57 protein-coding genes and 1 riboswitch (2 of these 58 only partly in view) are annotated in these 57,671 nt (G+C 49.8%); of the genes, 24 read left to right on the plus strand and 33 right to left on the minus strand.

Annotated features, from left to right (window positions below; translation table 11 throughout):
- The 3 genes from GCU39_RS18670 to GCU39_RS18680 all read right to left on the minus strand — a co-directional run.
- A protein-coding gene (locus GCU39_RS18670) for an S-layer homology domain-containing protein (RefSeq protein WP_152394901.1) crosses the window boundary here: on the minus strand, positions 1–1,059 show its 5' portion. It extends 414 nt beyond the left edge of the window; only the first 1,059 of its 1,473 coding nucleotides appear in the window; its start codon is at positions 1,057–1,059; the stop codon falls past the left edge of the window.
- A 137-nt stretch (positions 1,060–1,196) separates the two neighbouring features.
- Positions 1,197–1,889: a response regulator transcription factor gene (locus GCU39_RS18675; protein WP_152394902.1), complete on the minus strand. Its 693-nt coding sequence runs from the start codon at positions 1,887–1,889 to the stop codon at positions 1,197–1,199.
- A complete protein-coding gene (locus GCU39_RS18680; protein WP_152394903.1) occupies positions 1,867–3,363 on the minus strand; it encodes a sensor histidine kinase in 1,497 nt (498 codons plus the stop codon). Before GCU39_RS18680 ends, GCU39_RS18675 begins: the two co-directional genes overlap by 23 nt.
- A 206-nt stretch (positions 3,364–3,569) precedes the next feature.
- On the opposite strand from GCU39_RS18680, the gene GCU39_RS18685 reads away from it, so the two are divergent.
- The 3 genes from GCU39_RS18685 (at position 3,570) to GCU39_RS18695 (ending at position 5,973) form a co-directional block, all read left to right on the plus strand.
- The gene (locus tag GCU39_RS18685) at positions 3,570–3,845 is read left to right on the plus strand and encodes a hypothetical protein (protein WP_152394904.1); all 276 of its coding nucleotides are present in this window, start codon (positions 3,570–3,572) and stop codon (positions 3,843–3,845) included.
- Between the two features lie 203 nt (positions 3,846–4,048).
- On the plus strand, positions 4,049–5,188 hold the full coding sequence (locus GCU39_RS18690; RefSeq protein WP_227793261.1) for a glycosyltransferase family 4 protein: 1,140 nt from the start codon (positions 4,049–4,051) through the stop codon (positions 5,186–5,188).
- Positions 5,189–5,214: 26 nt separating this feature from the next.
- Positions 5,215–5,973 (plus strand): YheC/YheD family protein, encoded by a 759-nt coding sequence (locus GCU39_RS18695; protein WP_152394905.1) that lies wholly within the window; start codon positions 5,215–5,217, stop codon positions 5,971–5,973.
- A 56-nt stretch (positions 5,974–6,029) separates the two neighbouring features.
- Here the strand turns inward: GCU39_RS18695 and GCU39_RS18700 are convergent, their stop codons facing one another.
- A complete protein-coding gene (locus GCU39_RS18700; RefSeq protein ID WP_407671563.1) occupies positions 6,030–6,935 on the minus strand; it encodes a DUF2167 domain-containing protein in 906 nt (301 codons plus the stop codon).
- Between the two features lie 288 nt (positions 6,936–7,223).
- Here GCU39_RS18700 and GCU39_RS18705 point away from each other — a divergent pair, with 288 nt between their 5' ends.
- Complete coding sequence (locus tag GCU39_RS18705; RefSeq protein WP_152394906.1) at positions 7,224–8,222, plus strand: phosphotransferase enzyme family protein; 999 nt, start codon at positions 7,224–7,226, stop codon at positions 8,220–8,222.
- Between the two features lie 5 nt (positions 8,223–8,227).
- Positions 8,228–9,271 carry a S66 family peptidase gene (locus GCU39_RS18710; RefSeq protein ID WP_152394907.1) on the plus strand — a complete coding sequence of 348 codons (1,044 nt, stop codon included), beginning with the start codon at positions 8,228–8,230 and terminating at the stop codon, positions 9,269–9,271.
- A 134-nt stretch (positions 9,272–9,405) separates the two neighbouring features.
- Here GCU39_RS18710 and GCU39_RS18715 read toward each other — a convergent pair whose 3' ends face one another.
- The 3 genes from GCU39_RS18715 to GCU39_RS18725 form a co-directional block, all read right to left on the minus strand.
- Positions 9,406–9,927 (minus strand): NAD(P)H-dependent oxidoreductase, encoded by a 522-nt coding sequence (locus tag GCU39_RS18715; protein ID WP_152394908.1) that lies wholly within the window; start codon positions 9,925–9,927, stop codon positions 9,406–9,408.
- Positions 9,928–10,104: 177 nt separating this feature from the next.
- Positions 10,105–10,935 carry a 1,4-dihydroxy-6-naphtoate synthase gene (locus GCU39_RS18720; protein WP_152394909.1) on the minus strand — a complete coding sequence of 277 codons (831 nt, stop codon included), beginning with the start codon at positions 10,933–10,935 and terminating at the stop codon, positions 10,105–10,107.
- Entirely contained in the window at positions 10,936–11,619 is a 684-nt protein-coding gene (locus GCU39_RS18725) for a futalosine hydrolase (protein ID WP_152394910.1), read from the minus strand.
- Between the two features lie 226 nt (positions 11,620–11,845).
- Between GCU39_RS18725 and GCU39_RS18730 the strand changes: the two genes are divergently transcribed.
- Positions 11,846–12,592 (plus strand): SDR family NAD(P)-dependent oxidoreductase, encoded by a 747-nt coding sequence (locus GCU39_RS18730; RefSeq protein WP_152394911.1) that lies wholly within the window; start codon positions 11,846–11,848, stop codon positions 12,590–12,592.
- 74 nt (positions 12,593–12,666) lie between these two features.
- Here GCU39_RS18730 and GCU39_RS18735 read toward each other — a convergent pair whose 3' ends face one another.
- Both GCU39_RS18735 and GCU39_RS18740 read right to left on the minus strand, forming a co-directional pair.
- Entirely contained in the window at positions 12,667–13,305 is a 639-nt protein-coding gene (locus tag GCU39_RS18735) for a TetR/AcrR family transcriptional regulator (RefSeq protein WP_227793262.1), read from the minus strand.
- 120 nt (positions 13,306–13,425) lie between these two features.
- Positions 13,426–14,274: a sugar phosphate isomerase/epimerase family protein gene (locus GCU39_RS18740; protein ID WP_152394913.1), complete on the minus strand. Its 849-nt coding sequence runs from the start codon at positions 14,272–14,274 to the stop codon at positions 13,426–13,428.
- 405 nt (positions 14,275–14,679) lie between these two features.
- On the opposite strand from GCU39_RS18740, the gene pdxK reads away from it, so the two are divergent.
- From pdxK to GCU39_RS18760, 4 genes are all read left to right on the plus strand, one after another.
- Positions 14,680–15,501, plus strand: a complete 822-nt coding sequence (gene pdxK / locus GCU39_RS18745; protein WP_193726989.1) for a pyridoxine/pyridoxal/pyridoxamine kinase — start codon at positions 14,680–14,682, stop codon at positions 15,499–15,501.
- A gap of 100 nt (positions 15,502–15,601) precedes the next feature.
- Entirely contained in the window at positions 15,602–15,856 is a 255-nt protein-coding gene (locus GCU39_RS18750; protein WP_152394914.1) for a DUF3949 domain-containing protein, read from the plus strand.
- 147 nt (positions 15,857–16,003) lie between these two features.
- Positions 16,004–17,236 carry an aminopeptidase gene (locus GCU39_RS18755; RefSeq protein WP_152394915.1) on the plus strand — a complete coding sequence of 411 codons (1,233 nt, stop codon included), beginning with the start codon at positions 16,004–16,006 and terminating at the stop codon, positions 17,234–17,236.
- Positions 17,237–17,389: 153 nt separating this feature from the next.
- Complete coding sequence (locus GCU39_RS18760) at positions 17,390–18,151, plus strand: DODA-type extradiol aromatic ring-opening family dioxygenase (protein WP_152394916.1); 762 nt, start codon at positions 17,390–17,392, stop codon at positions 18,149–18,151.
- 70 nt (positions 18,152–18,221) lie between these two features.
- On the opposite strand, the gene GCU39_RS18765 is transcribed toward GCU39_RS18760, so the two are convergent.
- The 12 genes from GCU39_RS18765 to GCU39_RS18820 form a co-directional block, all read right to left on the minus strand.
- Positions 18,222–18,944, minus strand: coding sequence for a hypothetical protein (locus GCU39_RS18765; RefSeq protein ID WP_152394917.1), 723 nt, complete (start codon positions 18,942–18,944; stop codon positions 18,222–18,224).
- A gap of 51 nt (positions 18,945–18,995) precedes the next feature.
- The gene (locus tag GCU39_RS18770; protein ID WP_152394918.1) at positions 18,996–19,811 is read right to left on the minus strand and encodes an MBL fold metallo-hydrolase; all 816 of its coding nucleotides are present in this window, start codon (positions 19,809–19,811) and stop codon (positions 18,996–18,998) included.
- A 101-nt stretch (positions 19,812–19,912) separates the two neighbouring features.
- The gene (locus GCU39_RS18775) at positions 19,913–20,695 is read right to left on the minus strand and encodes a CAP domain-containing protein (RefSeq protein WP_152394919.1); all 783 of its coding nucleotides are present in this window, start codon (positions 20,693–20,695) and stop codon (positions 19,913–19,915) included.
- Between the two features lie 201 nt (positions 20,696–20,896).
- Entirely contained in the window at positions 20,897–21,619 is a 723-nt protein-coding gene (locus tag GCU39_RS18780) for a CAP domain-containing protein (protein ID WP_227793263.1), read from the minus strand.
- 122 nt (positions 21,620–21,741) lie between these two features.
- On the minus strand, positions 21,742–22,380 hold the full coding sequence (locus GCU39_RS18785) for a phosphatase PAP2 family protein (protein ID WP_227793264.1): 639 nt from the start codon (positions 22,378–22,380) through the stop codon (positions 21,742–21,744).
- A 35-nt stretch (positions 22,381–22,415) separates the two neighbouring features.
- Positions 22,416–23,999, minus strand: a complete 1,584-nt coding sequence (locus GCU39_RS18790; RefSeq protein WP_152394921.1) for a cobyric acid synthase — start codon at positions 23,997–23,999, stop codon at positions 22,416–22,418.
- A 16-nt stretch (positions 24,000–24,015) separates the two neighbouring features.
- On the minus strand, positions 24,016–24,810 hold the full coding sequence (cobS, locus tag GCU39_RS18795) for an adenosylcobinamide-GDP ribazoletransferase (RefSeq protein ID WP_152394922.1): 795 nt from the start codon (positions 24,808–24,810) through the stop codon (positions 24,016–24,018).
- Positions 24,807–25,355, minus strand: a complete 549-nt coding sequence (cobU, locus tag GCU39_RS18800; protein ID WP_152394923.1) for a bifunctional adenosylcobinamide kinase/adenosylcobinamide-phosphate guanylyltransferase — start codon at positions 25,353–25,355, stop codon at positions 24,807–24,809. Before cobU ends, cobS begins: the two co-directional genes overlap by 4 nt.
- Before the next feature lie 43 nt (positions 25,356–25,398).
- Entirely contained in the window at positions 25,399–26,466 is a 1,068-nt protein-coding gene (cobT, locus tag GCU39_RS18805) for a nicotinate-nucleotide--dimethylbenzimidazole phosphoribosyltransferase (protein WP_193726991.1), read from the minus strand.
- Positions 26,467–26,513: 47 nt separating this feature from the next.
- The gene (locus GCU39_RS18810) at positions 26,514–27,317 is read right to left on the minus strand and encodes an ABC transporter ATP-binding protein (protein ID WP_152394925.1); all 804 of its coding nucleotides are present in this window, start codon (positions 27,315–27,317) and stop codon (positions 26,514–26,516) included.
- Positions 27,314–28,360, minus strand: coding sequence for a FecCD family ABC transporter permease (locus GCU39_RS18815; protein WP_152394926.1), 1,047 nt, complete (start codon positions 28,358–28,360; stop codon positions 27,314–27,316). The genes GCU39_RS18810 and GCU39_RS18815 overlap by 4 nt, the downstream gene beginning before the upstream one ends.
- Positions 28,360–29,364, minus strand: coding sequence for an ABC transporter substrate-binding protein (locus GCU39_RS18820; RefSeq protein WP_152394927.1), 1,005 nt, complete (start codon positions 29,362–29,364; stop codon positions 28,360–28,362). Before GCU39_RS18820 ends, GCU39_RS18815 begins: the two co-directional genes overlap by 1 nt.
- A gap of 163 nt (positions 29,365–29,527) precedes the next feature.
- Positions 29,528–29,728: riboswitch (cobalamin riboswitch) on the minus strand.
- Positions 29,729–29,899: 171 nt separating this feature from the next.
- Here GCU39_RS18820 and GCU39_RS18825 point away from each other — a divergent pair.
- From GCU39_RS18825 to GCU39_RS18845, 5 genes are all read left to right on the plus strand, one after another.
- Positions 29,900–30,604, plus strand: a complete 705-nt coding sequence (locus GCU39_RS18825) for a response regulator transcription factor (protein ID WP_152394928.1) — start codon at positions 29,900–29,902, stop codon at positions 30,602–30,604.
- A gap of 29 nt (positions 30,605–30,633) precedes the next feature.
- Positions 30,634–31,617 carry a sensor histidine kinase gene (locus GCU39_RS18830; RefSeq protein WP_227793265.1) on the plus strand — a complete coding sequence of 328 codons (984 nt, stop codon included), beginning with the start codon at positions 30,634–30,636 and terminating at the stop codon, positions 31,615–31,617.
- An 11-nt stretch (positions 31,618–31,628) separates the two neighbouring features.
- Entirely contained in the window at positions 31,629–32,393 is a 765-nt protein-coding gene (locus GCU39_RS18835) for an ABC transporter ATP-binding protein (RefSeq protein ID WP_193726992.1), read from the plus strand.
- The gene (locus tag GCU39_RS18840) at positions 32,368–34,260 is read left to right on the plus strand and encodes an ABC transporter permease (RefSeq protein ID WP_152394931.1); all 1,893 of its coding nucleotides are present in this window, start codon (positions 32,368–32,370) and stop codon (positions 34,258–34,260) included. The genes GCU39_RS18835 and GCU39_RS18840 overlap by 26 nt, the downstream gene beginning before the upstream one ends.
- A gap of 124 nt (positions 34,261–34,384) precedes the next feature.
- Positions 34,385–34,591 (plus strand): hypothetical protein, encoded by a 207-nt coding sequence (locus GCU39_RS18845; protein ID WP_152394932.1) that lies wholly within the window; start codon positions 34,385–34,387, stop codon positions 34,589–34,591.
- A 187-nt stretch (positions 34,592–34,778) separates the two neighbouring features.
- Here GCU39_RS18845 and cbiB read toward each other — a convergent pair whose 3' ends face one another.
- From cbiB to GCU39_RS18860, 3 genes are read right to left on the minus strand one after another with little or no spacing between them, the layout of a single operon-like run.
- Positions 34,779–35,744 (minus strand): adenosylcobinamide-phosphate synthase CbiB, encoded by a 966-nt coding sequence (gene cbiB, locus GCU39_RS18850; RefSeq protein WP_152394933.1) that lies wholly within the window; start codon positions 35,742–35,744, stop codon positions 34,779–34,781.
- Positions 35,744–36,469 carry an adenosylcobinamide amidohydrolase gene (locus GCU39_RS18855; RefSeq protein ID WP_152394934.1) on the minus strand — a complete coding sequence of 242 codons (726 nt, stop codon included), beginning with the start codon at positions 36,467–36,469 and terminating at the stop codon, positions 35,744–35,746. Before GCU39_RS18855 ends, cbiB begins: the two co-directional genes overlap by 1 nt.
- A 5-nt stretch (positions 36,470–36,474) precedes the next feature.
- Positions 36,475–37,569 (minus strand): pyridoxal phosphate-dependent aminotransferase, encoded by a 1,095-nt coding sequence (locus GCU39_RS18860; RefSeq protein WP_152394935.1) that lies wholly within the window; start codon positions 37,567–37,569, stop codon positions 36,475–36,477.
- A 397-nt stretch (positions 37,570–37,966) separates the two neighbouring features.
- Here GCU39_RS18860 and GCU39_RS18865 point away from each other — a divergent pair, with 397 nt between their 5' ends.
- From GCU39_RS18865 to GCU39_RS18880, 5 genes are all read left to right on the plus strand, one after another.
- The gene (locus GCU39_RS18865) at positions 37,967–38,968 is read left to right on the plus strand and encodes a lipoate--protein ligase (protein WP_152394936.1); all 1,002 of its coding nucleotides are present in this window, start codon (positions 37,967–37,969) and stop codon (positions 38,966–38,968) included.
- Between the two features lie 9 nt (positions 38,969–38,977).
- A complete protein-coding gene (locus GCU39_RS18870; RefSeq protein ID WP_152394937.1) occupies positions 38,978–39,910 on the plus strand; it encodes a DMT family transporter in 933 nt (310 codons plus the stop codon).
- Between the two features lie 69 nt (positions 39,911–39,979).
- The gene (locus GCU39_RS18875) at positions 39,980–40,774 is read left to right on the plus strand and encodes a Cof-type HAD-IIB family hydrolase (protein WP_152394938.1); all 795 of its coding nucleotides are present in this window, start codon (positions 39,980–39,982) and stop codon (positions 40,772–40,774) included.
- Between the two features lie 149 nt (positions 40,775–40,923).
- Positions 40,924–41,076, plus strand: coding sequence for a hypothetical protein (locus GCU39_RS32045; protein WP_227793266.1), 153 nt, complete (start codon positions 40,924–40,926; stop codon positions 41,074–41,076).
- On the plus strand, positions 41,073–42,134 hold the full coding sequence (locus GCU39_RS18880) for an MFS transporter (protein ID WP_227793267.1): 1,062 nt from the start codon (positions 41,073–41,075) through the stop codon (positions 42,132–42,134). The genes GCU39_RS32045 and GCU39_RS18880 overlap by 4 nt, the downstream gene beginning before the upstream one ends.
- A gap of 1 nt (position 42,135) precedes the next feature.
- Here the strand turns inward: GCU39_RS18880 and nrdG are convergent, their stop codons facing one another.
- The 3 genes from nrdG to GCU39_RS18895 form a co-directional block, all read right to left on the minus strand.
- Positions 42,136–42,624 carry an anaerobic ribonucleoside-triphosphate reductase activating protein gene (gene nrdG / locus GCU39_RS18885; RefSeq protein WP_152394939.1) on the minus strand — a complete coding sequence of 163 codons (489 nt, stop codon included), beginning with the start codon at positions 42,622–42,624 and terminating at the stop codon, positions 42,136–42,138.
- Complete coding sequence (locus tag GCU39_RS18890; protein WP_407671720.1) at positions 42,621–44,540, minus strand: anaerobic ribonucleoside triphosphate reductase; 1,920 nt, start codon at positions 44,538–44,540, stop codon at positions 42,621–42,623. The genes nrdG and GCU39_RS18890 overlap by 4 nt, the downstream gene beginning before the upstream one ends.
- A 206-nt stretch (positions 44,541–44,746) precedes the next feature.
- Positions 44,747–46,507: a glycoside hydrolase family 35 protein gene (locus tag GCU39_RS18895; protein ID WP_152394940.1), complete on the minus strand. Its 1,761-nt coding sequence runs from the start codon at positions 46,505–46,507 to the stop codon at positions 44,747–44,749.
- Positions 46,508–46,674: 167 nt separating this feature from the next.
- Between GCU39_RS18895 and GCU39_RS18900 the strand changes: the two genes are divergently transcribed.
- Entirely contained in the window at positions 46,675–47,571 is an 897-nt protein-coding gene (locus tag GCU39_RS18900; RefSeq protein WP_152394941.1) for a helix-turn-helix domain-containing protein, read from the plus strand.
- A gap of 65 nt (positions 47,572–47,636) precedes the next feature.
- Here the strand turns inward: GCU39_RS18900 and GCU39_RS18905 are convergent, their stop codons facing one another.
- The gene (locus GCU39_RS18905) at positions 47,637–48,512 is read right to left on the minus strand and encodes an AraC family transcriptional regulator (protein ID WP_152394942.1); all 876 of its coding nucleotides are present in this window, start codon (positions 48,510–48,512) and stop codon (positions 47,637–47,639) included.
- Positions 48,513–48,819: 307 nt separating this feature from the next.
- Here GCU39_RS18905 and GCU39_RS18910 point away from each other — a divergent pair, with 307 nt between their 5' ends.
- From GCU39_RS18910 to GCU39_RS18920, 3 genes are read left to right on the plus strand one after another with little or no spacing between them, the layout of a single operon-like run.
- On the plus strand, positions 48,820–49,878 hold the full coding sequence (locus GCU39_RS18910; protein WP_152394943.1) for a Gfo/Idh/MocA family protein: 1,059 nt from the start codon (positions 48,820–48,822) through the stop codon (positions 49,876–49,878).
- Positions 49,879–49,922: 44 nt separating this feature from the next.
- A complete protein-coding gene (locus tag GCU39_RS18915) occupies positions 49,923–50,780 on the plus strand; it encodes a sugar phosphate isomerase/epimerase family protein (RefSeq protein WP_152394944.1) in 858 nt (285 codons plus the stop codon).
- 51 nt (positions 50,781–50,831) lie between these two features.
- Positions 50,832–51,707 (plus strand): sugar phosphate isomerase/epimerase family protein, encoded by an 876-nt coding sequence (locus GCU39_RS18920; protein WP_152394945.1) that lies wholly within the window; start codon positions 50,832–50,834, stop codon positions 51,705–51,707.
- 65 nt (positions 51,708–51,772) lie between these two features.
- Here the strand turns inward: GCU39_RS18920 and GCU39_RS18925 are convergent, their stop codons facing one another.
- The 5 genes from GCU39_RS18925 to GCU39_RS18945 form a co-directional block, all read right to left on the minus strand.
- Positions 51,773–52,078 carry an MTH1187 family thiamine-binding protein gene (locus tag GCU39_RS18925; RefSeq protein WP_152394946.1) on the minus strand — a complete coding sequence of 102 codons (306 nt, stop codon included), beginning with the start codon at positions 52,076–52,078 and terminating at the stop codon, positions 51,773–51,775.
- Positions 52,079–52,145: 67 nt separating this feature from the next.
- Entirely contained in the window at positions 52,146–52,973 is an 828-nt protein-coding gene (locus GCU39_RS18930) for a carbohydrate ABC transporter permease (protein WP_152394947.1), read from the minus strand.
- Positions 52,970–53,857 (minus strand): carbohydrate ABC transporter permease, encoded by an 888-nt coding sequence (locus GCU39_RS18935; protein WP_152394948.1) that lies wholly within the window; start codon positions 53,855–53,857, stop codon positions 52,970–52,972. The genes GCU39_RS18930 and GCU39_RS18935 overlap by 4 nt, the downstream gene beginning before the upstream one ends.
- 73 nt (positions 53,858–53,930) lie before the next feature.
- Positions 53,931–55,325 (minus strand): extracellular solute-binding protein, encoded by a 1,395-nt coding sequence (locus tag GCU39_RS18940; protein ID WP_152394949.1) that lies wholly within the window; start codon positions 55,323–55,325, stop codon positions 53,931–53,933.
- A 225-nt stretch (positions 55,326–55,550) separates the two neighbouring features.
- Positions 55,551–57,671: the 3' portion of an S-layer homology domain-containing protein gene (locus GCU39_RS18945; protein ID WP_193726545.1), read on the minus strand. It continues 2,523 nt past the right edge of the window; only the last 2,121 of its 4,644 coding nucleotides appear in the window; its start codon lies off the right edge, out of view — the gene reads right to left on this strand; its stop codon occupies positions 55,551–55,553.

Consider the following 57,671-nt stretch of genomic DNA (forward strand, 5'->3'; position numbering starts at 1 on the left):
AGTGAACGGCACGTATTTCGCAATGATCGGTTGACCGCCTTCCGGCGTAATCGTCACTTGTCTTGCTTGCATCGAAGAGATAATCTGATACTTCTTACCGTCCGCTTGCTCTTGATCGTTCAGTACGAACGCATTCGCCCCGCGGCCGCCGCTGTACGCCGAAATGATATAGCCATAATCCACTACGCCATTGGCTTTTAACGCTTCGATCTCGAACGTATCGTTCGTCACTTGACTAGCGGTTGTCATATCCAATTTCGTTGCATTGCCTACAAAAGAGCCCGACGGTTGACCTTTATAATACATGTTATACGTTGTGCCTGCTTGCTGAACGGAAGTCGGAACGATGTACGTCGCGATCGATCCTGTCTTCAAGCGCGGCATGTTCGTAAGCGTCAGGCCATCGTTGAAGGTGAAATCTTCTTTGGCTTTTGCGAACACTTCATCCGTAGCGGTTAGCGGCTTATCGAAAGTCACGATCAACGTAATCGCGTTCAAGGAACGCACGCTTGTTACCTTCGCATCATTTGAAGGAATCGCTTGACGCGCTGTTGAGAGCAGATAAGCAACTTCTCCGCGTGCTGCGTTGCTGTCCGCTGCGAAAAATGCGCTCATCCAGTGGTTTACTGATTTCACATCACGTTTCAGCGCCTTCGATACGACCTGGACCAACTCGGCATCCGTCACGTTACCGCTCGGATTAAATTGTCCATTCTGGGCATCCATAATGCCTAGACCTACGATTTCACTCGCGACATCCGCATACCACGCATTCGGCTTCACGTCTGTTAATACTGCTTTGTTCTCGGCTGTACCTTCGAGGTTGAAGGTTTTCACGACCATCTTCGCAAGTTCTGCTCGTGTAATCAGCTTCTCCTGACCCATCGAATGGTCCGCATACCCTTGCATAATGCCTGCTTTGCTTAATGTATTGATTGCAGATTGAATATCTTGATCGGTTAATGCGGCTTGTGCATTTAGCACCGCGTAAGGAATCGCTGTAGCACCTAGAGCGGCTGCCAGCATCATCGTTGCAATTTTTTTGGATAATGTATTCATTATGATTGCCTCCTCATATCATTTGTAATTAGCTATACCTGTATGATAGAGGATAGAGATTAACGCCCAAGAAACGAATTATTAATAATATATAAACTGGCCATTAATTTTTTCGAAACAGTGCAATGCTCACATATTTACACGGTAAAACGATACCCTGCCCCCCATACGGTCTCGATATACTGCGGGTTCGAAGGGTCAACCTCCAGCTTCTCCCTTAGCTTGCGAATATGCACGGTGACAGTCGCAATATCTCCACTTGAATCAAGTCCCCAGATCCGCTCGAACAGATCCTCTTTACCGAAGACACGGTTCGGGTTGCTCGCGAGGAATACCAAGAGATCGAACTCCCTATTCGTTATCGCGACCTCCTTATTCCGGACAAATACTCTGCGTGAGGCTCTGTCGATGAACAACCCGCGAATATGGATCTCATCCTGCGCACTCGGCTTCTGCTTGCCCAGCAGGCGTTCATAGCGTGTCAGATGCGCTTTCGCCCTCGCGACAAGTTCACTCGGACTAAATGGCTTCGTAATATAGTCATCCGCACCAAGATTGAAAGCGCGAATCTTATCAATCTCTTCTTTCTTCGCCGATACGATCAAGATTGGGACTTCCTTCGCTTCGCGAATGCGCCGGCATAACTCGAATCCGTCCATGCCTGGCAGCTGCAAATCGATAATGATCAGGCTGTAGTCTTCCAACAGCGCGCGCTGCATGCCTTCGTTCCCGGTATGGCACAAATCCACCACGAACCCGTTCAGTTCAAAATAATCCCGTTCCAGCTGTGCAATCGTCGTCTCATCTTCAATGATTAGAATGCGTGACATGCTCTCCCTGGCCCCCTTCGTTCAACCGTTTCAATGTAAAAAATATGCTCGTGCCTTCGTTCTCCTGACTTGACGCCCAGATTGAACCTCCGTGACCTTCGATAATCTGACGCGCAATCGCAAGTCCTAAGCCGCTTCCACCCGTTGCAGAATTACGAGAAGGCTCCGCGCGATAAAATCGTTCGAAAATATGCGGCAGTGCATCGGGCGGAATGCCCACGCCATTATCCGTTATTTCGACCGTGACCGTGTCTTCAGCTGCCATAAGCGAAACTCGGATCTCCTTATGCGGCTTATCCATATATTTGAGCGAGTTGCCGATGATATTCAGCACCGTCCGCTTTAATTTCTCAAGATCGGCAATAACCATGACTTCCCCCGCTTCGTGCTGATTCCACGTCATTGCAATGCCCTGATCCTCCAGGTCATACCGCAGCTCCTCAATGCAATCGTCCAGGAAGCGCACAATATTGACAGGTTCGAAGGTGAAAGGCACTTGGTTGAGGTCCAGCTTCGAATAGAGAAATAACTCATCGACAAGCTTGTCCATATCGACAGCCTTCGCATAGATGATATTGACGTACTTCTCCATCTTCTCTGGCGTATCAGCAACACCGTCGCGAATCCCTTCAATGTACCCTTTAATATTGGTGATCGGCGTGCGCAGGTCATGCGAGATATTCGAGATTAGCTCTTTCCGGTTCTCCTCATATTGCAGCTGCAGTTGCACCGATTCTTGCAGTCGATGCCGCATACTCTCGAACGCTCCACTAAGCTGCCCCATCTCGTCCTTCGAATGAAGCTTTAATTCGAACTGCAGATTGCCCTCTTTAATACGTTCCGCCGAGTCGCGAAGCAGATGAAGCGGCTTGATCACGCTTCGTGTCAACCAACGATAGAGAAGGAGATTGGCAATGACTAAGACACCTACGAGCATAATCGATAAGATCGGGAGAAGATTACGGACAACCTCAGCGAACGGACTCCGTTCCCGAATGACGAATACGCCGCCCTTTGTCCCGTCCTTGAACGTAAAATCGAACTTCGCATAAGCATAGAACCTCGCGCCAATATTGAACGTGCTGCGAATTTTATTGTTGTTCAGGTCATACGGCGGAAGCGCCTGCTTCAATTCAGGTTGATTAAACGTTAACGATTCATAGATTTGATCATTCTCGTGGCGAACATAGAGTCCTGATTTCTCCGCCCTCAGCTTAAAATCGTAATCTCTCAGCAGTTCTTTGTTTTTCAGCTCATCGGGATCATTTTTGGCCAAATATTTCAAATCGAGGAATATCGATTCCCCTTGTTCCGTTAACGGATTAATCTGATAATGCACTTTATAGAAATCACGGAAGCTGTGCACGTCCCCAGTCGAAGCAATCGTAAAGAGCGAAGCCGTCAATACGATCACGAGCAGACTTATGACCAACATGCCTGTATAAGATAGCAATAATTTAATGCGGATCGACATGATTTCACCTTCTCACGTGCATAGTTAGTCCACATCTTATCATATGCGATAAACGTTTTGCTATTTCGAACAATAAAATAACTTCGTTGAACAACCCTATGCCGAAGGCGTCGAAGATAGTTGAACTAAGGCGCTCGCCGGATTATAATGACTACGGGTATATTTTCCTATTACTAAGACTTTCGTACCTGGAGAGATCAGACTAAATGTTGTGGACAATTATATTTTTCATCGGATTAGCATTATTCTGTGCGAGCCTCGGCTTTCTCCTTCATGCCATGCTGGAACGCAATCATCGAAGACTACTATTCGTAATTCTGACTCTTGTCAGCTATGGTGTCGTGTTGTACAGCGGCGTACAAGCCATTGATGAGTATAAAATTCGTCATGCGATCAAAGAACGCGCAACGATCAAAGCCTTGAAGGAACTTACGCCTCCGAGCGGAAAGAATACGTCGAACATCACGAATCCGCCCCAGTAAATAATCATCCGATCGAATCTACAGCCACGGCAGCTCAAACTTGATTTCCTAATCGAGCAGAGTTGCCGTATTTGCATTCCTACATATCCGCAGAAGTCCATGTTGCTCACCACTAGACACTAGCCCGCTCAGCCCTCTACGTAGGTACATATGATATTCTAGTTAAAGCGCCCTGCGGGCGTACGACAGGCGCGGAAAGCCTAATGCTAGGAGGTGCACCCATCAAGATTCTTATTATCGCTCCCGAACAAATTCCTGTCCCGCCAGTCAAAGGTGGTTCCGTAGAAATTTGCATTCTTGCTATCGCTCGCCGCCTGGCTAAATCGCATAAAGTGACTGTCATCAGTAAGAAAACGTCCAAGTATCCCAATAAAACCCAGGACGGCAACCTGACCATTGAACGTGTCGATTCTGGCTCACCCGCCACATATTTGAGAGCAGTCCTCGCTAAAATTAAGGGCAGACATTTTGATATGATTCAGGTCGATAATCGTCCCCGATCCTTGCCTAAAATCAAAAAAATGTTCCCGAGTACCCCGCTCTCATTATTCCTTCACTCCTTAACCTTCGTCAGTTCGCCACAGATTACCCGCCAACAAGCAGCACAATGTATGCAATATGCCGATGTGATCATCGCGAATAGCCAATCCTTAAAGTCAGAGCTCCAACACCGATATCCGAAAATCAAAAATAGACTTAAAGTCGTATATCTCGGCACAGATGTCCAGCGCTTCAGACCTCCGACAGTGAGGGAGCGAAACGCTGTCCGTGCGAAGCTTGGGGTGTCCAGTGCCTATGTCGTAACCTTTGCCGGTCGAATCATTCCACGGAAAGGCTTACCCGTACTTATTCGCGCGATACAACAAGCGAAGAAGTCGGTTCCGAACGTTCAACTACTTGTCGCAGGGAATACACAACGCAAGGGCTATGGCGCCAAAATGAAAAAGCTCGCTGCCCAGCTTAACGTGCCAATGAAAATGGCCGGGTACTATGCCCATAAACGCATGCATCAATTCTATTGGGCGGGAGACTGCTTCGTCTGCCCTTCCCAGAAGCACGAAGCCTTCGGGCTCGTCAATATCGAAGCGATGGCGGCAGGTCTCCCTGTTGTTGCATCTGACATCGGCGGGATTCGCGAGATTATCCGTCATGAGAAGAACGGCATACTCATCAAACGATTCCATCAGCCTTCAGCGTTTGCCACGGCCATTCAGCGTCTTGCAACGCAACAGAAACTCACCAAATCTATCCGGCGTACCGGCCTTAAAGATGTCAAACATCGCTTCAGCTGGCAAGGAACTGCGGACCGCTTAATCAAGCTGTACCACAAACATCAGGCCTAACTTGCACGTTAGAGAAAGGAGCTCCGATGTCACGTTATGTCTCAAGTAAATGGAAGAAAACACTCGCCCTGTTAAAAGACAATCAATTACGTACAATCATTCCAACGACAGTAAGGTTCAATGAAAAAAATTTGGATACGATGCTGAAAAAGCATGCGATGCTCTATGTCAAACCGGAGATCGGCTCATTCGGCCACGGCGTCATCCGCATTGAGAAACATCGGAAGCATTTTCAGTACCAATCCAAAGAGAAAATATACAAATTCAAAACCTTTCCATTGATGTACGCTGCGCTGAAAAAGACCATCGGAAAACGATCCTATTTAATTCAGACCGGCATTGAACTGCTTAAGCATCAGAAGCATGCCTTTGACCTGCGTGTGATGGTGCAAATTAATCCGAATCAGCAATGGGAGGCGACGGGGATTATCGGCCGTGTAGCCGCGCCGAACAAGATTGTGACGAACTATCATAGTGGAGGAACACCGAAGCCGCTAGAGCCTCTGTTAAGTCCTTATTTATCCAAGGCGGATCTACGGAAGAAGACCGTCGAACTGAACCAAATTGGCATCCGTACAGGCAAAGCGATGCAGCGCAAATTTGCCGGTGTCTGTGAGCTCGGGGTGGATATCGGACTCGATGGGGAGCGTAAACCTTGGATTTTTGAGGTGAATACTTCACCGGATCGATATATTTTCAAGAAGCATCCGAACAAAGCCATTTTCCGAAAAATTATGTCCTACGCGAAGGCATACGAAGCGAGAATGAAGAGAAAGAAAAAATAATACGTTCCAAGCAAAAGGGAGGCTCATCATGAGCCTCCCTTTATGTATCAGCTTGCCTACGGGCTCTCCGTGACAGGCGCTTCCTCGGCAGCTTTTTTCGCCGATTTGCGTCGAATGAAATTCCATATCGCCACAGGAATCGCGATCACCAGGAACCAAGCTTTCTTCAAGAAGACGAGTCCTAGAGCCAGGAGTCCTACTTTCTTCGCAACTGCGATCCCCGCTGCGCCAAGAATCAATCCTGATAACCCATACTCAGCGGTCTTGTCGACACTTTCATCGAAATCCTCGTACTTTGCTCCGGGTTTGAAGCTGAAGTTCGGCAGAATTTTGTCTTCCAGCTCTTTCTTATCATGCGCCAGATTCGCTGGATCCGAGATGAGAATCGCGGATACATATCCTTCCTTGGACAACAGACGGACGTTATAATTAATGAATTTCTCGTTATTGGAATCATGCCCTAGCAGCGACCACGTCAAGTGATGCGCCTTATCATCATAGAATGGAGCGACGTCCCATCCATCTACATACAACTTCTTGCTGTCTTCCAGTGTCTTGTTGTTCTCTTCCGTTCCTTCTTTATAACTCTTAAGAATCCCATCAGCATCGATGTCTTCTTTCTCATCATCAACGATATGCCCTGGTTCATCATATTCGAAGATTACCGCCCAGCCCGCATTCTCATCCATCGGGAAGACGGATCCAATTTCTTTTTTCGTTGCGTAGCCATTATATTTCTGTTGCATCTTCTGTGTATCTTCTGCGCCAAGGAATACCATCTCCTTGTCCAAATTGAGCGATGCCAGACTAGTGCCTAGATCGACCGCCTTGCCCCCTTGAATCCAATTATACGTGTCTCCTGCTTCTTCAGCTCCTGCTGTAGTTGATCCGAATACCGTTCCCAATACCACGACAAATGCTAGGATCAGGTAAGGTATTGATCTCCTTGTTGACTCCATCATATTCTCTCCTTTTTTAGAAAAAAGTACCAATGTATTATAGTCTAGTTCAAATTTATGCGTCAATTGGACCATGTGACTAGATGACGCAAGTCGGATAGGTCTAAAGTGGTAGATTATGGTATGATAGTGAACAAGGCGGTTCGCCTTTCCATACCGTAACTTCAAGAAGGGAGTGTTGTTGTGTGCTGAAGAATGGATACCCACATTACATACCGGAGAGAGGATTGGCTGCGTCTCATCCATAAACGATCCGCCCCCTCTCCATGGTACGAGAGGAAGATTATTTCAATGATGAATTTACGCAACATGGTCATCGGACTTGATTCAGATCACATTGCACGACAGCTCATAGCATATTGGCAATACGATGCTGGTACGCTTGCCTTCTGGCGGGCTAGCTCTAATTTTGTCTATACCTTTCAGCAAGATCATCAACCATTTTTTCTAAGATTTTCGGATGAACAGGATCATACGGCAGCCCAAATTGAGGCCGAGCTTGAATTTATGCAGTATCTGCGTAGTCAAGGATATCCCTGTGTGGAGCCCATACGCTCTAAAAATGGACAACTCATCCAAACCATACATGTTAACGGATATGAATACTATGGTGTTGTTTTCGCAAAGGCTGACGGCGTTCCGCTGCAAGAAGAAGTCCTATCGAACGATCATTTTTTTGAATGGGGACGGTCACTAGGCGAACTCCATACACATGCTTCTGCATTCAATCCATCCGGGGAGAAACGCCATGACTGGTCGGATATCCTTCATTCGATTGAGGAGACGCTTCAGAAATATCCTGATGAAATCGAGGCGATTACGGAGCTAGAACAACTAACAGAATGGATGCAGACACTTCCTTGCACAGCAAATGATTATGGACTCATTCATTATGATTTTCAGATAGACAATATCTGTTGGGATGCTGCAAGCGAACAATTTCATGTATTCGACTTCGATGATGCCCACTATCATTGGTTCGTGATGGATATTGTGTCTGCACTTATGGATTTCATGGAACAGGATACACAGGCATCTCAGGCAAAAATAGAACTTTTCCTAAAAGGATATCGTTCCGTTCGCATATTGAACTATGATCTTGTCATGCAATTCCCCTACTTCCTTAGATACTCGCGACTCTATGGTTACATAAGAGTTCTCCGATCACTCGAACATAGTGACATCGCGCCTTCAGAAGCACCCGCTTGGTATGAGGGACTAAGGACGAAATTAATAGCAAGTAATGAAAGCAGAAGACGGCTCTGGTCTAGTAAGCATATGAAGGAGTGAAATCGATGAAAAAGAAAATTGTCTTTCCCAAACCGTTTGCACAAGGCGATACCATCGCGGTCACCGCGCCTTCGAGCGGCGTCCCAGCAGAGCTTCACCCCCTCTTGCATCGATCCCGCAAGCATATGGAACGGCTCGGATTCAACGTAGTGGAAGGTGAGACGATCTGGACCCAGAACAAATGCGTCAGCGCGCCGCATGAAACGCGAGCTCGCGAGCTGATGCAGTATCTATTAGATCCGAACATTCAAGCGATCATCCCACCATGGGGCGGTGAATTTCTAATGGATATCCTCCCTCTGCTTGATTGGGAACAATTGAAGGAAGCCCCACCGAAGTGGGTGTTCGGCTACTCCGATATCAGCACGTTCTTATTCGCTTATACGTTACGTACGGGTGTAGCAACAGCACATGGACCCAATTATGTAGACGTCAGCTCCTCTGATCCGCTAGATCCCGTTACCACGCGTTGGCTCGATGTGCTCGGGAACTCGCATACGGTTGAGCAAGTCTCCTCCACCCATTATCAATCGGCATGGAACCATGAAATACCTGGCTTTCACCTTGATACATTATCTACGTGGAAATTTCTCGGCGAAAACAAGATGGCAGCTGCGGATGAGAAGATTTCCTTTGCGGGACGCCTGATCGGTGGTTGTATGGATACGATATCAATTCTAATCGGGACACCCTACGCCCCGGTGCAGACATTCATTCAAGACTACTGCAGTCAAACCGGCGTCATCTGGTATCTGGAGAGCTGCGAGATGAATGCAGCCGACATCTACCGCCATCTCTGGCAGATGAAGCAATGCGGTTGGTTCGAGCATGCCGCAGGCATCCTCATCGGCAGACCTGCTGGTTATTCACCAACGCAAGACTTCGAGTTGACCGATGCGCTCACGGCCGCACTGGGTGATCTCAACATTCCTGTCCTATATGACGTAGATATTGGTCATATGCCACCGCAGCTGACGCTCATCAACGGGGCGCTCGCTACGGTAACCTATCAAGACGGACAAGGCCAAGTCGTCATGACATTTGAATAAATAACTGCTCACCGAAGCAAAGAAGGCCTCACGGTTGAATCCCCTGATGTGTAAACATCATCAAGTTCAACGTGAGGCCTTCGCACGTGGCTGTCACAAACCTTCGCTCGATGAATCGCTTCATCTATCTCAAGCTACGGCCGACTAATATATGCCACATAATCCCTAGCGCTAGCTTCGACCGCTTCATCTGTCGCGCTTAATGCGCCATGGTAAATGAATGCCGGCTTATACACCGTCCCGATCAGATTGCTCGTCGCAACGAACGGCTTCAGCAGCTCGCTCATCGAGAAGTGATTCCCGCCGCCGGCTTGGTATTTGCCTGCTTCACTCCCGGTCGACACCGCCAACATGAGCTCTTTGCCGTGCAGCTTCGTACCTTCCGCTCCGTAAGCCCAACCATAAGTAAGAACTTCATCCTGCCACTTCTTCAGCAGCGGCGGAGAGCTGTACCAATAGAATGGGAACTGCAAGACGATTCGATCGTGAGCAAGACATAGCTCCTGTTCGCGTTCAACGTCAATTTTCTCGTCGGGATATTCCTTGTACAATTCATTAATCGAGACATGATGTTCTCTCTCAAGCGCTCTTAACCACGTTGCGTTCACCCGGGATTGTTCAATATGGGGGTGCGCAATATTCACTAAAATTTTCATAACCTTATTCTCTCCTCTCGCTGTCTCACACATGAACCTGATCAAGAATAGGTTCCCGTGATCTTCCTGATGTTATGTGCCTTCCAAAAATTACACGCTATTTATCGTGTTCCCATCGCGAACTTATACAGATAAACGGAGTCAGATCAACGCCCGCCCGTTTTATTCGTATTCATATTAACGCAATAACGCCGGGTCTATACGAGGGACAAGGCCTTCATCCGCAGCACGGGTTAGCAATGCTGAAATCGCTGCATATCCGTCTTCCCCTAAGTTCGCCGTGAACTCGTTCACATAGAGGTCAATATGTGCCGCCGCCACCTCAGGTGACAATTCTTGCGCATGCTGGAGAATATACGCCTGGGATATCTCAGGATGTGCCCACGCGTATTCGACTGAAGCCTTAATCCAACCTGCCAGCGCTTCGAGATCCATCGTTCTACGTGCGATAATCGCACCGAGCGGGATCGGTAACCCTGTATCGGTCTCCCACCAGTGCCCAAGATCCGCCATCAATGACAAACCATAATTCTGATACGTAAACCTTGCTTCATGAATGACAAGGCCCGCATCCATCTGACCGTCTCGCACGGCCGGCATAATCTGATCGAACGGCATAACGACGATCTCCCCGAGCCCGCCTGCCACATGGTCTGCTGCCCATAGCCGGAACAAGAGATACGCCGTTGACCGATCACTCGGAACAGCAATTCGCTTACCGGACAGCGATGCAGGGTCAGCTCCGCCGTCCTTCATCAGGACTAGCGGCCCGCAGCCTCGGCCAAGCGCGCCGCCACATGGCAATAGAGCGTAATCTTCGAGAAGCCAAGGCAATGCCGCATACGAGATTTTGAGCACATCCGGCCCTTCGCGCCGCGCTGCCAAATAATTCGTAATATCAATATCCGCATACATGACATCCAGTTCGGGTGCGCCTGGAATCAATCCATGCACCCAAGCATGGAAGACGAATGTGTCATTGGGACAAGGTGAAAATGCGATTTCCATTTAAAGAACCTCCTCTAATCGCGCAAAAGCTGCAGTTAAAGCTGTTAGCGCATCTGGTATCCGCCATGCTTCACGATTGCGCGGACCGATGTTGTTCGAGATTGAACGCAGCTCGAGCACGGGAAGACCATACGAGGCCGCCGCCGCGGCTACGCCGTACCCTTCCATCGCCTCTGCCACAGCTGTCGGGAACCGCGATGCTAGCGAGTCAGCTGTCTCCTGCGTTCCCGTAACGGTTGATAACGTCAGAATCAGACCAGATTGCACGGGTAATTCGGCTGCACGTAGTGCTTCCGTAACCCGATCTGAGAGTATTGCATCCACGGCAATCTGGGATGAACCGAACCCCAGCTCGTCCACCGAGATGAATCCTTCCCCAGATTCTGCGCCTAAGTCCGCAGCGATGATCCCCTCCGACACGACCACGGAGCCAATCTCCGCCCGGCCGATGAACCCTCCTGCGATTCCGGCATTCACGACCAAATCGTAATCTCCGGTGTGAATTGCCTTCGTCGTGTTAATGGCAGCAATTACGGAACCTACGCCTGCGACACATACATCGAACCGATCCTGATCTTGGAGTCCGCGCAGCACCGCCTGCCTCTCGGCTTCAACGGAGGTCATGATCAGAACGCGCAATTTTTGAGCCTGTGCCGCTTCTCCCTCATTTCCTTGAGTTAACATTTCCCATCCTCCTCTGTACCCATTTGCTCTCTTAAACCTTATATAACTAGGGTATCATGCTTTGCTTCAATTTGAAAACGATCGCATATTGTGACTTTTTTAATTGACATTGTGTAAAATACTTCACAAAAAGATCACAAAGATGTATAATACAAGTAGGGACCCGATCCAATGATATCGCTTGCAGGCAAATCATACATTCTAATAGATAAGAAGGTTGATCTTCATGGGACGTTTAACAGGTAAAGTAGCTATTATTACCGGAGCAGCAACAGGAATGGGCGCATCGGAAGCGATGCTCTTCGCACAAGAAGGCGCTAAGGTTGTTGCGACAGATATCCAAGAGACACATCTGCAAGAGCTTATTGCGAACATCAAAGCAAACGGTGGCGAAGCTATCGGATTGAAACATAACGTAACATCTGAAGAAGAATGGAAATATGTGATTCAAGAAACGATCAACCACTACGGTAAGATCGATATTCTCGTCAACAACGCAGGTGTCGCTTCACCGAAGACGATCGAATACATGGAAATGAACGAATGGAACCGGATCATGGACATTAACCTTAACGGCTGCGTCATCGGTATGAAATACGTCATTCCTGAGATGAAAAAAGCCGGCGGCGGTTCGCTCATTAATATCTCCTCCATTGGCGGTATCGTCGGTATGGCCGGTACAAGCCCTTACACCGCAGCGAAAGGCGCTCTTCGCACCTTATCGAAATCCGCTGCCGTGGAATATGGTAAGGATAAAATCCGTGTGAACTCCGTGCATCCAGGCATCATCGTGACGCCAATGACAGAAGAGTCATTCAAGACGGCTGAACCGTTCTATCGCACATTCACGCAGCTTCCTTACTTCGGCAACCCGGAAGACGTCGCATATGGCGTTCTCTTCTTAGCATCCGACGAATCCCGCTTCATGACAGGCGCAGAGCTTGTGATTGACGGCGGTTGGACAGCGATCTAAGTTCATGCTTATCGAGTGCAATAAGACAAGCCCCTCATCCATGTCGATGAGGGGCTGTTGTTCGTGTTCTTGCTTCATAGGTCTGCAGCTTCCTGCTCCTTCTTCAGCTTCATAACCGGATTGCGAATATACGGCCCCTGAATGGATAGATCCATCAGCTGTGAAGCCATTTCTTCTTCGGAATACGGCATATTCTGCTCAATCCACCAGATGATGACTTCGAGAAACGCAGACTCTACGTATTTAATAATAATTTCGCGCCGCGCTGTCAGATTGCTGTCATCTGGTTCCGTGCGATTAATTCCGCTGGAGACGAATTCGTGAATGACGGCCATTAATCCTTGCGCAAAATAGGGAATTCGATTCGTCACAAGCAGCGCACGATAGAAATGAAAATGTATCGCAATCTGATGGAACATTTGAATAAAATTTGGGTGCGGTTTACCTAAGGCGTAATCAAAAGCCTCATCCTCTTGACGAATACTCACTTCACGCTGGAACTCTTCCAGCACCGCATCAATGCAATTCTCCAGCAGATCATACTTATCCTTGTAATGCAAATAGAACGTTGCCCGCTTCACCGTCGCACGATCCGAAATATCCTGAACGGTAATATGATCGAATTCCCTCTCTTCCATGAGCGCAATAAGTGCGTCGCGGAGCAATCGCTTCGTCCGTATCACACGCGGGTCTTGCCTAGATTGTTTCTCCACAATATCCATATCCTTTATCATCTTAATGATCTTAGTATAGACGGGAAATCATCGATTGAACAATCCAAAAAACCTTCTCTCCCAGATGGAAAGAAGGTTTTTGATCGGGACCCGGCTGGATTACTTCAATAATTTCATCATATTCTGATAGCTTTCACGCACACTCTCAAGCTCGGACTTCGTCGTGACATCCTGCTCCAGAATGATATATTTGACGGAGCTCAGCTCTTCGGCTTTCTTCACGATCCCGAGAATATCCATCACACCTGTCCCCACTTCAACGAAATCTGCCGGCTTTACGGTACTGAAGACGACTTCTGGCGTAAGAACACCTGAGACTTGCTCAAGCTCGAATAAATTGACAGGGGAAGCTGCAGCGCTCAAATCCTTCTGATGCAATAACCCTAGGCGAGTTCCGAGCCGGTCCATATACGCAATCGGATCCACGCCTGCTCGAAGTGCCCAATAGGTATCGAATTCTACAAGGACATGTGCTGGATCGGTATTCTCGAGTAGAATATCCATGATCGTCTGACCATCGAATGCCTGGAATTCATGAAAATGATTATGATAATAAAAGTCCATGCCTTCTGCCCTGCACTTCTTCCCAGAGGCATTCAGCCATTCCGCGAGCCGCAGCGCATCGTCCTTATCCTTGAAGAAATAAGCTGGCATGACAACACCGCCGCTGCCTAGTTCTGCATTATAACGAATCACTTGGTCCCAATCCAAATTTGGATGATACGAGACATGACTCGTGACAACCTTAAGCCCCATTTGATCCATATTCGCCTTCAGCTCGTGCGCCGTATAACCTACCTCGAAGCTGCCATCCGTTGACGTGTTATGGAAAGCAAACTCCACATTGGTATACCCGATATCCGCCACTTGACGTAATGTGCCCAAGAAATCTAGTGCCATCGCTTCGCGAACAGAGAATAATTGTAGTCCGATTGGCATGTGATGCATGGTACCCCTCCTACGAGAATTGAGTTGTAAACCCTTACATCATCATTGTATTTGATGGGCGGATGCCACGCATCCCCTTTCTTAGCTAAAAATGGGACTTATCTTCATCTTTTTGCCTTCTGGCATGGAACGGTCCTAATTCGCAAATATTAAATTATAACTTAACTTTCGGGGACCAAGACTTTATACTTATGGTGCGTGTTCAAAAAGTCGGCATTTCAGCACCGAGAAGGTTGCGTGAACCCGAAGAAGGAGGAACAGAGTTTAGGCAAAACCTAAATGAGTACCGGACTTCGAGGGTGAACGCAAGATTCGATGTCGAATATACTTCTCGAATGACTTCGTGATCAAATGATGACTTTTTGAACAACCTCTAATGGGATATAGAAGCAAAGGGGATAAAGAATTATGATGCACAAAGCACTAACGATTGCCGGTTCCGATACAAGCGGCGGCGCAGGCCTTCAGGCCGATCTCAAAACATTCCAGGAACGCGGCGTATTCGGCATGACAGCCATCACCGTCCTCGTCGCACAAGACCCGCATAACGGATGGTTCCATGACGTATTCCCGATCGAATTATCAACCATTGAGAAACAAATCGAGACGGTGCTCGCTGGCATTGGTGTCGATGCAGCCAAGGTCGGTATGCTCGGATCGACGGAGATCATTGAGCTTGTCGCACGCAAGATCGATCAGTATAACGTTCGCAACTTCGTGATTGACCCGGTTATGGTCTGTAAAGGCGCAGATGAAGCGCTGCATCCGGAGACGAACGAAGCCTTACGCGATATTCTCGTACCAAAGGCGCTTGTCGTAACACCGAACTTATTCGAAGCTTCCCAACTTAGCGGTATGGCGCCGATTAAGACGGTCGATGAGATGAAAGAAGCTGCGGCGAAAATTCACGAGCAAGGCGCGGCTTATGTTCTCGTCAAAGGCGGTGGCAAGCTTGCAAGCGAACAATCCGCTGTGGACGTGCTCTATGACGGCAAGAACTTCGAGCTGCTTGCATCCGAGAAATTCAGCACCTCCTTCACACATGGCGCGGGCTGCACATATTCCGCCGCGATTACGGCTGAGCTAGCCAAAGGGCGCGAAGTGCGTGAAGCGATTCATACGGCGAAGGCATTCATTACGGAAGCGATCCGTCATTCGTTCGCATTGAATCAATACGTTGGACCGACGAACCATGCCGGGTATCGTCTATCGAACCAAGCGAAATAATACAGACTGATCACAGGCAGAGGCATGATGATTTATGAATCCCGTGGGCATTTTCTTCGTATCATCTTAATAAGATGTCCAATCCAAAGGAGGCTCTATCATGTCATCTACCGTGATAACCCTGATTCTCGTCGGCATTGCCCTCGCTTATTTCGTTATCATGATTCCGATCCAATATGTATATATCCGTGAACTGAAGCAACAACAAGAGAAATCAGGTTTATCGCAGAGCGAGATGTATGAGAAAATGTCTTTTTCCATGGAGCAAGCCCATTTCGGCGTACAGGGCAACCTCTTCAACATCCCGTCTTCCATCGCAGCCAACCTGATCTATCAATGGCGTCATCGCAAATGATCTACGGATCGCTTATTTCAAAATCTCGACATCGCATGTCGGGATTTTTTCTTTGTGTCTAGAACGATGTAGAAATTGAGAAAGTTTGATACAATAAGAGCATATCCCAAGCAGATTTCTGCGTGAAATTAAAAGGAGATTGATCTCATGGCAACATTCGAAGAGCAATTAGCGCAATATGCTGAACTTATTGTCAAAGTGGGCGTTAACGTCCAGAAAGACCAACAAGTCTTTATTACAGGTTCGACCGAAATGACGGATCTCGTTCGTCTGGTGGCGAAGAAAGCCTATGAAGCCGGCGCGAGCAATGTTCATGTGGATTGGGTGGATGAGACACTCTCCCGGTTGAAATACGAGAACGCCTCCGATGATCACTTCACGAAGTTCCCGGAGTGGGAAGTTGCAAAGCGCAATACATTCCTAGATGCAAGAGCGGCATTCATCGCGATCGTATCCCCGAACCCGGATTTGCTCAAAGGCATTGATCCACAGCGGATCGGCAGCTTCCAAAAAGCATCCGGCCAAGCGCTGGAGAAGTACCGTCAATATGTCCAATCGGATAAAGTAAGCTGGACAGTTGTCGCAGCGGCTACGAAGAACTGGGCTGCGAAGATCTTCCCGGATGTCACACCAGATGAGGCACAAGTGCTGTTATGGAACGCGATCTTCGAATCCGTTCGTCTGAACACACCAGATCCGGTTCTAGCATGGGAAGAGCACAACGCGAACCTACATAAGAAAGTTGAAGTATTGAACGGATTCCATTTCCACAAGCTTCACTACACGGCGCCAGGTACAGATTTAACGATTGAGTTGCCCGAGAAGCATCTATGGGTGGGCGCAGGCAGCACAAGCGAGAGCAACGTTGCCTTCATGGCGAACATGCCGACAGAAGAAGTCTTCACGGTGCCTTACAGAAACGGCGTGAACGGCTATGTATCCAGCACGAAACCTCTCAGCTACGGCGGCAATATTATCGATAATTTCAAGTTAACCTTCGAAGAAGGACGTATTGTGAAGGTTGAAGCAGAGCAAGGTCAAGCGATTCTGCAACAGCTCGTCGATACTGATGAAGGCTCGCATTACTTGGGTGAGGTTGCACTCGTTCCGCACGAGTCACCTATCTCGCAATCCAACATCTTATTCTTCAACACATTGTTCGACGAAAATGCATCCAACCACCTTGCGATCGGCAGCGGTTATGCATTCAACGTGGAAGGCGGCAAAACGATGTCGAGAGAAGAACTCGATGCAAGTGGCGTCAATGCAAGTATTACGCATGTTGACTTCATGATCGGATCTGCGAACATGGACATCGATGGCATTCAGCAAGACGGTACAGTCGTTCCGGTATTCCGTGGCGGCAACTGGGCAATCTAAATTATAGATCATCACAAAGACTGCATCCCCTACCTAAGGGATGCAGTCTTTTTCCATATCACAAAACACTTGACTTTAGCACGTAATAAAAATATACTAACTAATATAAAGTAAGTTACTAATTATGAAATTAAAATTTAGGAGGTCCTCCTTATGATGCCATCATTATTTCTAGCTCACGGGTCACCGATGCTCGCGATTGAAGATACGCCATATGCAACATTCCTTGAACAACTCGGACAACAATTGAAACCAAAGGCCATTGTTATTTTCACCGCCCACTGGGAAAGTGAAGTGCTCACGATTTCGACGCATGATCATTCGTATGAGACGATCTACGATTTTGGCGGCTTTCCAGATGCGTTATACGAAATCGTCTATCCTGCAAAAGGCTCGTCCCAGCTCGCAGGTCAACTCGCGGAGCGATTCCAACAAGCAGGCATTGAGACACGCGCTGATGCGACACGCGGGTTGGATCATGGATCTTGGACACTGCTGCATCGGATGTACCCTGCCGCAGACATACCAGTCGTTCAAATCTCGGTACACCCTTATCTTGCACCTGAATCGCAATACAAGATCGGGAAGACGCTGCAAGGTCTCGGTGATGAAGATATCCTCGTGATCGGCAGCGGGGTTACAGTACACAATCTGCGCATGCTGGACTGGGGACAGACGAAGCCTGAGCCATGGGCCGTCGCATTTGACGATTGGTTATTAGATAAAGTCGCGCAGAACGATTTGCCGTCCTTATTCGCTTATGATCAGCTTGCGCCGTATGCTCGTCAAGCCGTACCTCGCGCAGAACATTTCGTTCCGTTCTTCATTGCGATGGGCAGCGGATCGTCGCAACCGCAAGTGATACATCGGAGTTATGACCTGGGTACACTTAGTTACTTGAGTATGGCGTTCTAATAATACGCTTTCGTATATGCAAGAAGACCATCACCATTTCGGTTGATGGTCTTCTTCTTATTTATCTTATTCACGACTTAGGGATTAATTGTCCGATCTCAGAGGAGACCGCATGCGTATCCCCAGAGCTGAAATAATAATGATTGCCGTCATAGGCAAGCCATAGTTTATAAGCTGCCACTTGATTCTCTATATAAAAGACCACTTCGTAATACGTCGGGTCACTCTGCGCTGTCTTAGGCTCATAGGTCGGAGTTTTGCTTCCTGCCTCCAGGATGTCGATGAACTTCTGAATGTCCGGCCCATCCTGGACCTTATGAAGCAGCTGATTCGAACCATTGTCCTTATAGATTTCGATTCGCTCCACGCGCTCCATGACCAGGTCTTTGAACTTCATGGTCCATGCGCTGGAGCCCTCCACTTGATACAACCGGTATCCATGGATCGCATGTTCATCCTTCGCTGCAATGAGTGATTGATCCTTATAACCTTCAACCTCGTATAATTCGGTCCCGATCTCGAGGAAAGCAGCGTCTCCATCCTTAGTTCGATACTCTGGATTGGTCACCACATCACCGACTCTAAAGGCAACCTTACCAACGACGCGTTCACGCAGCACAACGCCAGGATCGGCAAGGACGGCATCATATAGCCCGTTGTATGTCTTATGATTGATTTTCACGAAATCAACCCAATCGATGATGGCATTTCCCTTGATTGGGTTTCCTATCGCATTGCAAGCGGTTATCGTAACCATGGCGAGCCATAGCAGAGCAATGTAAATACGCTTCATCCTCATTCCCCCTTGCCACTCTGACGTGTGAAGGTGGTTAGAGGTTGCTCCCTATCGCCCTAATTCTTTACGAATTTGCGCTTGATTGCTTGTATGGTAGTTCTTCATGTTCCGCGGGAAAGGCACCCCCTCCATCATAGCGTCGATGGCCTCCTGATTCTCCTCAGTCATGTAATTGCGCAGCGTCTGAATATAAGAGACAGACTGATCCACACGTGACTTCATTTCAATCGCATCTGTCGTGATATTCCCATGACCTGGAACCAACACCTTCATCTCATGTTTCTCCAACACATGATACAGCATCTGCATCGTCGCTTCGTAATCCGTACTGCTGGAATAAATATAAGGGAACTCCAGATCTGAGACGTAATCTCCGGCCAGCATAATGCCCTCCGGTTCAATCACCGTTATGATGCCATCGTCCGTATGTCCGGGCGCCAAGTAGAACGTCAATAACGTCTGGCCGAGCTGCACTTGCTGTCCATTCTCAGTAATCATGATATCCGCGACAGGATACTTCAGATCATAATCCCTCGTTAAATAGAACTTATCGTCAAAAAACCTGATTTGCTCCACAATTTCATCCGGATTCGGATGATGATGCAGCTTCTCGCTCGCAATGACTTTCGCCTCTGGAAACGCACCGTATCCTAAAATATGATCCCAATCACTATGTGTAAAGAGCAGATAGACGGGCCAGCCCCTACCTACTTGATCAACATATTCGCGAATTTCACGAACCTCGTGCGGCAACCATGTTGGGTCCACAACAATTGTACATTCATCCAAAGTAACAACGGAGGACGTGGTATGATATAAAGCACTCTGAAATACGGTAATGCGACTGTTTTGATACACTATCATTTCGTTCGCCCCTCTCGAATGGCCTTGTTACTTCCTATTATAACAAAAAAATAGGCAGCTCCCATGGACGGGAACTGCCTTTGTTTGTACGATTTGTGCAATTATGCTTTGCTGATAAATTCTTGCACCCATATTCCTTGATGATACGCTACACCGATGTGGGTAAAGTTCTTATTCAAAATGTTCGCCCTATGGCCCTGGCTGTTCATCCACGAATTCATAACCTCTTGCGGGGAGCGTTGGCCTTTAGCAACGTTCTCACCGGCATAACCATATTTAATGTTATATTGTCTCATCATATCGAATGGAGAACCGTAGGTGGGCGATTGATGTGAAAAATAATTGTTCGTATACATATCGACAGCTTTATCCATTGCCATCCCTGCAAGCGGGGTATCCACGGATAGAGCAGCAAGCCCTTGTTTGGCACGTTCTTGATTCACGAGATTCACGACTTGTGCAGCAAAGCTTGCCTCTGATTCTGTCGGCGTTACATTGTTCGTAGGTGGCGTTGGTTTCGTCGGTTGCGTCGGCTTCGGCTGAACCGGGACTGTCACTTGCGGAACTTGTGTTGTAGGTTTTGTCGGTTTCGTTACTGGTTTGGTCACTGGTTTTGTTGCGGTTGGATTTGAAGGTACTTTTACGATAATCGTAATTTTCTTTGGATCTTTCACAGTTACTGTTATTTTTTCTGTTGTTGTCTTGATTGTTGGAACCGTTACGACCTTCGAGTACTGCTGTGGTAGATTCTTATTCAGTTCCGATAGAATCACATCATTCATCGTCGGAGCTGAGGCTGCAGACGCTGCTGTCGGCACCATCGCTGCAACGGCCACCGCAGTGATCATAGCTGCCTTGGAGAAACGAGTCATCACTTTCTTCATAAGTTAGTTATATCCTCCTTGTTGATCGTACTTTTAGCGAATGGTTAATTCTCTCATTCACTATTAGGAGTGTAACATATGTAATTCGATAGAATCATTGCCTAAAATATGGTTATTTATAGTTTATTTACAGCTACATCATAGAAATAAAAAGGCAGCTCCCATGGACGGGAACTGCCTTTGTTCGTATCATTTAGGCAATTATGCTTTGCTGATAAATTCTTGCACCCATTCACCTTGGTAGTATGCTACACCAATGTGTGTGAAGTTCGCATTCAAAATATTCGCACGGTGACCTGAACTGTTCATCCAGTCATTCATGACTTGCTGTGGCGTTGTCTGACCTTTCGCAATGTTCTCGCCAGCATAACCGAAAGCAATGTTATATTGCTTCATCATGTCGAATGGAGAACCGTACGTCGGCGATTGGTGATCAAAATAGTTATTCGTGTACATATCTTTTGCTTTATCTAACGCCATTGCAGCTAGTCTGCTATCTGTCGATAGAGGCTGCAAGCCAGCTTTCGCACGCTCTTGGTTTACAAGATCTACGACTTGTGCAGCAAAGCTTGTATCCCCTTGCGTTGGCTTATTGTCGTTTGTCGGCTGGGTTGGCTTCGTTGGTTGCGTTGGTTGTGTTGGCTTGCTTGGTTGTACTGGCTTCGTCGGTACTGTTGGAACGGACGGATTCACCGATGGTTGCTGAGGGAACATTGGGAATTGCACGTTTCCAGGGAATGTCGGACACGCCCCTCCGCCGACAGTTTGAACTTCCTTCGGCATATTTTTTAAGAACTGATTCACAAAATCATTCCAATTACCTGATACCGGCGCAGCAGAAGCTGCTGTAGGTAACATCCACGCACATGCCACCGCAGTGACCATAACCGTCTTGGAGAAACGACTCATCATCTTCTTCTTCATATGTTATAAATCCTCCTTGTTTGCATTGCATTTTTGTCGTGTGAATGACAAGCCCTCATTCACTGAAGGAAGTGTAACATACGTGATCAGAGCCGAACACTACCAAAAAATTGGAAATATCATTATTTTCCAGTAGCTCGTCTTTCCCGATACCACTGGTACCAATAGATCCAGAACGCAAGCCAACTGCCTGATACAAGGTAGCCAGCAAGCACATCGCTTGGATAATGGACACCTGCATAGACACGGCTAATCCCGATCATCGCAATGATCAGAGCACCAATAATTAACAGAATTGTACGTCCCCATCTCGGCCGAATATGCTTCCAGAGCAGGAATACAATGACCCCATATAACGAAAAGGCAGCCATTGCATGACCCGAAGGAAAACTATAGCCCGTTTCCTCTAAGATACGATGAATAGTCGGGCGTTCGCGGGTGAATAATCCTTTTAGCACGACATTAAGTAATGCCGATCCGCCCACGACGATAACAAAAAGAATCAATTCTTCGCGATGCTTGAGACCAAAATAGAGGAATAACATGGTAATGATTGAAATGACAATGACTGGTATCGACGACCCGATCAAGGCACAGAACTTCGCAAATGCCGTCCAAAAAGGCGACTCCTGCCCTTGTACTGCATGAATAATCGCCTCATCGAATGCGGAGATACGCTCCGTCGTTACGAAATACGCCACGAAAATCGCTGCAATTAGTCCCAAGAGTGTGAGATACAATGGCGTCTTTCGTACTTTCATTGCTTGCATACTCTAATTCCTTTCTCGTCGAGGGATTACTTGGCCGCCCGCTCGGATAGGCCAGCAATCTCATAGATTAATGCGATATTCATCGCTTTTCGCGTTTCCTCGGCCAATCGATCAAAAGCCATTTGCTGTCGATCTGCAATAGGGATGATCTCCTCAATCGGTTGCAATCCTTTGCGTATGCGCATCTGATTAAGCCACTGCCGACGAAAAATATCATTATGGAAGATACCATGCAAATATGTGCCCCATACTTGACCGTTCACCGAAGTTAAGCCTTCTTCGCCGTCCGTCATCTGGAATAGTGGATAGACGTCCTCCTGCTTGCCATCCATTCTTATTGTCTGCCCCATGTGGATCTCATAGCCGGTAATCGGCGTGCCGTTGCCACGGCTCCACTGCGGATGTGAACAATCGATAACGCCTTGAACCCGCTCTGTCTTCTTCTCGGCATAGAAGGTCGTCTGTAATGGAAGCAGTCCTAGCCCAGCAGCGTCGGAACCCGCTTCTCCCTCCACACCATGCGGATCAAGAAGCTGCTGCCCTAGCATCTGATAACCGCCGCAAATACCGACGATCGTACAGCATGCTTCACCATCCGCTCCATCATCCTGAATGAAGGTCAGAATGGCGTCAGCAAGGCCAGATTCGCGCAAGAATCGCAAATCCTCCAGCGTATTTTTCGTTCCCGGTAAAATGATGCCATCCGGCGTTCCAAGCTCAGCGAGCGATTGCACATACCGGACGCGCACATCTTGCTCTGCAACTAATGCGTCAATATCGGTAAAGTTCGAGATTCGAGGATATCGGATCACGGCAAGATCGAGTTCATATGCTTCATTGTCCCCGAGTGCCTTCCCTTTATATGCATCCAGTACGACTGAATCCTCCTGCTCAATATCGATATTTGTCAGGTAAGGCAGCACACCAACCACGGGAATGCCTGTCCGCTCTTCCAGCCAGTCCAGACCCGGCTGCAATAAGCTGAGGTCGCCGCGGAATTTGTTAATGATGAAGCCTTTGACGCGATCACGCTCATGCGGCTCTAAGAGCTCCAATGTGCCTACCAGCGAAGCAAAGACACCGCCGCGATCGATATCCGCCACGAGCAAGACAGGCGCTTCCGCCCATGCGGCCAGATTCATGTTCACGATATCATTTTGCTTCAGATTAATCTCAGCCGGACTGCCTGCGCCTTCAATGACAACGACTTCGTATTCTGCCCGTAACCGTTCAAGCGCGTCGACCACCGTCGTTTTGGCAAAAGGAAGAAACTCCGACCGATAATCACGAGCACTTAATTGCGTATAAGGTTTGCCATGAACAACGATCTGCGCGTTCATCTCCTTCATCGGCTTGATGAGGATCGGGTTCATATCGGTCGTCGCCGGAATCTCACACGCTTCCGCTTGTACGCCTTGCGCTCGCCCGATTTCTTTGCCATCCATCGTCACGTACGAATTCAGCGCCATGTTCTGCGATTTATACGGGGTCACCTTCCAGCCATCTTGCTTCAATATCCGGCATAATGCGGTCGTCACAATGCTCTTGCCTACATCAGATGCCGTCCCCTGCAGCATAATGGTTCTTGCTTTGGGTCGAACACTAGCCATCAGGTTCGCCTCCCTTCTATACGATTAACGTACATATTAGTAACAACAGAATTTCCAGACATTCGTTCAACGCACCATAGGTATCGCCGGTTAGTCCTCCAAGCTTCTTTGCCATCGACCTCGCCATGAGCATGCCAAGCAATAGCGCCCCGATCCCCATCCACAGAATCGAGAGCCCATCGGATAGCACGATCGTCCCTGCGCCGCCTGTTACAGAAGCCAAGAGCCAGATCAAGACTGAGATCACAACAGCCATGAATGTAGCTCCTGTGATATGCTTCGCCCCGACGCCTTTAAAATAACTGCCTAGCCCTGAATCCTTCTGTGCATAGGGGAAAGCGGTTATCGCTATCACCATGAACCATCGACTCCATATAAAGGGCAGGACGATGATCCAGGACCAACTCTCCTCTAATAAGCTATAGAAAATAGCACCTTTCAGCAGCATGGCAAGAATACAGACGATGACCCCCATCGCACCTACGCGGCTGTCCTTCATAATCTCAAGCATTTGCTCCCTTGGCCGATGACTTAGAATCCCGTCAGCCGTATCCATAAGCCCGTCGAGATGCAGCGCCCCAGTCAAAGAAACCGTCCAGATCAAGGTCAGGACGGCCGTAAGAACAAGAGGGAAGAGCAGCGAACCGCCATAGCCGAAGCCTAAGATCAGCCCGCCAAGGACGGCGCCAACGAGCGGATAGAACACGACGCTGCGTGCGAACACCTCTTTGGTATAGGTAATAGGAATCGGAAGCGGCAGCCGGGATAAGAATTGAAATGCCGCTACACACGCTTGCAGTGCTCGCTTCATAGCTGAGCCGCCCTGCTCTTGAGTTCAATCGGGATGCCCGCTGTCACCAGATATACTTGCTCACAGACCTCCGCGAGCTTCCGGTTCATATAGCCGGCGAGATCACGATACTGCCGGCCAAGCGGATATTCCGGCACAATGCCGCTGCCTACCTCGTTCGTCACGAAGATTAACGTGCCTGCATAATGACGAACCAGCTCCACGAGCTGGTCAATCTGCTGCTTCACAAGCTCGTTCGCATTTGGATCTGCCTCACAGCGCAGCAGAATATTCGAGAGCCACAGGGTCAAGCAATCCACGAGAATCATCTTCGACCCTTCGAGGTCACTCAGCAATGCGATCAACTCGTACGGCTCCTCCATCGTCTTCCATTCAAAAGCTGCTTGATCCCGCTCTGCGCGATGCATGGCAACCCGCTCACGCATCTCATCATCATACAGCTGCGCCGTCGCGATATAGATTCCGCGATCACCATACATAGCGCAGAGCCTCTCAGCGAAGGAACTCTTCCCGCTTCGCGCACCGCCCGTAACCAGAATCGGCATGCCTATCTTGCCCCCTTCTCTTCTACTATCCTATATGAAATGTTTATTCCGCCGCGTCTTCGCCCGAGCTTATGCCGGCACTGGCAAACGTCGCCATTTCACGCATAATTTTGGTCGCCGCATCGATTAGCGTAAAGGCCAATACAGCGCCTGTTCCTTCGCCAAGCCGCATGTCCAATTGAAGCACTGGCGTTAATCCGATTTCCTCGAGCAAGCTCTCGTGCCCTTGTTCTTGAGATAAATGCGATCCAATCATATAGCCGCTTGCTAACGGTTCGATCCGGCTCGCGATAAGCGCTGCTGCCGAAGAGATGAACCCATCGATCACTACCGGGCATTGATGTCTTGCTGCACCCAGGATCACGCCGACCAATCCTGCGATTTCTAGTCCACCGACCTTCGCCAGAACATCCAGCGCGTCCTTCGCATTCGGACGATTCACTTGAATGGCTTGACGTACAACGGCTTGCTTATGTAACATCCGTTCATCATCGATGCCGGTTCCGCGGCCAACCGTCTCTTCAGAAGACATGCCCGTCAGCACGCTAAGAATGGCAGCGCTCGCCGTCGTATTCCCAATCCCCATCTCGCCTGTCGCAAAGATGCTATACCCCTTCGCCACATATGCCTCCACGATCTCAGCCCCTGTGAGGATCGCTTGAATCGCTTCATCTTGGGTCATGGCCGGACCTTTAGCCATATTGGCTGTGCCTTTGCGAACTTTGCGGGAGACGAGCTGCGGGTGCGCCAAATCAGCATTCACGCCGATATCGACGCATATGACGTCTGCCCCAGCATGACGCGCCAATACGTTCACAGCGGCACCGCCGTTTAAGAAGTTGTAGACCATCTGCGGCGTCACTTCGGCAGGGAATGCACTAATGCCCTCTTCGCACACCCCATGATCGCCTGCCATGACAATGACGGCTTTCTTCGCAAATGCAGGATGCAGTTCACCTGTAATGCCGGCAACCTGTGCTGCAATCTGTTCCAGTTTGCCTAGGCTGCCTGGCGGCTTCGTCAATTGATCCAGATGCTGCAACGCATCCTCCACCAACTGTCCATCTAACGGTTCAATATGGGCAATGAGTTGTTCCAATCGTTCTTTCATCATGATAGCTCCAATCTGTGTATGTTTTCACGAATGTCATTAAACTTCTATTTGTTTTCACTTCCTAGTGTCTCATGGGATTCCGGTTGAAGCAAGATTTGCGGCGCCCCATTCACGGGATGCGGAATAATAATCGGTTCCGTGCCGAAGACTTCATGGACACGCTCCCGGCTTAAGATTTCACTCGGTTCGCCGATGGCAACCTGTCTGCCGCCATGCAGCACCAGCAATTGATCACAATATTGCGCCGCTAAGTTCAGATCATGAAGGACGGCGATGATCGTTAATCCGCATTCACGCTGCCACTTTCGCACATAATCCATGAATTGCAGCTGATACCGAATATCCAAATACGTCGTTGGTTCATCCAGCAGCAGAATTTCGGGTTGCTGCACCATCACTTTGCCGAGGGCGACACGCTGCCGTTGTCCCCCGCTGAGTTCATGAAGGGGCCGATCCAACAGCTGTGCGAGGTTCAATTGCTCTGCGATGCCGCCAATGAGCGTCGATGCGTCCGTCTGATCTTGGCCAAGCCAATTCTGGAATGGGAACCGCCCCATCTCCAGCACCTCCTGCACCGAATATCCGACAGGCGGCAGCGATTCCTGCTGCAGCACGGCTAGATGCTGGGACAGGGCTTTCCGCGAATACGCCGATAAAGACTTGTTGCGGATAACAATCTCACCCGCTGATGTCGGCTCTACCCCGGATATACACTGCAGCAGCGTTGATTTCCCGCTTCCATTCGGACCGATAATGCCAAGGCAGGTTCCAGGCTCAACTTCAAAATGAATATCCTGCAGCACCTTCGCAGCCCCATAATGCTTATCTACATGTTCGACTCGGATCATGAGAATCGACCCCTTCGCGTTTTTTTGTTACGGTGCAGCAGATAGGCGAAGAACGGCGCGCCGATAAATGCGGTAACCACACCGAGCGGAATTTCCGTCGGTGCTAGGACGGACCGGGCCAGGGTATCTGCAATGACCATATAGATTCCTCCGCCGATCGCGGATAGAGGAACGATCAGTCGATAGTTCGAACCGACCAGCAATCGAATCATATGCGGAACGATCAAGCCCACGAAGCCGATCACCCCCGATACGGATACGGCTGCAGCGGTCATGAAGGTCGCAGTTAATAAGATGATCATTTTCGTACGATCCACGCGAATTCCCAAATGCGCTGCCTCGCGTTCTCCGAGTGCGAGAATGTTCATCGTCCTTGCGTAACTCATTACAATGATAAAGCCAATCGCCAAATAAGGTCCGAGCACTGCAGTATATGCCCATCCGCGCAGGGATAGGCTGCCCATGAGCCAGAACATAATCTCATTAATCGTCTTATCCGATAATGCGACAAGCAAGGACACGAACGCCCCCAGAAACGCCTGCATGACGACACCAGCGAGGATAAGCCGTTCCGTTGGAATTTTGCCTTCATCCTGCGCAAGCCGCATGACAACCCATAACGTTAGAACACCTGTCGTGAAAGCGACGATCGGGACCGACCACTGGCCAACAAGCGAGTATTGGATGCCAAAATAGATCATAAACGCCGCGCCAACGGAAGCGCCGGAAGATACGCCAAGCGTGTAAGGATCCGCAAGCGGATTACGGAGAACACCCTGAAATGCCGCACCGGATAGGGACAGACAAGCCCCTACCAATACGCCAATCGCGATGCGAGGAATCCTCACCTTCAATAAGATCTGATCATAGGAAGAGGGCCATGTCTTCGGAATCATATCTTGGAACCATGGGATCTGATGCAGCAGAATGGCTGGAATTTGCTGCAGCGGAATATGCACTGAGCCAATGGTAGCCGAGACGCAAATCGTAAAAAGGAGGAGGAGTATTCCTCCCCCTCCCCACAGCAATCCTGTTCGGTTCATTATTTCACCAAATCCGGATAGATCGCCTTCGCCATCGCGATCAAACCTTCGGTTAGACGCGGGCCCGGTCTGCTAAGCAAGTTGCCATCCACGCCAATCACTTGATTATTCTTAATTGCATCGATTTGATCCCAGCCGCTGCGACCTAGAATGATATCTTTAATCGGTTTGCCCGTCTCATAATCTTTGGCATCGTTCGCGAATAGAATGACATTCGGATTCGAATGAATAATATTCTCTTCATTAATCTGTACCCAGCCTTGTACGTCGGATGCCACGTTCACACCGCTGGCGATGGAGATCAGTTCATCCATGAATTCACCTTTACCGACCGTCCAGCCTGGGGAGAATTCAATGTATACTTTCTTCTTCTGATCTGCAGCGACATTCTTCACGGCTTCAACAACCGAATCGCGGTCTGCTTTCATTTTATCGATCACTTTTTTCGCTTCTGCTTGGCGGTCGGTAATTTGACCATATACTTCGATATTTTTCATAATATCTTCAAGTGTCTTCGGCTCAACTTTGAAAATTTTAATGCCCAGATCACGAAGCTTTTTCACGGATTCTTCTTTCATCGAAATACCCGTGAAGACGATATCCGCATTGGCACCAATCACCGCTTCTTCATTCGGCTGCGTAATACTGCCCATTTTTGGCTTTGAGCTCGCTGCTGCCGGGTAATCGTCATAGTCCGATACACCAACGATTTGTTGATCCAATCCAAGTGCGAAGAGGGACTCGGTCTCTGCTGGCGACACCGATACGATCTTCTCAGGTGCTTTCTCAAATGTAAATTCCTCGCCTGTCGCATCCTTAATCGTCAGCGGATACTTCGTCTTGAGGTCTGATGTTTCAGCTGTGTCCTTCTGCTCATGATTGCTGTGTTCTGTCTGAGCTCCTTGCTTCGCTGCATCCTCCGTACCCTTCGAACCGCAAGCCGCGATACTAACTACGAGTGCGAGAATGAGCGCCCACGTTGATAACCCTTTCCAAATCTTCATCCTTGTCTCTCTCCCCTTTTTCTTGATTCATGCTGAACGCTTGAACAGAGAAAACCCCAGATCCTAGAAGGACCCGGGGTACGTCAATTTCGGAACAAACGGTATGTACGCAGATTGTATGCCATACCTCTTCCAACTGAGCGCAACCCTTTCCTCGAAGGTTTGTCATTCGTATCCATAGGCAGGTCTCCTGACTTATGGGTCTTTCATGCCCTCGCCTTCCCATTCCTTTTGATAGAACAGTGGCCATTGAGGTCATCCCCAGATTACAGTGGCGGGACCGTCCCGGATTTGCACCGGATTCCCTTTTAACCCAATCGATACGCTTCTCGCACCGATCAGGACCTATAAATTTCCTATTCAATTCAGGCTATGCCTTTCAGCCTTCCACCTAGTTATTATAGGGGAAAAGCCCCCACCTTACAACTAAATAAGTCGCGTTTTTGTGGGGTCGCGATTTGAATTTCGAAGAGGAAATCTTTATCATCATAACTAATGAATATCGAACCTGTTATAGAAAGAGAGGAATGCTCTCATGGATAGAATCATGATTGTAGAAGACGATCCCAAAATACACACCTTGCTCAAGGAGCAGCTAGAAAAGTACGGCTATGAAGCTGTCGTCGCGGATGATTTCGACCGTATCGCAGATCAATTCACCCAAATTGAACCCAATCTCGTCCTGCTCGATGTTAATTTGCCGAAATTCGATGGATTCTACTGGTGCCGCCAAATCCGTCAAATCTCGACCTGCCCGATCCTCTTCATCTCAGCTAGAGAAGGGAAAATGGAACAAGTCATGGCGCTGGAGCATGGTGCCGATGACTATATTACGAAGCCGTTCGATTATGAGATTGTCATGGCCAAAATCGCCAGCCACCTGCGCCGTGCCTATGGAAGTTACGCGCCAAAGGCTTCGGAACGTTCCTTGAGTCTCCACGGCCTTACCCTGCTGCCTGAACGGCTTGAAGTCTCCTTAGCGGATCAGAGTATGGAGCTGCTGCGCAAAGAATCGCTATTGCTGGAAATCCTCGTTGAACGCTATCCGCGCGTCGTAAGCCGCGATCGAATTCTGGAGAAGCTATGGGACGAGAACCACTTCGTCGACGAAAATACGCTCAATGTATATGTCACGCGCCTTCGCAAGAAGCTGAAGGATCTGGGCATCGAAGATGCAATTGAGACAGTTCGGGGGGCGGGCTATCGCCTGAAAGTAACCTGGGCGGATGTCTCCTCATGAGGCTGTTCCTTCGTGATCATATCCCACTAATGATTGTACTCGGAATTCAAATCGTCATGACTTCTATCGTCTATGCTTTTAATGACGGCTCGGCATTATCAACCATTAGTTATGTCTTCATCATCAGCCTTTTTCTCTTGCTGGTCTTCCTCGTCTATCAATATGTGACCAAGCGGGGATTCTATGCCAGATTATCAAATCCGGAAGCGTCGATGGAGCCGATCTTTACCTCGAAGAGCAGAAGATTCACACCGATTGAACAGGCCCTGCAGGACCTGCTCGTAGACCAGTTCCGTCTGACGCAGCAAGAGCTGCATCACGCAGAGAATCGGATGAATCGCCATGTCACGTTTATGAATCAATGGGTGCATGATATGAAGACGCCGCTCTCAGTCATCCATATGACGATTCAAGATGAAGATGAGCCGATTTTTGACAGCATACGGGAAGAGACGGACCGGCTGGCTAAAGGGTTGGAGACCGTATTGTATATGGCGAGGCTGGATAGCTTCGAACATGATTTCTATATTGAAGAGGTCGATCTCGCTCAGCTATTCGGGCAATTCGTGAAGCAAAATAAACGATTGTTCATTCGCAGCCAAGTTTTCCCGAAAATCGAGATCGAAGCGCATCAAGTGGTGCTCTCCGATGAGAAGTGGCTTGGCTTTGTCTTCAGCCAAATTTTGAATAATGCCGTCAAATATTCCGCAGGCAAGAGCCGCTCCATTGAGATCAGCACGTACATGGAAGAGGAGGAGACGGTCGTCGAGGTGCGCGATTTCGGCATCGGCATTCCCGCACATGATGTGGATCGCGTATTCGAGCCGTATTTTACCGGGGAAAACGGGCGACAATATGCCGCTTCCACCGGCATGGGCTTATATCTCGTCCATGAAATCTGCAGCCGTCTCGGCCATCGAATTACCATCTCATCCGAGCAAGGCGTAGGCACGAGCGTACGGATTTATTTCACCAATACAACCGAAGACCATGATTTCCGGCGAAAGGAGTGAGGCACGTGGACATGCTTCAAGTTCGTAATATCAACAAAGTGTACAGCGGACGCAAGGCGTTCCGGGCATTGACCGACCTCAGCTTAACGATCCGCGAAGGTGAATTCGTCGGCATTATGGGACCATCCGGCAGCGGGAAGACCACCCTCCTGAATGTCATCTCGACGATTGATATGCCGTCATCTGGCCAAATTCTCATTAACGGCAGCAATCCGTATAAGCTGCGCAAGAACAAGCTTGCCGCTTTTCGAAGACAGCAGCTCGGGTTCGTCTTTCAAGAATTCCATCTCATCGATACGTTAACCATCGGAGAGAACATCATTCTCCCGCTAACGCTTGATGGCGTGCGCGTCTCTGAAATGGAAGAGCGGCTAAGCAGCATTATTCAGAAGCTTGGGATCAAAGATATTCGAGATAACAGCATTTTTGAAGTATCGCGGGGGCAGCAGCAGCGTGCCGCGATCGCACGCGCGATTATTCACCGCCCATCCCTCCTGCTCGCTGATGAACCGACCGGGAACCTGGATTCCAAAGCCTCCAGACGTGTGATGGAGACGCTGCAGCATATTAATGAGACCGACCGCACCACAATGATGATGGTAACCCATGATCCGATCGCGGCAAGCTATTGCCACCGGGTCATCTTTATTAAAGACGGAAGGCTCTATAATGAGATTGTTCAGGGGCAGAATCGTTCGGCCTTCTATCAGAAGATCATCAATGCGATCGCGCTTCTAGGAGGGGACGCGAATGAATTTTCTACAATTCGCGTTTAATAACGTCAAGCGGCAGGCGAGGAAATATGCAGCTTATTTCTTCAGCAGCGCCTTCGCCGTGATGATCTTCTTCCTATACGTTGCATTTAGCCTACATCCCAAAATTCAATCGAGCACGGTTAATGATCTCGTATTCGGTGGCATGACACTCGGGGCAAGCTCGATCGTATTTTTCTCGTTCATCTTCATTCTCTACTCCACGGCCGTCTTCGTTCAAGCGCGAAGCCAGCAATTCGGCATTCTGACCGTCCTCGGAATGACGAAAAGGCAGCTGCGATTCATGTTGTTCTTGGAATTCTCCATCATTGGCATCGGTTCGATTATTACGGGGATTGTCACAGGACTTGTCTTCCTGAAATTATTCCTGATCATCGCATCGCTTGCCGTTGGTGGCAGCTCGATGACGTTCTATTTTCCAATCGCCGCGCTCGAAACGACGGTGATTACGTACGGTATTCTCTTCATCTTCATATCGCCGTTGTCCTATCTGTTCATCGGTCGACAACCGCTGATGGAGCTGTTAACGGTTCGTCGTAAAAAGATGCGATTTCGCAGATCCTCCTATTTCTTCGCGATCGTTGCGTTATGCTGCTTGATCTGGAGTTACGCGCAGGTTTTTCGAAAAGATGTAGGGGCGTTTTTCATCGCGTTTATGATTATTCATCTCGGCTTGTATGGCTTGTTCAGACATGTCCTTCCGATCGTGATGCGGTGGATGAAGAAGATCCGTCCGTTATATTGGAGCAAGACGAACCTGCTCAAATTATCGGAGACGGAGCTCCGCATTCGCGAGAACGGGCTGATGTTCTACTTGCTCACCATTTTATGGTCCATTACTTGCCTATGTGTCGTCGTCCTCGTGTCGATCCGATTCCTGATGGTCGTCTCGCCGTATCAAGAGCCATACCAGCTGTACTATGTCTCTTATATGAATAATGCGAATCAGGAGAAGCACATCCAGTATATCGATCAGAACCTGCATGAAATGGGCATCACATTTGATAAAATACGCACTCCCTTGCTGCGAATTACGACAGCGCCCGACGCTTACGTCGATTATTTCATGCGCTACCAGGAATATGTTCGCCTCGCCGAACATTATCATGCTAAGGTAGTCCCGCTACAGGATCATGAAGCGATTCGACTGTCCAGAGGAAAAGAGAGTGCATCGAAAAACCGCACCATCATTCAGGTTCCAGGGGTAGCAAGCTCGCTGGAGCTCATCAAGCAGCCCGAGATCAAGAAGAACTGGATGCCTGAGCTGCAAGGGAAGAACGGCAGCGTGCTCGTGATTACCGATGCCGTATACGAGACACTCGCCGCCAACAAGGCAGGCGAACGGATGACATTCTTCGGGTATCAATTCGCCAACAGCAAAAATGCGTTAACTTTGTTCGCCGTCGTCGAAAAAGAACTCGGGGCAACCGGCGTGCATGATGAATACGTGTTCTCCTTGGCGGCTTATTATGAGTATCTCTTCCAGCAGATGCCGTATATCGTCATCTTTATCGGGCTATTCATTACGGCGGTGTTCTTCACCGCGGGGGCCAGCTTCGTCTATTTCAAAATCTATTCCGACTTGAACAAAGATCTCATTCAATTCCGGGCGCTCTACAACATCGGAGTTAGCATTCCGGAGCTTTATCAGATCGTCAAAACCCGCGTTGTCCTCATGATGGGGCTGCCGAGCTTGTTCGCGATATTGAATAGCGCAGGATTATTGATTTTCATCAAGCAGCAGGATGACACCTTGTTCAAATGGTTTCCGTTCGTCGTCTCCTTCGTGCTCTTCGCGTTAATTCAGGCCTGCTTCAGCTTCATTCTACGGAAGCGGTATTGGGCGCATATTGAGAATAGTTTGAAGTGAGGGGGGCGAAATAACTGCTTTTTTGCAGTTATTTGGGGCGCAGCGAGCGACTTTGGGCGAAATAACTGCCTTTTAGCAGTTATTTGAGGCGTGGCGTGCGACTTTGGGGGAAATAACTGCCTTTTTGCAGTTATTTGGGGCGCAGCGAGCGACTTTGGGCGAAATAACTGCTTTTTGGCAGTTATTTGGGGCGCAGCGAGCGACTTTGGGCGAAATAACTGCCTTTTTGCAGTTATTTGGTGCGCAGCGAGCGACTTTGGGCGAAATAACTGCTTTTTGGCAGTTATTTGAGGCGTGGCGAGCAACTTTGGGAGAAATAAATGCTTTTTAGCAGTTATTTGGGGCGCAGCGAGCGACTATGGGCGAAATAGCTGCTTTTTTGCAGTTATTTGGAGTGCGGCGTGCGACTTTGGGGGAAATAACTGCTTTTTGGCAGTTATTTTCCCATCACCCCATCTATACAACATAAAGAAGGGCTTGCCCATCTGCGTACCACGCAGAGGGTAAGCCCTTGTCATTTACACCAAACGAATTAGCCACAACACCAACGCACCGATCAGCACGAATATGACGGAGCTCGCATACATTAGCCGCACCGTCATCGGAATGTGATCCGCGCGAAGCGGCTCTTTCGGTTCGCCCATATACGCGCGGAAAGATGCGACCCCCTTGTAGACGTTATGCCCTCCGAGCCGTACCCCGAGCGCGCCGGCAACGGCAGATTCCGGGTAGCCGCTATTGGGGCTCGGATGCTCCTTCGCATCGCGAAGGACTGTCCGCCAAGCGCTGCGGGCATCCTGCCGCAGAAGCCAAGCCGCTGCCGTAAGCAAAACCGCTGTGATACGCGCGGGAATCCAATTCGCCACGTCATCAAGGCGTGCCGAGGCGAATCCCAAATCCTTGTATTTCTCGTTCTTATAGCCGACCATCGAATCGAGTGTGTTCACCGCGCGATAAGCCATCGCGAGCGGCGCCCCACCGATCGCCGCATAGAATAATGGCGACGTAATCGCATCCACAATATTTTCAGCGACCGTCTCTACCGTGCCCCTTACGATCTCAGACTCGTCCAGGTGTTCCGTATCCCGTCCAACGATCATCCCGAGCGAGCATCTCGCCGCAGGCATGTCCCCGGCACGAAGATGGCGGTACACCTCCATCCCCGCGTCCTTCAGCCCTTTGGTCGCAATCGTCGTTGCGATCAGCGAGACCTCTACCGCCCCTGCGAACCATGGGTGAATCAACGCGAGCAGGTAGAGCATCCCCCACGTGAGCAGGAAGAGGCCACCGACGAGGATAACCGGCAGGAGGAAGCCTCCTGCCTTCAACTGCTTTGGTGTATGGGCAATGCGACGCACGAAACGTTCCAATTGTGTAATCACCTTGCCCATGAAGATGACCGGATGCGGAATCCAGCGCGGATCGCCAATGATGCAATCAACAACATAGGCGAGAATAATGAAATAAGCATGTTCCAGCATCATTACGCCTCTCCTTGCGTTCGTACCGCTTCGTAGACGGTGTCGTACACGAGACGCCCGAGCAGATTGCCGAGCGTCGTCGCGCTGCCCGCGTACAGGTGCTCCGCACCATAGCGGGCGCTTCTACTCACGGCGAGCACGACGGTGTCCGTCGTCGTGCCCGTCGCCACATCACCGTCCTGCGGATCGGTGATGCCCAGATCTTGCAGCGCGGCGGCCTTCGCTTCCGTCGCGGTAATAATCGCGCCGACCAGCGTAGCCGGCGCGAGCCGCCCGTCCACAGCCACGATCGTATTGATCGTGCCTGGCGCATAGGCGGCGAACGTCTCGCGCGCTCGCCCGGCGCGCGCGGCATTGGACGTGCCTGCCGTCGTGCACACGACGATGCGGGCCTGATCGCCCTCCGCCTCCGCAAGCGAAGCATGCGTCAGCTTCGCTGCGGTCAATAGGCCGACCGTCTGGCTCAGCGGATAGCCCCATGCCGTGATCTCCGATTCGAGATGCTGAATCGGATCGGGCCGATTATAATCTTTCGTGACATAGACGTTCACGATCTGATCCGCAACCGTGCTGCCGCCCGCATAAGGGGCGCTGCTCAGCATCTGCAACGGCTCAGGCGCCAGCATCCGGATATGATGCCGCTCACGATCATACCTAAATTCAAGCCCTGACCAGCACGTACTCTCATACTTCATTAATGCTTCAGCCGACCGAAATGGCTGTACCATCGTCCCTACACCCCTTCCTGCCATACGTCAGTAAGCTTTACGAAGAGCAGCTCATTGCGTACACGATCCTTCACGGCCAACCGAATATCCGCCTCGCAAAGTCCTTCATACATCGCACAGCTCCGAATCAGAATGCCTTTCCGCCCGAGCTTCGCTTGTAGCTGCTCTGCAGTCCAAGGACTCGGCAGCCGCACTAGGATGAAATTCGCCAGGCTTGGCCACGTCTTACAACCGAATTCCCGTTCCAATCGCTGAATCATGTAATCCCGTTCAATCACGGTCATTTCCCTCGTTTTCGCCTCATAGGCTTCACACTCGACCATGCAGGCTTCCCCCGCCGCCAGAGCCAGCCGATTCACGCTCCACGTCACCTGCTTCGACCGAAGCTTCTGAATGAGCGACGATCTAGCCACCGCATAACCAAGCCGTAAGCCGGGAATCGCATAAAATTTCGTCATCGAACGAATCAGAATCACATGCGAATATTGCTTCACACGCGGCAGTAGAGTCGCCTGCTGGTCCGGTGCGATGAAATCCATGAACGCTTCGTCGACAATCAGCATCGTATCCGATTCGGCCGCAATCCCTGCAAGCCGCTCCAGCTCCTCAATGCTATATTGCACGCCCGTCGGGTTGTTCGGCTGCCCCAGGAAGAGCAGATCCACCTTCCGCATCAAGTCTGCAATGTCATCGATCCCTGCACGAAATCCTTGCTCCTCCTGCCCGAAGATCCCGAAGACCTCGGCCCCGAACTTTCGGGACAGCTCCGCATACTCCGAGAAACATGGATAGATCACACCCACACGACGCGGCGCCAGCGCGAGCAGGGCAAGCGCCATGCACTCCGCAGCGCCGTTGCCAATGCAGATCATCGACGAATCGATACGCAACGCCTCCGCCAGCAGAGCCCGAAATCTCCGATGATCCGGGTCTGGATAATGCACAACATCCTGCAGCTCCTGCTGGACCCTAGCCAGCACATGCGGCGGCGGACCAAGCGGATTAATATTCGCACTATAATCGATGAAAGCTGAACGGTCTACACCAAATGCCGCTTGCGCCGTCTCTAAATCTCCCCCATGACCAAACCTTTCAATCATGCTCACAATCTCCCTTTCCCCGTCACGTGTATCTATGTATTTTGCTTCAACAACCGTTCTTCTCTTGCACCGGAGGCGGTTTCGATTTCATCTTACTAGCATGATACCTCTCCGCAATCCGTAAGACATCCCCTCTTTGAGGGTATTTTGATTATGGGCATGAATGCGCCTTGACGTCAACACGCATTGTGCCTTACGTCTTTGTAGATTTTAGCGAAATAGATTACAATGAATAGTTGAAACAAGCATAATCAACTGCGCCGTTCTTCTCGTGACGGGAAGCATTTAAGCAATAAATATAAGTACTGTTTATCGGTATAACTGATGAACACTTATATTTGAACTTTCTTGAAATTTGCAATTTTTTCATAAAACAAGTCATGTTGGAGGGATACATATGTTATTTATCGACAACCAAGGGATTACCGATCCGACGCTCAATCTAGCGATTGAAGAATATGCGCTGCGGCATCTCCCAATGGATGACAGCTACTTGCTGTTCTACATTAATGAACCGTCCATTATTATCGGTAAACACCAGAATACGATCGAAGAGATTAATGCCGAATATGTCAAAGAACATGGCATCCACATCGTTCGCAGATTATCGGGCGGCGGTGCGGTCTACCACGACCTCGGCAACCTGAACTTCAGTTTCTTGACCAAGGATGATGGTCAATCCTTCAATAATTTCAAGAAATTCACCGAGCCAGTAGTTGACGCCCTGCGTAAGCTTGGGGTGGAGTCCGAACTAACGGGCCGCAACGATATTCAAATCGGTGAACGTAAAATCTCGGGGAATGCCCAATTCAGCTCACGCGGACGCATGTTCAGCCACGGGACATTGCTCTTCAACTCCGAGATGGAAAATGTCGCCTCGGCCCTAAAAGTCAACGCGGAGAAAATCGCATCCAAAGGCACGAAATCCGTGCGCAGCCGTGTCGCGAACATTTCCGAATTCCTGCAAGAGCCCATGACGATCGAGCAATTCCGTGCTGAAGTCTTGCGCAGCATCTTCGGGATGGAACCGGATCAAGTTCCGCAATATCGCCTGACGGAAGAAGATTGGGCCAACATCCGCAAGCTGGCAGACGAACGCTACCGTAATTGGGATTGGAACTACGGCAATTCGCCGAAGTTCAATATTCGTAACTCCAAGCGCTTCCCAATCGGAATTGTCGATCTGCGCTTAGACGTAGAAGACGGCAACATCCAAGAAATAAAAATCTATGGCGACTTCTTCGCCAAACGCGATATTGCCGAGCTCGAAGATTTGCTCCGCGGAACGCGTTACGAAGAATCCTCCGTACGTGCGAAGCTGGACGGCACGGACATTACACAATTTTTCGGCAATCTCGAATTCGATGCATTTATCGGCTTGCTCTTCTTGGAGGCTTAAATTCGCTCCATGAAACGCTCGTTCATCGCAGATCTAGTTCTACTCTTGGTTGCCCTTATCTGGGGAACAACTTTTCTTATTGTGCAGCATGCGATTCAGGCCCTGCCGCCGCTTGCCTTCAACGGCATCCGGTTCGCGGGGGCCGCGCTCTTATTCTTCTTCATCCTATGCTTCACTCGTCGCGACTGGCTGAAGCAGTTGAATAGACGGATCCTCTGGCACGGCTTTGTGCTCGGCATCCTGCTGTTCGGCGGATATGCGTTCCAGACGTACGGCCTTCTGTACACAACCTCATCTAATGCCGGGTTCATTACAGGGCTCTCTGTCGTCTTGGTTCCTTTCTTCGCGATGTGGTTCTTGCGCCAGCGTCTGAATTGGATCGCTTGGCTCAGCGCCGCGATTGCGCTCGTCGGCCTATTCCTGCTCTCCACGGGTGGGTCATCCTTAACTGTGAATGTTGGCGATGCGCTCGTACTGCTCTGCGCGATTTGCTTTGCTTTGCAGATTGTGGCGACTGGTCGATATGCGCCGGAGCATCCAACGCTGCTGCTCGTGACGATCCAGCTCGGCACGGTAGGGATTCTCGGTATTACCGGATCTATTCTCTTCGAGGACACCGGGACGGTGCAGGATTGGATACACTTGGCATCGCAGCCGGAAGTGCTGACGGCCCTCGCGATTACACTGCTGTTCGGCACCGCCTTCGCGTTCTGGGCACAGACCTACTGCCAGAAGTACACGTCTCCCGCACGCGTCGTGATTATTTTCGCCATGGAGCCTGTCTTCGCTGGCATAACCGGGGTCATCTGGGGTCACGAGAAGCTTGGCGTTGCCGCCATCATCGGGTGTGTATTGATGTTCATCAGTATGCTAATCGCCGAGCTGCGCCCTTCAGACCAACATACCTCTGACTCGCTCGTAGAATCACTAGAACGGAATTAAATATACAATACCCCACGTCCCATATACGGCTTATCTGAACGTGGGAGGCTCATCTTAGGAGGATCCATCATGTACAAACTCATCGCCATCGACGTTGATGATACACTCATCAATGATGATAAAATCGTTACCGAAGCAACCCAGCAAGCCCTCGAGCAAGCGATCACCAAAGGTGTCACCGTTACGCTCGCAACGGGCCGGATGTATGCATCCGCCCAAGCCATTGCCCGTCAAATCGGGATGAACGTGCCGCTCATTACCTATCAAGGTTCCCTGGTCAAAAACTTATTGGACGGTCACGTACTCTATGAACGTAGCGTTCCGCAAGACGCTGCGCGCCGCATTTGGCAATATGCCGAAGAACACAGCCTTCATTTGCAGCTCTATATCGACGACCAGCTCTATGTGCAAGTCGACAATGAGAAGACGCAGTCCTATGCGGGTCTCTCCAAAATTCCTTACATCGTTGAACCCGACTTCAGCAAGCTGATCGATCAGCCTTCCACGAAAATGCTTATCATTGATGAGCCTGATTACCTGGATGAAGTTGCTGTGGAGCTCCGTGATCTACTAGGCAGTGGCGTGCATATTACGAAGTCCAAGCCGCACTTTCTCGAAATCATGCATAGCGAAGGTACGAAAGGCCATGCGCTCACATACCTTGCCGAACATTTTGGCTGTGACCTCTCGGAAGTCATGGCGATCGGCGACGCATGGAACGACCGTGAAATGCTGGAAGTCGCTGGGCTTGGCGTCGCTATGGGCAATGCCGTCCCTTCGCTCAAAGAAATCGCAGATGAGATTACGCTCTCGAACAATGATGACGGCGTCGCGCATGTCATTCGCAAACATATCTTAAGCTAACCAACGCAGGCGTAGAAGCCCTCCCGTTGTCTCAACATCGACATGTTGAACACGGGAGGGCTTCTCTGTTTTTATAACCGCTCTTGACTCTCCCCTTACAGCAGACCGTAAGATGAGCTTCGTAATAGAAGACGAGGGAGGAATTATACATGTCAGGATCCATTCAACTGCTTCGAAACCGCTTTGTTCAAGCCGTCATGATTTCAACGTTATGTTCTCAATTGGGGATTTGGATTCGTAATTTTGCTGTCCTCTTGTATGTGATGAAGGTGACCAACGGGGATTCATTGCTGTATCCATGATTTCGGTCGCGGAATATGCGCCAATGTTTATCTTCTCGTTCATTGGCGGAGTATTCGCGGATCGATGGCAGCCTAAGAGAACCATGGTGTGGTGTGAATGCTTGAGCTCGTTATCCGTATTTATCGTCTTTGTGATGTTGGCGGTTGGAACGTGGGAGATCATTTTGTTAGCAACCTTATGCTCCTCCATCTTATCTCAGTTTGCGCAGCCTTCCGGCATGAAGCTATTTAAGAATCACGTACGCGATGAAGATGCGCAATCCTGCATGTCTTTGCTACAAACTATAATTTCTGTCTTCATGGTTCTTGGTCCGATCCTTGGAACGCTCGTGTATCAACAATTCGGCATTGAAGTCTCGATATTGATGACCAGCGCTTGCTTCCTTCTATCCGCTCTTTCCCTCGTTTTCGTCCCGATGGATGAACAGTCATCACACAATCGAGATAACAGCCCTACTTCGCTATTTCGCGACATGGCGGAGGGCATTCGTTTTGTTTTCAGGAATAAGTTACTCTTGCAGCTCTGTATATGTTTCACGTTGGTCGGACTGGGCGTTGGGTTAATTTCTCCGCTGGGCGTCTTCCTCGTTACAGAACAGCTTAACTTACCTGCCGAATCTTTGAAGTGGATTAGCATCCCCTATGGACTCGGTGAAATTATCGGAGGAATCATAACCTTTGCTCTCGCGGCGAAGGTCGCCCCACATCGACTCCTCATGATCGGCTTACTCATCAATGGGATTGGAATCATTCTCGCAGGGATGTCTACCATGATATGGCTTACGATGCTGGCCCAATTTATCATCGCACTCCTGCAGCCGGCCATTTTCGTCGGAAATAGCGCACTGGTCATGCAGCATACGGACCACAACTTTATAGGTCGTGTCATGGGCATTCGTACGCCACTGATGACGGGTGCGATGGTCCTTATGATGAGTGTTGCAGGCGTGTTGAAGCATATTCTTTCACTTACCGTCGTCTACGAATTAGCAGGCTTCTGTTTTTTGGCTGGATTCCTCATGATGATTCCACGTCCCCATCCATCAACATCATCCTAATTCATAACCTAGCCGCATTGGCCTGAATGGCTTTCCGAATATCCGATCTTGGGATCAGCCGTTGATTCTGGCTTCCTCGGAAAGCTAGTGTAATATCCCGCTCCGCAAGGACAAACGGGCCATCGACCAGCATATCGCATTCAGCCAAAAGCAATCGCTGTTCGGCCGTCCCATGCGCAAGCAACTGCTTCAGCGTGTAACCGGTATAGACCCACAAGTTCTTGCCCATACGCTTCACTTCAAGCGCGAGCTGATAGGCTTCTTCTGCCTGAGCGAATGGATCACCGCCGGAGAAGGTCACGTTCGCGATCGGATTGCTTGCAATCTCAGCAACGGCTTCGGCGATGGTCATCTCCGTGCCGTTCTGCATGCGCCAGCTCTGAGGGTTGTGGCAGCCGCGGCAATGATGCGGACAGCCTGCGAAGAACAACACCGTTCGCAGGCCTTCGCCATCCACAACGGAGTCATGGATGATATTCATCAATCTCATGTGTGCTTCACCCGATCCGACTCTTCGGCTTTCTTCGCCGAGTTCCAGCGGGACAAGGCGCCAACCAAATACCCGGTAATGCGGCGAATCCGTTCGATATCTGCTTCATCCTTGGCCCCGCAGGATGGACAAGCCTCGTGAATGATGCCCGAGTAACCGCATGGCTTACATCGGTCGACTGGGTGATTGATCGAGCCGTAGCCAATCCCTTCCCGATGCATCGTACGAACGAGCGCATCGATAGCCGCGGTATTGTGGCGCAGCGAACCATCGCATTCGACATACGTAATATGCCCGGCATTACATGCCGTATGGAACGGCGCTTCCTTACGGATTTTATCGACTGCCTTCAATTTGTAATAGACCGGTACATGGAAGCTGTTCGTGTAATATGACCGATCAGTAATGCCTGACAGCTCGCCGAACCGTTCCCGATCCTGCCCGACGAATTTCCCGGATAAACCTTCCGCAGGCGTCGCGAGTAAGGAATAGTTCAACTGATACTGCTCCATCGCTTGATCCATCTTCTCCCGCATATAACGCACAATGCGAAGACCCAGCTCCCATGCTTCATCACTCTCTCCATGATGTTTTCCACAAAGCGCGACGAGCGCCTCCGCCAGCCCAATAAACCCTAGGCTAAGTGTGCCCTGCTTCAGCACTTGCTCCAGCGTATCGTCCATCTGAAGCTGCTCCCCGCCCCGCCAGACCCCTTGGGCGTACAAGAAACGGAAGTTCGCCGCTTTTTTCTTGCATTGATAGAGGTAGCGGTCATAGAGCTGCTCGACCCCGACTTGCATGACATCATCCAGTCGGCGCCAGAAATCTTCCATATCCGTGCTGAGCAATGCAAGACGGACCAAATTCACCGTCGAGAACGAGAGATTCCCCCGGCCGATGCTGTTCTCCTCGCCATGGATGTTCCCCATCACCCGGGTGCGGCATCCCATATAAGCCACTTCGCTCTCCGGCGTTCCATTCAAATATTGTGCATTAAACGGCGCATCCAGGAAGCTAAAATTCGGGAACAATCGCTCGCTCGTCGTCTCTAGCGCCAACTGGTAGAGATCGTAGTTCGGGTCGCCTGGATTGAAATTAACGCCTTCTTTGACCTTGAATACTTGAATCGGGAAGATCGGCGTCTCGCCATGTCCTAATCCTGATTTGGTTGCAAGCAGCAGGCTTCTTGTCAGCATACGCCCTTCTCTCGATACGTCCGTGCCGTAATTGACAGAAATGAACGGCACTTGTCCGCCCCCGCGTGAATGCATGCTGTTCGCATTATGGACGAAGGCTTCACAGGCTTGATACGTATCTCGCTCCGTCTCCAGCCAAGCTTGCTCTTCGCACTGTTCTATCGTAAAGGTTGTCGGATAACTCTGAATCCTTGCAAGATTCCGTTCATAAGTTCGCGTTATGTATGGCGCAAGATCATAATCGAACATCGGATAGGCTTGTCCGCCATGCTGCATATTCTGATTCGACTGCAGGATGATCGAAGATAACGCCATGGCACTCTTAATATCCTGCGGCGATCGCATATGACCATGCCCTGTATTAAAGCCAGCAGCTAATAACTGCCCCAGTGGAATCTGGCAGCAAGTCGTCGTTCCCGTCGCCATGAAATCTGCATCGTGGACATAGAGAAGATTCTCATCGACCATCGCACGTGCTTCATCCGATAATAAATGCTGCTTCATGTACCACTTACTGCTCTCCGAAGCAAGCTTTGCCATCTGCCCCATCGGAGAGCGTCCGTCCATATTCGCATTCTCCTGTAGAATATCGCTATTCTCCTCCCCGAAAATGGCTTCAAAATGGTTATCTAAATGATGTGATTTCAACGGTCTCCACCCTTTCAATTCATCCTCTCCATCGCGCTTGGCATCGCCTAGGCGCACAACAAAAAGGAGCATTTCCACGCAACGATAACGAAGAGAGAATGCCCCTTTTCCGAATCGCAAACATCAATTAATACAAGATATAGTTGATATTTACGGATTTTACTACGAGATATAGATTTCCACTGTGATTATTCGCACAAATTATGACCGCTCCAAGACGCAGAAAAGCGCCCTCGCCCGCTATTTCTAGGGCTGGGAGCGCTTCGTAAAATTTATTTTTAGTTGGATGCTAAAATAGGTTGATCTGTGAACTCAATCTCCGATTGTCCGGAAGGATGTAATTCGAGCACAACAATCTCATTATCGCCTTGGCGCAATAGCGGTGCAGGGATATAAAGTGTCTGCTGAGGTCCGCGATTCCAATAGCGGCCAATATTGAAGCCGTTCACATAGACGACGCCCTTGCTCCACTCTTCCATCAGCAAGAATGTATCGGCTGGCGTGCCTTCAATGTTTAATATCGCACGGTTGAAGGTCGGCTCCTGCGGCAGCGAAGCTGTACCATAAGCAACGCCTTCCGCGTTATCCAATTGCAAGCAGTATGTCGTCCAACCGAATAAGAATGCGTTACCGTGACGCACGCCTTCCGTAATGCCCTTACGATCCATCATGAACGGTCCGTAATTGATCCGTCCCATGTTTTCAAGGATGATACGCAGCTTCGCGCCGCCTGCCGGCACGGAGAAGGCTACTTTCTTCGAAGCATCCCAACGCTCGATCACGCCCATATATTGATCATCCAGGAAGACGATCGCACGGTCATGACAATCTTGGATCGTAAGCTCGCTCTCGCCGCGTGGCCCGGAGATGAATGTCTCATAGACGATAAATCCGTCATTTTGGCCTAACGCTTCCATTGTCTCTGGCGCTGCGGTCTGGATCGGCGTCGAGATTCGGTTCAACTGCGCGAACAATCCGGCGGACTCTTGAATCGCAACTTTACCGTAAGCCGCTTTTGCGATTGGCGCAGGCAATTCAAGCTCAGGAAGATCGACATATTTCCCGACAACTTCTCTGACTTTGAAATATTTGTCCGTCGGTTCGCCGGACTCATTCAGCGACACATCGTAATCGTAGCTCGTAATTGTCGGCTCATAACGGCTGTCATCACCGAAACAGTTTGCGCCGCTCATATAGCCGAAGTTCGTACCGCCATGGAACATATAGAAGTTCACGGATGCGCCGAGACTCATCATTTCATCAAAATTCGCAGCTGCATCATCAGCATCGCGCGTATGATGCTCCTCGCCCCAATGGTCGAACCATCCATTCCAATACTCCATGCACATGAGTGGTCCTTCCGGCTGATATTTACGAAGCGCATCGAACGCTTCCTTCGAACGAGAACCGAAGTTGACCGTCTCCAGCACCCCAGGAACCATTCCCCCTTGCAGCATGAAGTCCTCAGGACCGTCGGACGTGAACAACAGCACATCTATGCCGCGCTGAACCATCGACTGCTGAAGGTATACGAGATACGAGGTATCATTGCCATAGCTGCCGTACTCATTTTCGATTTGCATCGCAATGATCGGTCCGCCGTTCGTAATCAGGAGCGGCTTCAAGATCGGAAGCAAGACATCATAGTATGCATCCACGTGCTCCAGGTATGGCTTATGATTGCAGCGGATTTTCATGCCTGGATCTGCCAGCAGCCATGCCGGCAACCCGCCGAATTCCCATTCGGCACAAATATACGGACTTGGACGCACGATGACATGCAGCCCGACTTCGCCTGCCGTACGGATAAACCCAGCAACATCCGCCATGCCTTCGAACTGGAATTGTCCCTTTTTGGGCTCATGGAAGTTCCAAGGGATATACGTCTCTACGGTGTTGAAGCCGCAGGCTTTTAATTTAAGTAACCGATCGCGCCAATATTCCGGCACGACGCGGAAGTAGTGAATGGCTCCAGATATAAGGCGAATCGGCTCGCCGTTCAGCACGAAATCATCTTTTTTTACGATAAACTCTCCCATTATGCCACCTCAATCTATATGATAGTTAACGCATATCCTCATACTAAATGAAATCAAGCGTAACCCACATAGCCAAACCCGCCCATTATTTGACCTTTTTTTCTAGCAATCTTATACTTGGATTAGAAATTAATCTTGAATCGTCTTGCCCAAGGAGATGACGGGGTATGGAACTCCATTTGCCGAACCTGACCAGCACCATGCAGATCATTGGCTGCCATTTCGGTACCAAACCGCCAGGGTGGCGCTATGAACGGCATCATCATTTTTTATTCGAAATCTTGCACTGTATTGAAGGGTCCACGGTCCATTTAATTGGGGATCATGAGATAACGCTTCGCACCGGTGAATGGATGCTTCTTAAGTCAGGTGTCGCCCACGAGATGATGAATTATTCAGACAGCATGTATCGTTATTTCAATATTCATTTCGATCTGGACGATCCGATGCTGCGCGCAGCACTCTGTCAATTCGATTATGTTATTCTCACCCCAGAGGAAATGGGCACGGATACCGGGCAGCAATTAACGATTGTGGAGCAGTCGATGGAGGCGCTGCAGACGACGAGTGACACGCTACGCGGTTCGATACAATTCCTTCATGTCCAAGCGTTTATCCTGGGTCTCATTGAGCGGTTCTCACGCAAAATTATCGATCAGATGCCGCCTGCAGCCGATGTATCCGCATCTAGAGCGACGTCCTACACTGCAACAAGCAGTGAGACAGCCATTGCGCGAGAGATGGAGTACATTCTGCGAACGGAGCAGCCTTATAAAGGGACGATCGGTGATATTGCATCCGGTCTTGGCCTCAGTCGAAGTCAATGCAGCAAAATTTTCACCAAAGTGTACGGACAATCACCGCGCCAATATATTAGCCGGCTGATCTTGAACAAAGCGAAGCACCTGCTCGTCAATTCCAATCTGACGATTGAACAGATCGCCGAGGAACTCGGCTTCGAATCGACAAGCCAATTCTCAAGACAATTCCGCAGATGGACGGGAACGGCACCATCCCATTTCAGGCCGCGTCTGCACAATTCCGTGACAGCCGCTACGCGATAACAGCACACAAATAAGACGCCTACAACAAGGATACAGGCGTCTTTTCTTATGCATTGATGGAGATTTTAGTGCAGTCCGATGCGGCGCACATGGGATGGGGAAACCCCTTTGTAAGCTTTAAATAATCGGCTGAAATAATAAATATCGTTGAACCCCGTCGCAAGCGCAATCTCCGAAATGCTCATGGACGAATTGTGCAGCATATATTCGGAATTATTAATCCGGACATGATTGATGTAGTCCGAAATCGTCTTCCCGGTTAGCTCCTTGAACAGACGGCTGAAATGGAACCGACTCATATTGACTTGCTTCGCCAGATCATCCACCGTCATTTTCGATGCATAATGCTCTTCAATAAATTGCAGAATCGGATCGAACCGCTCTAGATTTTTGATTCTCGTCTTATATTCATTTGCAGGCAGAACCCGTGCTACATATTTGCGCAGCAGGATCGTCAGCAGACGGTACAATTCCGATTTGACCGCGAGCTCATAGCCAAATTCCTGGCCGTCATACTCTTCGATCAGTTTTTTCAGACAGGCATTGACGTCGGCATCTTCCGAGATTTTATTCTGGAACGAGATCTGATTCTGGGTAATAGGCGTAATGTACTTCGTCTCCACCGCATCCACGGACTGACTGTGCAGCAAAGAAGGGTCGGCGATTACGGTAAAATAGAACAAATTATCCGATAGATTCACACCATGGTGCAAATCCGTACTATTCACGACAACCAAGTCCCCGCCCGATACATAGCTCGGCTCCGAATTGCATTCAATCATCGCTTCCCCCTCGACAATGACAAGGAATTCGATATGTTCATGCCAATGATGCGGAAAACAAGTCATGCCGTATTCCGTGAATCGCGTTCGATGAATTTTGAGCGGAAAATGCGGGTCAGGCATGTCCATATGCTCACGATGGGATTGCAGCTTTTCCAATTGGCCTCACCTCAAATCGCACAATAATACAAAACATCAGCAATGCTTTTCATGGAGTTCCCTCCTCTAAATAATATAATACAGACATAAAGATTAATAGTTGAAGTTCAAAAAACGCCTTATGATCACGAGGAATGTCCAGGAAGATTTTCGACGTCGAATCTTGCATTCAACCTCGAAATCCGATGCTCATTTAGGTTTCTCCTAAACTGCGCTTCTCTTTCTTCTGTTTCATCCAACCTTCTCGGTGCTAATAAGTCGACTTTTTGAACACCTATTTATATTAAGAGAGGAGCAAGAAAATATTATGTCTACAATTAAAATTGGTGTCATTGGCGCAGGTTCCATCTCGGAGGCGCATTTTAATGCGTACAAAGGAAATAAAGAAGTTGAGATTTACGCGGTATGTGATTTGAATGAGCAAAGAGCGCAAGACAAAGCAAATAAATATGGTGCATCCAAAGTGTACACCGATTACCATGAGCTGCTCGCGAATCCGGAAATCGAAGCGGTAAGCATCTGTACGTGGAATAATTCCCATGCGGAGATTAGCGCGGCAGCAATTCGTGCAGGCAAGCATGTTCTCGTCGAGAAGCCTTTGTGTCGCACCGTTGAGGAAGCGCTTCAATTACAAGAAGTCGTTCGTTCGTCGAACAAAATCCTTCAAGTCGGCGTCGTTCGTCGTTATGATCCGAATGCGCAAATGCTTCGCAAATTCATTGACAATGGCGACATTGGCGAAATCTATTATGCCAAAGCATCCAGCATTCGTCGTCTCGGCAACCCAGGCGGCTGGTTCTCGGATATTGAGCGTTCCGGCGGAGGACCACTGATCGATATCGGCGTACACGTCATCGACTTGTGCTGGTACATGATGGGCAGACCGAAAGTAAAATCCGTCAGCGGCAACACGTACCGCAAGCTGGGGAACCGTTCGAACATTCAGAACCTTTCCTTCTACCAAGCGGCTGACTACGATGCTGAGAAAAATACAGTTGAAGATATGACGAACGCATTAATTCGTTTCGAGAATGGCGCATCCCTCCTCGTAGACGTGAGCTTCACGCTGCATGCAAGAAAAGATGAGGCGACTGTGAAATTGTTCGGTACAAAGGGCGGTCTCGAAATCGACCCTGAGATCTACATTGCTACGGAGAAATATGACACGATCTTGAACATCAAACCTCAGACGGATGCAGCTAGCTTCGACTTCGGTCGCGCGTTCCAATCGGAGATCGATAACTTCATCCGCTGCGTCAAAACAGGCGAAGAGCCAATCAGCCCTGTGGAAGATGGCGTAGAGATCATGAAAATTCTGCGCGGTATCTACGAATCCGCTGAAAAAGGCATCGAAATCCATTTTTAGAGGTAGTCAAAAAGTCAACATACTTATAAAAGGAAGTGTACGAGATGAAACTCGGATTAAGTTCATATAGTTTATATCAAGCCATGCAATCCGGTCAGCTGACCATGCTGCAAGCCATCGAATGGGCAGCAGATCACGGCGCGGAACACATTGAGATCGTTCCCCTCGGCTTCGATCTGAACAAGAACCCAGAACTGATCGATGAGATCCGCCAGACGGCAGAAGCGAAAGGCATCGAGATCTCGAACTATGCGATCGGCGCGAACTTCATTACGGATGACGAAGCTGCTTATGAAGCGGAGATTGCTCGTGTCATCAAAGAAGTCGATAACGCAGCTGCGCTCGGCGTGAAGCTGATGCGCCATGACGTGGCAAGCCGCAGCGACATTTCCATCAATAACTTCAACGCGGATCTGCCGAAGTTGGCTGACGCATGCCGCCGCATCGCGGATCATGCCGCGCAATACGGCATCACGACAAGCGTCGAGAACCATGGCTACTACATTCAGAACGCAGATCGCGTGCAAGCGCTCGTGCATGCCGTTGACCGTCCAAACTACCGCACGACGCTCGATATCGGAAACTTCATGTGCTCCGACGAAGACTCCGTTGTTGCAACGAAGAAGAACATCGGCATTGCTTCGATGGTTCATATTAAAGACTTCTATCTCCGTCCTGCGGGTCAAAATCCTGGCCGCGGCTGGTTCACGACGTCGTCCGGCAACTACCTGCGCGGTGCAATTGCGGGACACGGCGACATCAAGATGCGCGATGTACTTCGCGCTGTGAAGCAATCCGGCTATGACGGTTACCTCTCGCTTGAATTCGAAGGAATGGAAGAATGCCGCCAGGCTTCGGAGATTGGCCTTGAGAACATCCGTCGCATTTGGGATGAAGTATAAATCATAGTAACTATCGTTTGCCTTATGATGTAGTGAAAAGGAGAGATCAATATGGGTATTCCAAATAAAATCGGCGTCATCGTCGATAGCTTCCAAGTTGGCGTACGCGAAGGCCTCGTCAAAGCTAAAAATGTCGGCGCTGACGGCGTGCAAATCTATGCGGTCAAAGGCGAGATGGATCCGGATAACCTATCCACCGCGCAGCGCAAAGAGTTGAAAGATTACATCGCATCGCTCGGACTTGAGATTTCCGCACTTGTCGGCGACCTAGGCGGTCACGGCTTCCAAGACAAGAACGAGAACGCATGGAAAATCGAAAAATCCAAACGCATCCTCGATCTTGCCGTTGAACTCGGCACGAACGTCGTCACGACGCATATCGGGATTGTGCCGGACGATACGAACAGCGAAGTCTACCACGAAATGCAATCAGCATGTGAAGAGCTCAGCCGTTATGCGACGAGCGTCAACGCGTACTTCGCGATCGAGACGGGTCCTGAGCGCTCCGCTCACCTGCGTGACTTCCTTAATACGCTGAGCACGAACGGTTTATCCGTCAACTTCGACCCAGCGAATATGGTCATGGTGACAGGCGATGATCCGGTCGAAGGCGTACACAATCTGAAGGATTACATCGTGCATACACATGCGAAGGACGGTATTCGCCTGCAGGAAGTGGATCCGCGCCTGATCTATGGCGCGCTTGGCTTCGAGCCGCTCGATCATGAGAAAATCGCGAAGATGGTCACGGACGGCCAATTCTTCCGTGAAGTGCCGCTTGGCGAAGGTAAAGTCGCATGGCCGGCATATATTCAAGCCTTGCAGGACATCGGCTACACTGGCTACTTGACGATTGAACGTGAAGTAGGCACGAACCCTGAAGCAGACATTGCGAAGGCCGTTCAGTTCTTGAAGCAATTCAAGTAAGATGCCAAAGACCCTTCCGGTTCGAATGAACCATGGAAGGGTCTTCTTATGATTTATAGACAAGTCTAGTCGTTCAGCTTCGCTCGTACCGATGCGAGCTTCTGCGCGACGGAACTGTCTTGATCCCGGCGGTCATCGATCTTCATGACCGTCGATACGCGACCGGCCCCCGCTTGGAACGGACATTCATGCAGCCGGCGCATCGCCTCGAATAGCCGCTCGATCGGACCTTCGATAATCGTCCCCATCGCCGTCATTTCATACGTAATGCCTTCTACCTCAGCCAGCGTCCGCTGCATATCCGCCACATAGCCGCTCAGGCTTGTGGATGCCGTGCCAATCGGGATAACGGTAAGTTCTGCTATAGCCATCGTATGGATCCTCCCTGGTTCATCTTGTTCTCTCTATTTTACACGATATCGCCGATTTACCAAAGGACTACCCTTTAATACTGCCAGCTGCGACGCCCTCAATAATCTTCTTCTGCAGCAACGCATATATGATGATGACTGGCACGATGCTGATCGTGATCGATGCCGTCAACGCGCCATAGTTCATATTGAATTGATCGGCAAAAGCGACAATCGCAACCGGCAAGGTCCTAAGTTGCTGCGTCGAGAGGAACAGATTTGCCATAATGAATTCATTCCAATGGTTGATGAAATTGAGAATAAACACTGTGACCAACGTCGGCATCGTCAGTGGGATCACTACACGTCCGAGCACCCCATAAATCGATAAACCATCTACCACACCGGCTTCTTCCAATTCCCTTGGGATCGACTTGAGGAACGCGGCAATAATGAATACCGTCAGCGGCAGCCCGAAGGTTGTATACGGGACAATGAGCGCAAATGGCGTGTTATAGAGCCCAACATCCTTCACCATAATGTAGAGAGGAATCAGCAAGGAAGCCGGCGGAATCAACAGAGAGAGCAGTAAGAACCCATATACAAGCTGACCAGGACGGCGGAACCGCATACGCGTTAGAGCAAAGGCCAGCGCCGTCGACAACAGAATGGTAAGGACCGTCGCTGTCGCGCTGATATATAGACTATTCAGAAAATAACGCCCGAACAACGCATTGGATAAGGCGTTCGTATAATTCTCGAAGTACCACTGCTGCGGCAGCCCCCACGGGTTCGTCGTAATCTCCGAGTTGTTCTTCAGCGATGCGTTGATGACGAACAACAACGGGTAGAGCACAATCACGACGTAGACGAGCAGCACAACATGCGGAACGATCCTTCGGATCCGATAGCTCATAGTTCATCCGCCCCTCTCCGTACGCGAGTCAGCAGATGGAAAATAAGTGAGATGATCGCGGTAAATAAACAGATGATGATCGAGATCGCATTCGCATAACCAAAGTCACTGTAGGAGTAAGCTTGCTTGTACATATAGGTCGCCATCACCTCAGAGCTGCCGAATGGCCCGCCGTTCGTCATAATCAGCACGATATCGAGCGCCTTCATCGCGCCTGTGATGGATAATAGCAGCACGACAATAACGACCGGACGGATTAACGGTACGGTGAGGAACCAGGCTTTTCGCCAGCCAGTAGCCCCATCCATCGTCCCTGCTTCAAGAATCTCACGCGGAATCGCGAAGATCGCAGCCAGAACGAGCACGATATAGAACCCCGTCCACTGCCATCCATTCGTCACGAGAATGGCAAGCATCGACGTATCCGGATCGCCGAGCCACAGCCTGACCCATGATTCGAGCCCCAATCCCTTGAGTAATTGATTCACAAGTCCCGCTTCCGGCTGGTAGACGAACTGCCAGATGACCGCCACCGAGGCCGTCGACAGAATGCTTGGCAAATAGACTGTGATTTTGTAGAATTCCAACCATCTTCGCACGCCGCTTACGAGGATCGAGATCCATATGATCACCGGGACTTGAATGAAGACGGAGAACAAGACGAAGTACACATTGTTCTTGAGCGCGATCCAGAATTGCTCGTCGCTCAGCGCCTTCGAGAAGTTGTCCCATCCGTTGAATACCGGCTCATTGATCCCATTCCAGCTGGTCATCGAATACTGCAGCGAGCGGAACAGCGGCAAGATGTAGAATGCGGCATAAAGCACAAGCGGCGGGATTACAAAGAGTAGAAACGCCGTATGATTACGGAAAATCCGGTTCATGTTCGGTTCTCCCTTCTTGATCAAAAGAAGCCGGGCATTCCGTGAAGGGAGCGACCCGGCTGCGTTCTATCCATTATTTTTTCGCTGCTGCGTTGTCGGCATCTTGCGCTTTCTGCACTTTCTCCGCGACCTGCTCTGGCGTGGATTTGCCTCCAAGCAGCTCTTGCATCGACGTCTCCAAGGTTACCTTGACTTTCGTCGATACCAAAGAATCAAATGCCGGGAATGCGCCCTTCGCAGAGCCCTGTGCTTCCCCAACGGATTTCACGAGTTCGCTTGCGCCTTGGATGTCAGAGACGCCCTTCATCGCCGGGATCCGGCTCTGCTCGATCAGTGCTCGTTTCTGCATATCAAGGTTGTAGAAATTTTTGATGAACGCTTTAATCGCCTTGAGCTCATTTTCATTCGAGGCCGCCGAGAAGCCATAACCTGCCGACCAGCCGCCGTTAATGAAGCCGTCCCCTGGACCGCCGACATCCGGGAAGCGATAGAACCCGGCGACATCCTTCACCGTAGATGTCTCACCAACAATCGCGTTGATGGCCCAGCTGCCGTCAAATAACATCGCTGCTTTGCCTGTATAGAAAGCGGCTTGACCTTGGGCATACTTGAGTCCCAATACGTTCTTGTCAAAGTACCCTTTGTCTTTCAATTCTTTGACCCGTTTGAGCGCTTCCAGGACAGGCGGATCCGTCCATTTGGTCGTGCCTGCCGCGAATCCCTCTTGAAGCTCTGGACCGCCAAGACCAACGAACATGGAGTTCAGGATCATATTCACCGACCAGCCATCCGCTGCCCCTGCCCCAAGCGCAATCGGCGTGATGCCTTTCGCTTTGAGCGCTTCGCAGACTTTCAAGAACTCATCATATGTCTTCGGCACTTGCACACCTGCGTCTTCGAACATTTTCTTGTTATAGAAGAAGCCTTCAATGAACCCTGCATCCGGTAAGCCGTAAATTTTCCCGTCAACCGTGAATTCCCTTAAGTTAAAGAAGGCATCCGATAGGCCAAGCTCCGACATGATATCGTTCAATGGCAGCAACCTACCTGCTGCTGCGTAGCTCTTCGTATCATCGCCGCCGAACAGACTGAAGATCGGAGGCTGGGTTCCGGCTTGCATCTCGGCCTTTAGCTTCACGTTCCGGTTGACCGTATCCTCAACACCGTCGAGCTGGAACTTCAGACCAGGTACATCCGCCTCTGTCTTCTTCACCACATCCTCAAGCTGCTGCAGCGTCTTCTTCGCCGTATCGCGTACATTGATATGCCGCAGAATGACGCTGAATTCTTCCACCTTCTCAGGCTCCGGCTTTACCTCTGGTGCAGGCGTCGGCGTCGTTGGCGTCGTCGTTCCTCCTTCCGTTTTCTTTTCTCCTTCCGTCGTCTTGCTGCTGCCGCATGCTGACAATGCAAGCGATAATGTCAGCATCGAGATCAACAATAGTGTCAGGCCCTTCCTTCTCTTCATGTGCACCCCTCCGTTATATTCAGTAAATCATGGACAAGGAGGCAGGCCGAGCAGGCCTGCCCTCGTGTCATTACATGAATATTAAAGACATGCACAATCTAGCAGGGATAAAAATCTATAAAATGGGATAAATACCTATTGTTACCAAGTTTGTTTCTCCAAACAAATCACTCAAGACCGCCCAGTATACACCAGACGGTCTTGTAAACACGTACAATTATCACATTACTTCGATGACTTCCATGCTTCTCCCTGCTCTTTTTTCACATAAGCGTGATTCGTCGATGCCTCTTGAATATCGCCGTAAGTCCAGCTTGCCTCAGCCACATCGTTCCACTTCTTCGGCGCACCTTGTAGCGGACCTCTATCTAGCAAATGGTTGATGAGGACGACGGCCTCTGCACGCGTCAACGCTTGAGCTGGACGAAACGTACCATCTTCATAGCCCTTCATTACGCCGGCAGTGCTCACTTGCTCAATCCATGCTTCAGCCCAGTGTCCCGCCGTGTCTGGGTATTTGGCAGTCGGGACTTGCTTCTTCTCGTCCTTCAGCCTTGCAGCGACACTTGCCATTTCAGCACGCGTCATCTGTGCGTCCGGACGGAAGCTTCCATCCAGGTAGCCGCTCATGATGCCCATGCGCGTCGCGTGTTCAATCGCGTCATGTGCCCAATGCGATGCCAGAACATCTGGATACACGACTCTCGTATCCTTCATCGGCTTGTCGAACACGCGGACGAGCATCGTTGCCATCTCCGCTCGCGTAATGGAGCGATTTGGTCCGAACGTGCCGTCAGGGTAACCATGGATGTAGGCCTTATGCTTCTTCGCCAGCCCATTCATATCAATCACTGTAAAGGTGCTGAACTTCTGAATGGTGAACCGGATACCAAGCTTGCCCTTCTTGTCGTATGGAACAATCTCTCCTTGTACGACTTCCTTCTCGCCATCGCTATGCTCGATGAAAATACCCAATTGATCAAGCTGTTCTTGCTTCACATCCTGTGGCAATGGCAGTACGAGCGTTACCGGTCGGCTCTGCATATTCGTCTCAATCGTCATTGGACGTCCCACAACCGTGATCGAAGCGTTCCCCGCGTATTCGCGCACGACTTGCTCGGTTTTCGCACGCTGCTCGACAGCCTTGCGTTCATTCTCCTGCTTGATCGGCACCAAGCGGAAATAGACATCATCCGTTAATCCAGCCAAGGAGGCGTTCGGAATCGCAATGCGTGCGTTTGGCGTCACGAATTCGAGGTCGATTTTGTGCTCCAAGAGCTTTGCAATCGACGCTCTCGGCAGCTTGATCTGCAATTCTGACACTTCATCCTTCACATCCGGAATGACGATCTTTGCCGAGGTCGATTTAGCTGCAGCCAGTTGTTCGATTGTCTTGCCTACCTGCTCCTGCGTATAGATGACTTCGTCCCGCTTGCGACCGTTCAAATCGGTCGTGCGTTTGATGACCGCTTTGGAGACGATATCTCCATCGGATTTCCCATTCTCGACATCGACGGTGATCAGCTCTTCCGTCGGTTGCGGACGACTTGGACTCGTGGCGTCGCCGCTGCTGCTTGGATTTCCACCTGGCGTAGGCGCAATCGGTGTCCATACCGCGTATAGTGTGATGTTGGTTGTACCCATCGTTAATGTTGCGTTCGGGGCATACGTTGTTCCCTTGCCATCAGCCTGTGTATTCCAACCGCCAAAAGTATAACCTGTCTTCGCGAGATTACCGGTGTTCGGGAGCACCGTGATAGGGCTGCCTTTAGGCACCGGTTCGCTTGTTGGCGGCACGCTCCCTGAGGTATGGCCGTTGCCATTGTAGGTCACATTGAAGACAGGAATGCGTCCAGCAACGTAAACGCGGCTTCTCTCCGCTCCTGATTCCGTCCAGGTCACAAACAGATGATCGCTATAAGAGACGAGATCCGGTTTAAGCATTTCACCATAGGCTAGGCTATCCCATGCCAATCCACCACCATCGATATCCACCCATTCCGATCCGGTGTACGCTTTAACACGGCCAAACCCGCTGTCCGGATGATTCGTCCATTCGCCCCATCCAATGTACAGCTTACCATCGACTTCCAGCATCTCAGGATTATAGAGCTCCATATCTTCGCGCTCCTGCTGCACCGCGCCGCCGGGAACAGGGCTCCAATTCGATCCGTCCCAAAGGTAGGCATTAAGCATATCGCGATCATTCTTCTTACTAGCCCATGCGGCATAAAGTTCGCCATTCATCTGCGCAAGCGAAGGATCGAACAATTCATCTTCATCTGTCGCTTGAATTTCATTGAACGCCGCAAGCGTTAGCTTCTCTTCGTCCAGGACATTGAAGCG

It is taken from the genome of Paenibacillus guangzhouensis (assembly GCF_009363075.1).
Classification (GTDB): domain Bacteria; phylum Bacillota; class Bacilli; order Paenibacillales; family Paenibacillaceae; genus Paenibacillus_K; species Paenibacillus_K guangzhouensis.

Excerpts from the sequence above, each read along its gene's own strand:
- GCU39_RS18730 (WP_152394911.1), top strand. The coding sequence starts at position 11,846 with ATGGGACGTTTAACAGGTAAAGTAGCTATTATTACCGGAGCAGCAACA.
- GCU39_RS18880 (WP_227793267.1), top strand. The coding sequence starts at position 41,073 with ATGATTTCGGTCGCGGAATATGCGCCAATGTTTATCTTCTCGTTCATT.
- GCU39_RS18815 (WP_152394926.1), bottom strand. The coding sequence starts at position 28,360 with ATGAACCGAACAGGATTGCTGTGGGGAGGGGGAGGAATACTCCTCCTC.
- GCU39_RS18925 (WP_152394946.1), bottom strand. The coding sequence starts at position 52,078 with ATGGCTATAGCAGAACTTACCGTTATCCCGATTGGCACGGCATCCACA.
- GCU39_RS18875 (WP_152394938.1), top strand. The coding sequence starts at position 39,980 with ATGTACAAACTCATCGCCATCGACGTTGATGATACACTCATCAATGAT.
- GCU39_RS18835 (WP_193726992.1), top strand. The coding sequence starts at position 31,629 with ATGCTTCAAGTTCGTAATATCAACAAAGTGTACAGCGGACGCAAGGCG.
- GCU39_RS18705 (WP_152394906.1), top strand. The coding sequence starts at position 7,224 with ATGATGAATTTACGCAACATGGTCATCGGACTTGATTCAGATCACATT.
- GCU39_RS18765 (WP_152394917.1), bottom strand. The coding sequence starts at position 18,944 with ATGAAGCGTATTTACATTGCTCTGCTATGGCTCGCCATGGTTACGATA.
- GCU39_RS18870 (WP_152394937.1), top strand. The coding sequence starts at position 38,978 with ATGAAACGCTCGTTCATCGCAGATCTAGTTCTACTCTTGGTTGCCCTT.
- cobU (WP_152394923.1), bottom strand. The coding sequence starts at position 25,355 with ATGCCGATTCTGGTTACGGGCGGTGCGCGAAGCGGGAAGAGTTCCTTC.
- GCU39_RS18725 (WP_152394910.1), bottom strand. The coding sequence starts at position 11,619 with ATGTTAACTCAAGGAAATGAGGGAGAAGCGGCACAGGCTCAAAAATTG.
- GCU39_RS18810 (WP_152394925.1), bottom strand. The coding sequence starts at position 27,317 with ATGATCCGAGTCGAACATGTAGATAAGCATTATGGGGCTGCGAAGGTG.
- GCU39_RS18785 (WP_227793264.1), bottom strand. The coding sequence starts at position 22,380 with ATGAAAGTACGAAAGACGCCATTGTATCTCACACTCTTGGGACTAATT.
- cobS (WP_152394922.1), bottom strand. The coding sequence starts at position 24,810 with ATGAAGCGAGCACTGCAAGCGTGTGTAGCGGCATTTCAATTCTTATCC.
- nrdG (WP_152394939.1), bottom strand. The coding sequence starts at position 42,624 with ATGAGATTGATGAATATCATCCATGACTCCGTTGTGGATGGCGAAGGC.
- GCU39_RS18770 (WP_152394918.1), bottom strand. The coding sequence starts at position 19,811 with ATGATAGTGTATCAAAACAGTCGCATTACCGTATTTCAGAGTGCTTTA.
- GCU39_RS18710 (WP_152394907.1), top strand. The coding sequence starts at position 8,228 with ATGAAAAAGAAAATTGTCTTTCCCAAACCGTTTGCACAAGGCGATACC.
- GCU39_RS18915 (WP_152394944.1), top strand. The coding sequence starts at position 49,923 with ATGAAACTCGGATTAAGTTCATATAGTTTATATCAAGCCATGCAATCC.
- GCU39_RS18840 (WP_152394931.1), top strand. The coding sequence starts at position 32,368 with ATGAATTTTCTACAATTCGCGTTTAATAACGTCAAGCGGCAGGCGAGG.
- GCU39_RS18780 (WP_227793263.1), bottom strand. The coding sequence starts at position 21,619 with ATGAAGAAGAAGATGATGAGTCGTTTCTCCAAGACGGTTATGGTCACT.
- GCU39_RS18930 (WP_152394947.1), bottom strand. The coding sequence starts at position 52,973 with ATGAGCTATCGGATCCGAAGGATCGTTCCGCATGTTGTGCTGCTCGTC.
- cbiB (WP_152394933.1), bottom strand. The coding sequence starts at position 35,744 with ATGATGCTGGAACATGCTTATTTCATTATTCTCGCCTATGTTGTTGAT.
- GCU39_RS18920 (WP_152394945.1), top strand. The coding sequence starts at position 50,832 with ATGGGTATTCCAAATAAAATCGGCGTCATCGTCGATAGCTTCCAAGTT.
- GCU39_RS18935 (WP_152394948.1), bottom strand. The coding sequence starts at position 53,857 with ATGAACCGGATTTTCCGTAATCATACGGCGTTTCTACTCTTTGTAATC.
- GCU39_RS18855 (WP_152394934.1), bottom strand. The coding sequence starts at position 36,469 with ATGGTACAGCCATTTCGGTCGGCTGAAGCATTAATGAAGTATGAGAGT.
- GCU39_RS18890 (WP_407671720.1), bottom strand. The coding sequence starts at position 44,540 with ATGCTCCTTTTTGTTGTGCGCCTAGGCGATGCCAAGCGCGATGGAGAG.
- GCU39_RS18900 (WP_152394941.1), top strand. The coding sequence starts at position 46,675 with ATGGAACTCCATTTGCCGAACCTGACCAGCACCATGCAGATCATTGGC.
- GCU39_RS32045 (WP_227793266.1), top strand. The coding sequence starts at position 40,924 with ATGTCAGGATCCATTCAACTGCTTCGAAACCGCTTTGTTCAAGCCGTC.
- GCU39_RS18895 (WP_152394940.1), bottom strand. The coding sequence starts at position 46,507 with ATGGGAGAGTTTATCGTAAAAAAAGATGATTTCGTGCTGAACGGCGAG.
- GCU39_RS18760 (WP_152394916.1), top strand. The coding sequence starts at position 17,390 with ATGATGCCATCATTATTTCTAGCTCACGGGTCACCGATGCTCGCGATT.
- GCU39_RS18755 (WP_152394915.1), top strand. The coding sequence starts at position 16,004 with ATGGCAACATTCGAAGAGCAATTAGCGCAATATGCTGAACTTATTGTC.
- GCU39_RS18695 (WP_152394905.1), top strand. The coding sequence starts at position 5,215 with ATGTCACGTTATGTCTCAAGTAAATGGAAGAAAACACTCGCCCTGTTA.
- GCU39_RS18860 (WP_152394935.1), bottom strand. The coding sequence starts at position 37,569 with ATGATTGAAAGGTTTGGTCATGGGGGAGATTTAGAGACGGCGCAAGCG.
- GCU39_RS18775 (WP_152394919.1), bottom strand. The coding sequence starts at position 20,695 with ATGAAGAAAGTGATGACTCGTTTCTCCAAGGCAGCTATGATCACTGCG.
- GCU39_RS18825 (WP_152394928.1), top strand. The coding sequence starts at position 29,900 with ATGGATAGAATCATGATTGTAGAAGACGATCCCAAAATACACACCTTG.
- GCU39_RS18910 (WP_152394943.1), top strand. The coding sequence starts at position 48,820 with ATGTCTACAATTAAAATTGGTGTCATTGGCGCAGGTTCCATCTCGGAG.
- GCU39_RS18940 (WP_152394949.1), bottom strand. The coding sequence starts at position 55,325 with ATGAAGAGAAGGAAGGGCCTGACACTATTGTTGATCTCGATGCTGACA.
- GCU39_RS18830 (WP_227793265.1), top strand. The coding sequence starts at position 30,634 with ATGATTGTACTCGGAATTCAAATCGTCATGACTTCTATCGTCTATGCT.
- GCU39_RS18675 (WP_152394902.1), bottom strand. The coding sequence starts at position 1,889 with ATGTCACGCATTCTAATCATTGAAGATGAGACGACGATTGCACAGCTG.
- GCU39_RS18715 (WP_152394908.1), bottom strand. The coding sequence starts at position 9,927 with ATGAAAATTTTAGTGAATATTGCGCACCCCCATATTGAACAATCCCGG.
- GCU39_RS18750 (WP_152394914.1), top strand. The coding sequence starts at position 15,602 with ATGTCATCTACCGTGATAACCCTGATTCTCGTCGGCATTGCCCTCGCT.
- GCU39_RS18720 (WP_152394909.1), bottom strand. The coding sequence starts at position 10,935 with ATGGAAATCGCATTTTCACCTTGTCCCAATGACACATTCGTCTTCCAT.
- GCU39_RS18790 (WP_152394921.1), bottom strand. The coding sequence starts at position 23,999 with ATGGCTAGTGTTCGACCCAAAGCAAGAACCATTATGCTGCAGGGGACG.
- cobT (WP_193726991.1), bottom strand. The coding sequence starts at position 26,466 with ATGAAAGAACGATTGGAACAACTCATTGCCCATATTGAACCGTTAGAT.
- GCU39_RS18690 (WP_227793261.1), top strand. The coding sequence starts at position 4,049 with ATGCTAGGAGGTGCACCCATCAAGATTCTTATTATCGCTCCCGAACAA.
- GCU39_RS18740 (WP_152394913.1), bottom strand. The coding sequence starts at position 14,274 with ATGCATCACATGCCAATCGGACTACAATTATTCTCTGTTCGCGAAGCG.
- GCU39_RS18685 (WP_152394904.1), top strand. The coding sequence starts at position 3,570 with ATGTTGTGGACAATTATATTTTTCATCGGATTAGCATTATTCTGTGCG.
- GCU39_RS18865 (WP_152394936.1), top strand. The coding sequence starts at position 37,967 with ATGTTATTTATCGACAACCAAGGGATTACCGATCCGACGCTCAATCTA.
- GCU39_RS18700 (WP_407671563.1), bottom strand. The coding sequence starts at position 6,935 with ATGATGGAGTCAACAAGGAGATCAATACCTTACCTGATCCTAGCATTT.
- GCU39_RS18820 (WP_152394927.1), bottom strand. The coding sequence starts at position 29,364 with ATGAAGATTTGGAAAGGGTTATCAACGTGGGCGCTCATTCTCGCACTC.
- GCU39_RS18680 (WP_152394903.1), bottom strand. The coding sequence starts at position 3,363 with ATGTCGATCCGCATTAAATTATTGCTATCTTATACAGGCATGTTGGTC.